A 57,671-nucleotide genomic window follows, 5' to 3' on the forward strand; every position below is an offset into this window, starting at 1 on the left:
CAAATTTTGTTTGAGTGTGTTAAGAAATCTTGATGTTGGTAAAGATATGAGTATGAGACGAAAGAAGTTCCATTTGAGTATGGTATTCGATAAATTTTTAAGAGTACTAATTTAAAAAAGATTCTAGCAGGGAATAAATCTACTAGAATCTTTCGTGCGTTTGTCGTGGCTTTTCCTCTTTTTAGTCGCGGGAAGTTGGGAAACATGGTATAATGTAGCAATGTAAACTAGGGGAAGGAGTGTCTGTATGCAGGATGTCTATATTATTGGCAGTCGTGGATTGCCGGCCAAATATGGTGGATTTGAGACCTTTGTGCAAGAATTGGTTACACGCAAGCAAGATTCTCGTATGGCTTATCATGTTGCTTGTTTGTCGGATGAAGAGTCTTACCAGCATTTTGATTTTCAAGGGACTGACTGTTTTACCATTTGTTCTCCTCAGTTAGGGCCTGCTCGGGTGATTGTTTATGATACCATGGCCTTGAACTATGCCCTGAAGTTGGCAGAAAAGAGTGGGAGTGAGAAGCCAGTCTTCTACATTTTAGGGAACACCATGGGGCCTTTGGTTCGGTTCTTTACAAACCGTATCCATCGTCTGGGTGGACGTTTGTTGATCAACCCTGATGGTTTGGAGTGGCGGCGCACCAAGTGGCCGAAGCCAGTTCGAGCTTACCTGAAGTTGGCAGAGCGGTCCATGACCAGAAATGCCGATTTGGTAGTGGCGGACAATCCCGGAATTGCTTCCTATTTGGAAGAAGCTTATGGTCAGCTTCCAGTAACCACCATTGCCTATGGTACGGATTTGGAACCCTCCCATTTAGCGACAGAGTCACCTGAGTTTCAGAGTTTTCTCCAAGACTGGAATCTTCTGGCGGGGGACTATTATTTGATTGTAGGTCGCTTCGTTGCGGAAAACAATTACGAGACCATGATTCGCGAATTTATGCAGAGCAAGACCCAGCGTCCGCTCGTTTTGGTCTGCAATTACCAAGGTTCCGCCTACTTTGAGACCTTGCGACAAAAGACCGGTTTTGACCAGGATTCCCGGATTCGTTTTGTGGGGACTGTCTATGACAGCGAACTCTTGAAAAAAATTCGCCAAGAAGCCTATGCCTATATCCATGGGCACGAAGTTGGTGGAACCAATCCGGGCCTCTTAGAAGCCCTGGCTCACAGTGATGTCAACCTTGTTTTGGGCGTTGATTTTAACCAAGTCGTGGCAGAGGAGACAGCTCTTTACTGGTCTAAGGAGTCGGGTGACTTATCTTCTCTTCTTGAAAAAATTGAAAAGAACCGTCCGAGTCAACTTGGTGAGGGTGCAAAAAAAAGAATGCGTGAGTTCTACTCATGGGAGAAGATTGTGGGCGACTATGAGGAGGTGTTCCGCTCATGACAGTCGCAATCTTACTTTCTACCTACAATGGAGAGCGTTATCTTGCTGAAATGCTGGATTCGATTTTAGCGCAAACCGTGCAAGATTGGCAACTCTTGATTCGAGATGATGGGTCTAGTGATGGCACCCATGAGATTATCCGTCGCTATCAGGCGCGTGATGAACGGATTCGCTGGATTAACCCAGATGTGCAAGAAAATTTAGGTGTGATTAGGAGTTTTTGGACACTTTTACAGGCAGAAAAAGCAGAGTACTATGCCTTCTCTGACCAAGACGATGTCTGGCTTCCTCAGAAACTTCAAATTCAGTTGGACGCCATGGGAGCCTTGGATCCCAGTCGAGGAGCCTTGGTCTACACAGACTTAAGTGTGGTGGATCATGAACTCCAGGTGATTGCACCTAGCATGATCAAATCCCAGTCTGATCACGCCAACACAACACTCTTAGCTGAATTGACGGAAAATACTGTTACGGGCGGAGTCACGTTGATCAATCAAACCCTTGCCCAAATGTGGACGGGCAGGGAAGAGCATGAACTGCTCATGCACGACTGGTATCTGGGACTCTTAGCTGCCAGCCAAGGCCAGTTGGCTTACGTGGACCTGGTCACCCAACTCTATCGCCAACACGACCAAAACGTTTTAGGTGCTCGAACCCTTCGAAAACGAATGACCAACTGGATTCGACCACAACTCCTCTTCCAAAAATACTGGAAGTTAATCCAAGACAGCCAAGAACAGGCTCGCAACCTACTCGTATTGCCGCTCGAGCCTCAAGACAGAGAACTGGTCGAGGATTTTGTTACGATTCTAGATCAAGGATTGATCGAACGAATTCGACGGATTTTTGGAAGAGGTCTCCGAAAAAACCGTTGGTTCCATACCCTCGTTTTTCGGACACTCATTATTACGAAATTATTTTACAAAAGGAGCAATCCATGAATCTGTTTCAGCAGAAAAACTGGATCTTGATGAAAGAACTCATCAAGACGGACTTTAAATTACGGTATCAGGGTAGTGTGATTGGATACTTGTGGTCCATTTTGAAACCTTTTTTGATGTTTACGATCATGTATGTTGTTTTCATTCGTTTCCTCCGTTTGGGAGGAGATGTCCCTCATTTTGCGGTGGCTCTTCTGTTAGCGAATGTTATTTGGTCATTTTTTGCAGAAGCAACCTCAATGGGAATGGTGTCCATTGTTTCCCGTGGAGATTTGATTCGTAAATTAAATTTCTCAAAAGAAATTATTGTTTTATCTGCAGTTGCAGGAGCAGGAATTAATTTCCTGATTAATTTAGCGGTTGTTTTTGTCTTTGCCTTGATTAACGGAGTTGGAATTTCTTGGAAAATTATCTTGGTTTTACCGATCTTTCTTGAATTAGGGCTGTTCGCGTCTGGTTTGGCCTTCCTTTTGTCAACAATTTTTGTGCGTTTTCGAGACTCTCTTCAAATTTGGGAGGTTGTTCTACAAGCTGGACTCTATGCAACACCGATTATTTATCCGATTAGTTTTGTGGCCAACCAAAATGAATTAGCTGCTAAAATTATGATGATGAACCCTATGGCGCAGATGATTCAAGATGCACGCTATCTTTTGATTGATACGGCTAACACGACCGTGTGGCAACTGGTCACAAATCCATTTTTAATTCTTATTCCATATTGCTTGCCTATTCTGATTTTTATTTTCGGCTATGGAATTTTTAAGAAAAATGCTAAGAAGTTTGCGGAGATTTTATAGTGAAAGAGAACAAAATTGCTGTTTCTGTTCAACATGTCAGTAAATATTTCCAACTACCAACAGAAGCAACCAACAGCTTAAGAATGAGTTTGATTAATCGTTTACGTGGAATCAAAGGCTACACAGAGCAACATGTCCTCAAAGATATCAATTTCGAAGTTGAGAAAGGCGATTTCTTTGGAATTCTAGGTCGAAATGGATCTGGTAAATCGACACTGTTAAAAATCATTTCTGAAATCTATCAGCCCGAGCAAGGTCAGGTTATCATCGATGGAAAACTGGTTTCCTTCATTGAATTAGGAGTAGGTTTTAATCCGGAATTAACTGGTCGTGAAAATGTCTACTTAAACGGTGCACTTCTCGGTTTTACTCAAAATCAAATTGACGATATGTATGATGAGATTGTTGATTTTGCGGAGCTCCGGGATTTCATGAATCAGAAACTCAAAAACTATTCGAGTGGAATGCAAGTACGCTTAGCCTTTTCGGTTGCCATCAAAGCGGATAGTGATATCCTCATCCTTGATGAGGTTTTGGCAGTCGGAGATGAGGCCTTTCAACGTAAATGTAATGACTATTTCATGGAACGTAAGCAGTCTGGAAAAACAACCATCCTAGTCACCCACGATATGGGAGCAGTTAAAAAATTCTGTAACAAAGCTGTCCTTATAGAAGATGGTCTTGTGAAAGCTTATGGGAATCCAGAGAATGTTGCAAATCAGTATAGTTATGATAATACTGCACCCTTACATCAAGAGAATGTTGAAAAACAAGTTCATGAAGAGGAACTAGTAGTTGAAAATTTTCAGCTTGATTTGCTTAGTCCAACTCAGATAAGTCCATCGGATGAAATTCATTTCCGGATTCAATACGATATCAAGCAAGAAATGGAGACCTACTTGGCTCTTTCTTTGACAGATATAGACAGAAATATTTGGATTTATAATGATAATTCCATGGATCTAAAAAAAGTTTCATCAGGGCATCAAGAAATTCATTATCGCTGTTCGTTACCATCTGTTAATAATTTGAAGTTGAAGTTAGAAGTCACGGTTAGAGATGCAGATGGTAAAATGCTTGCGTTTTCTGATGCTACTCAGACGCCGATTATCATGGTCCAGCGTACAGATATTGCAGCGGATGATTTTTCTGCCCTAGATTCGGCTAGTGGCTTAATTCAACGAAATGGTACCTGGACCTTCCATTAATGGAGTTAGCTATGACACAGCCAGTTGTTTCAATTATATGTACAGTTTATAACAAGGCCCCTTGGATTGAAAAAACATTAACAAGTTTTTTGGAGCAAAAAACAAGTTTTACTTTTGAAGTCTTAGTAATAGATGATGCTTCCACAGATTCTTCATGGGAATTGATTCAAAAATTTCAATTCCAGAATAAAAAAAATATTCGCATTTTTTCTAACTCCGTAAATCAAGGGATTGCCAGAACCTGGGTTGAAATTTGTTCTAAAGCAAATGGTAAATACATTGCACGGTGTGATGGTGATGATTTTTGGTTGGATCCCTATAAGTTACAGAAGCAAGTGGATTTATTAGAAAGTAATCCAGATTCGTCTTGGTCAAATTCTGATTTTGATATCTATGATGATAAAGGAGAATTTGTGAGTTCTGCAGGATTTGAATCGGGAGCTATTCCATTTGCGGATACTTATGAAAAAATGCTGGCTACTAAAGGTTTTACAATGGCTTCAACCTGGTTGGTGGAACGGGATTTACTATTGGAAATAAATGAAGGTTTAGATTTAGCCACTGCGGATGATACCTTTAATCTACAACTGGAATTATTCCAACGGACTAAACTTAGTTATTTGCCTGAAGCAACTGTAGCTTATGTTATCAATACTGGATCAGATTCTAGACCAATCTCGTTTGAACATCAAAGAGCAAGATTTGAGAAGTTACTTCAAACGCAAAAAGAGTTTGTGAGAAGATACCCTGAAAATATCACTGAAAATTTTGTGGATATTCTTTTGGAAAGAAATAATGAGTTTGAGTTGGCTTTAAGTTGTGCTTCCGCTGGACTTGAAGGAATTGGCTTTGAATCTGTAAAGGTATATTTTTCAGACGATATTTCTGGATTCTCGGAAGAGAATAGTAAATCTTTTGCGTTGAAAGAAGAGGCTGCTTTAGAAATTGATTTACCAGTAGGTTGTCGAAGGATACGGATTGATCTTTCAGAACGACCTAGTTTTTATGATAAGGTATCTGTAGAATTGTCCGATGGGCTAGTAATAGAGCCAAGTTGGACTAATGGAATTTCCTATGAAGATGGCTTCTTTTTTATAAATTCAGATCCACAACTGATTTACGACCTTCCAAGTAAGGAAGACTCTCAAGTATTCAAGCTTTATTACAAAGGTAGTCAGATTAATAGAGTGAGCTCACCAGATTATTTAGTGAAAAGATTACTAGAAAATTTAATGGAAAGTCAGAGAGAGTTGAGGCTTGTAGAAGAGAATTTCAACAAACTTGAGACAGAGATTGCAATAATAAAAAATTCAAGGCGATGGAAAATTCCGACTGCCGTGATAAATTTTTTCAGGAGAAAGAAATGAATCGACTCTTACTTTATGTCCATTTTAATAAATTTGGATATATTAGTCCCCATGTCTTATTTCAATTAGACCAGATGCGTCCATTGTACTCTAAGGTTTTATTTATTTCTAATAGTGCTTTACCCGATAATTATCATGAGCAGTTAGAAGTGTCGGGACTAGTGGATGAGGTTGTCAGTCGTGAGAATAGTGGCTTTGATTTTGCGGCTTGGCGCGATGGGATGAAAGAAATCGGTTGGTCCGAAGTGACAAAGTTTGATTCTGTCACTTTAATGAATGATACATGTTTTGGTCCAATTTGGGATTTTCAACAATCATTTTTGAAGATGGAGGCAGATAACCAAGTTGATTTTTGGGGCTTGACCAATTTTAGAGCAACCAAGGAATTTCCTGAACATCTACAAAGTTATTTTCTTACCTTTAAGAAGACAGTTTTATATGATAATAGTTTTGTAGATTTTTGGAAAAATATTCAAGATTATCAAAACGTTCAAGATGTGATTGATAACTACGAATCACGTGTTACAACTTTTTTTCTTGAAAATGGGTTTCAATATAAAGCCTTGTTTGATACAACCCTGGAATCTACTGAGGGGATGTTACACCCTGATTTTACCTATTATAACCCACGTCGTATTCTAGAGGTTAAGTTACCTTTTTTAAAGGTTAAAACCTTGGATGCCAATCAGTCGATTGCACCATATCTTTTAGATACAATTAAAACCTACAGTAACTATCCGATTGAGCTGATGGTTTACCATATGTCTATGGTTAATCAGCCCGATAGTCCTTATCTACTTGGGCAAAAATATCTTTCAAATGAAAAGACAGAATTTAAATCACTTCAAGGAAAAGTAGCAATCCATCTCCATGTATTTTATACAGATTTGTTACAAGAATTTCTAGATGTATTTGAAAACTTTACTTTTGACTTTGACCTTTATATAACAACGGATACCGTTGAGAAAAAAGAAGAGATTTTGACTATTTCTGGACATAGAAGTGACTTGGAAGTGTATATAACGGGCAATAGAGGACGCGATCTCTTACCAATGCTACTATTAAAGGACCAATTGGCTAAATACGATTATGTTGGCCACTTCCATACAAAAAAATCCAAAGAAGCGGATTTTTGGGCGGGTGAATCTTGGCGTCGTGAACTGATTCAAATGTTAGTAGAGCCATCGGCGTCTATTTTGACTCAGTTTGAAAATAATCCATTTTTAGGTTTAGTAATTGCGGATATTCCAAGTTTTTTCCGATATAACCGAATCGTAACAGCTTGGAATGAACACCAGATGGCTGATGCAATGAATACATTATGGATGGAAATGGGTTTGTCCAAGTCGATTGATTTTGCCAAAATGGACACCTTTGTTATGAGTTATGGAAGCTTTGTTTGGTTCCGCTATGATGCACTTAACCCCCTGTTTGATCTAGAACTCTCCTCCGAGGAAGTACCCGAAGAACCACTACCTCAAAACTCAATTCTGCATGCAATGGAACGTCTATTGGTTTATGTTGCATGGAACCAGGGCTATGATTTCCGAATAGCACCTAGCCCTCGTTTGATAACGCCTTTTGTAGACAATAAACAATTAAATTTAAATGGTGACCTACATCCACCTACTTTTGTTGATTTTAACTATATGGGTGGCATTCGGGGAGCCTTGAAGTATATTGTGATTGGTCCTGGAAGGGCAATCAAATACATCTTTAAACGATTGGTGGCCAAACATTCATGAATGAAATCCTAGAATCTTTATCCCAACGCTTGCTTGAATATAAAAAGCTGTGCATTGCGAAATATAGAATATTAAAAGAAGATTTAGTAGAATTAACGACTGAAGCACCAGATAGGTTATTGCACAAGACCAAGAATTCAATCACAGAAGAAGTGGAGAGAGTTAGTTTTCGTTTTCGAGAATTTGATTGGGCTCGATATAGTTTTGAAGCAATCTATGTTCTTTTGATGTTGGGACTGTCTATAGTTCTTCTTACGAACTATTTTCTTGGACAAATTCCTAACTTTCTAGGAATGACTACGGAATTGGTCATGTGGTTTTATCTCTTTATAGTTCTGTTTGCAGGACTTTTAACACTTCCTTTTGCGAGGTTTAGAACATTTTTTCCGATTGCAATAGGTTATGTTATCTATTTCCCGCTATTATTTCTCTTAGAATGGTCACGACAATTGAATAATCCTGATTTTCAAGTAGATCAATTGTTTAAAATTCATCCCTTGATTCAAGTTCATTTCTACAGTTTGTTAATAATTTTGAGCATTTCTTTTGCTTTACGCTTGGTTCAAAGCGAATTCTATGTTTTTAAGAGATTTGAAGACACTGGATTATACCGAGCAAGACGATCTATTTGGACTATGGCCTCAATGGCGCCATTGATGGTGACAAATCCCTTATTTATTGAGTTTGTGTCGGGAAGGGTAGCTGAATTTGCTGATAAAAATCAATTTGATCTATATCTTGAATATATAACAGGTCAAAGTCTACTTTGGTTTTCAATAGGTTTTATTCTCTTTGCAAGTTTTTACAATAGTCTAAGGGAAATTGGTTTGCACCATTTTGGAAGAGCAAATGCAATTTTTTCTAGTTTTGTTTTTGCTGTCATTTTTAATTTGCTATTTCAGGCAGGTGTGATACAAGAAGGAGATGTCGTTGGGAAATTTATTTTACCAATGGCAACCCTCTTTCAAATTATTGCTATCTTTTCAGTTTGTTTATTGGTTTATGTGATCTTAAATCGATATCTATATGCAAGTCTACTTATTTTTATTACAGGAATGGGATTTGCAATTGTTAACAGTATTAAGAATCAATATAGACAAGAACCGTTGATTCCGACAGATTTTATTTGGATTAAGGAACCCCAGCTTTTTGTGTCATTTGTTGATCTTGCATTGTTTCTAACTATCTTAATCATCGTGACTGTCCTTTTTTATGTGGCTTGGAATATTCAGATTATCATGCCTAGTAAACGCATATTTGCTAAGTGGGATATTCGCCTCGTTCTTTTACTAGCATTTTTGGGATTAATACAGATCACGAATCAAACTTTTCAAAATGAAGAAAAAGGGAAGGTACCAAATAATGTTCCAGTGCTAAGTGTACTTCATAACTGGGTCGATGTGACTTGGAAGGGACTTTCAATTAATGCAAGCTATAAATCTTTAGCTTATGTTTGGAGTCGACAATTAACTCAAGTAGTTATGGAAATGCCAGAAAATTATAATCAGGAACAGATTGAAACTATACTCTCTAAGTATCGTGCGAAAGCTGATGATATTAATAAAAATAGGGAAAACTCGATAAGGAATCAAACCGTAATCTATATTTTGAGTGAAAGTTTCTCTGATCCAAGAAGAATTTCAAGTAATCAGATTTCTCAGAACCCAATTCCAGAGATTGAAAGGATAAAAACTGAGACAACTAGTGGATTAATGCGAAGTGATGGTTATGGTGGTGGAACTGCGAATATGGAATTCCAATCACTAACAGGTTTACCTTTCTATAATTATTCTGGTTCAACATCGAATCTCTACGTAGAGGTTGTTCCAAATATGCAGTATTTGCCATCTATTTCACGATCGTTTGATGGTAAAGATAGTTATGTAATTCATCCCTCAGGTGCAAATAACTACAATCGTATCAATATATACAAAGATTTAGGATTTGAAAACCTTTATTTCTCTAGCGAGAGTCCACAGAAAATAACGGATATGAGCTTAGAAGGTGTCAATATTAGTGATCGTTCAGTTTATAATGAAGTTCTTTCAAAAATTAAACCAGAGAGAAATCAATTTTTCTCAGTTATCACGATGCAAAACCATGTTCCATGGTCTTCAGGTCAACCGGTTGAATTAGTTGGAACTAATACTCTATTGAATGAACAACAAAACGCTGATTTAACAAGTTATTCACGACTTTTATATCACACTGATACTGCTACTAAAGAATTTTTGGAGAAGTTAAAGATGATTGATAAAGAAATTACGGTTGTTTTCTATGGTGATCATCTTCCAGGTTTTTATCCCTTATCTGTCTTTAAAGACCAGCAAAATTTACAATTTGAAACGGATTATTTTATTTGGTCCAACAAAAATGAATCTAAAGCAGAGCATTCTTTGATTAATTCGAGTGATTTTGGAGCGGCTTTGTTGGAAAAAACTAACTCAAGAGTTTCACCATACTATGCCTTGTTAGATGAGGTTTTAAAGGGACGTCAATTATCTGCTGAGGGTCAATTTAATAGAGACAGTGAAGCAGAGAGAGATTTAGCAATGATACAGTATGATATTACTTCAGGAAAAGGTTTTAGCAAACAAACTCCGATTTTCTTTGAAGTTCCATAGATTTTACCACCATTTGTGAGTGATGAAGATAAGATAGGAGTGAAGAATGACAGAAAAAGTTGCAGTTTTATTACCAGCCTATAATGAAGAGATGACTATTGTAAAGGTAATTGAAGATTTTAGAAAATCTTTACCTCATGCTGATATATACGTTTATGACAATAACTCTAGTGACCAAACCAACGAGTTGGCTAAAAATGCAGGAGCAATCGTGAGATTTGAACCAAGACAGGGAAAAGGAAATGTAGTTCGGTCTATGTTTAGAGAAATTGAGGCTGACTACTACATCATGGCAGATGCAGATGATACCTATCCAGCTGTCGAAGTAGAAAAATTGTTAGAACCTTTAAGAACTGGTATGGCTGATATGACAATTGGTGATCGGCTGTCTAATGGAACCTACGAGAAGGAAAATAAGCGTGGTTTTCATGGCTTTGGGAATAATCTTGTAAAATGGCTGATTAATCGATTGTATAAAGGAAGTTACAATGATATCATGACTGGATATAGGGGATTTAACAAATTATTTGTGAAAACTTTTCCAGTATTGTCACCAGGTTTTGAAATTGAAACGGAATTATCTATCCATTCTTTAGATAAGAGATTTAAACTCGTTGAAGTACCAATCACATATAAAGATAGGCCTGAAGGAAGTGAATCTAAATTGAGTACATTTTCTGACGGATTTAAGGTTTTAAAAATGATTTTTAATCTCTTTAAAGATTACAAGCCTCTGATATTCTTCAGTATTTTGACGGTACTGTTCTTTGTGCTAGGTCTATTTGTCGGGTTGCCAGTCATTACTGAATTCGCAAATACAGGTTTTATTGATAAACTTCCTTCAGCTGTCTTAGCAACAGGCTTGATGATACTCGCTGCATTGTCATTTGTAGCCGGTTTCATTTTAGATACGGTTGTTAGACAAAATCGTATGCAATATGAATTGAAAGTTTATGAGTATTATGCAAGAAACAAAAAGTAATCGAAAATCTGGATGTTTAGACTATCTGAGACTGCTTGGAGATATGATCTTAAAATACCGTTATCTCATCGCGTCGTTATTGTTTGTATTAGGAGTTTCTTTGAATCTTCATGGTAGTTCTATAAGCAATTGGAATAATTATGGAATTAGTGAGACAAGAAATCATACTAAAGGTGAAACAGTAAATGATCTGGATGGAAATGCTGAAGAAGTTGATGTTCAAAACAATTTGACGAATTGGATTTCATTTCCTCCGCGTTCAGACGGAACCATAGCAGGTGTTCCGAGAATGATTCGTTCTGATGAATGGTTAGTCCAGACCCCGTTTTATTTAGCCCAAGCTAATAGTGGTAATAAATTAGTTAATCCAAATTATGCCATTTCTGGACAAAATATGATTGTTGCGTATAACTCACCAGTTTGGCATATCTCTGTTCTTGGTAAGCCTTTTAACTGGGGATTTCTGTTTTTTGGTGCGTCAACGGGTTTGTCATGGTATTGGTGCTTTAAAATACTTGCTATGTTACTGTTGGCGTATGAATTTTCCATGATTTTGACTCGAAAAAACAAGTTCCTTTCTAGCGTAGGTGCTTTTTGGATTACCTATACACCAGCCATTCAATGGTGGTTTATGCAGCATCTAGGAGATGTTGTCTTTTATTCACTACTGATGATGGTAAGTTTTTATCATTATTTTCATCAGGATAAAAAGTGGATGAAAATATTAATGGCTATTTTTTTAGCTAGCGCCATGATTGGATTTGTTTTAGTGATTTATCCCGCTTTTCAAATTCCATTTGCTTATTTGGTTGGTATTTTCTTTTTGATTGAATTCATAGGAGCGATTAAAGCAAAAAAAATACACATTTTTGATTCGGTCTTGATGAGTATCACTTTAATTGCGTCAGTTTCAGTAATTGGATACAGTCTATGGGTAAGTAGAGAGGCTTTAGCTCTGACATTAAATACAGTCTACCCTGGTAGTCGCTTAAGTGTAGGAGGAGATGGAGCAGTAGCACAATTAATTGGATTTCTTCAGAATGTTCTCCTGCCTTTTAGAATTCCGAATTATGAGAATCAAGTTGAACTGTCTACTAGTTTTCAATTTGTACCATTTTTCATTTTGACGATGCCATTTGTGTTGAAAAAAGGTAAGTTACTTGAAAATAGTTTTGGTATTGGACTTGTTATTCTCGCTACGCTATTAGCGATGTATTCATTTGTAGAAATCCCGACAATTATTTCAAAGCTAACATTATTTAGTTTTGTCACATCAAGTCGTGCTTGGCAAGCTGCGGCTGTTATCGGAGTATTTGCTAGTCTTTGGTTTATTGGATTTTTATGGAGAGAAAAAAATAGTAAGGTTTCTTATTTGTTTTTTGGAATGTTGCCAGCATTGTCCCTATTCTCCTTTTTAATTATTAATGGATACTTAGATATTCATTACATTAGCAGAACAACACAATTGGGTATCCTAGCCGCGTTTAGCCTCGCCTATATTTTGTTTATTTTAAGAAAAAAGATTGCAGTATTACCTTTGTTTGGACTTATTTTACTGTCGGGAATGACAGTAAATCCTGTTGTTAAAGGATTGGATGTCATTGAGAATAAAGCAATCTCATTGGAGATTAGTAAAATCAAAAGTGTTGATAATGATGCTACTTGGATGACAGAGAATGGTTATTATTATCAATTGCCTCAAATGCTTGGAGTAAAATCGATAGATGGTGTTCGTTTTTATCCAGATGTAAAATTGATGAAAATCCTTGATCCAGAGTCAAAAATGGAGAAGCAATGGAATAGATATTCACATATGCGTTATCTACTAACCGATAGTGAGACTACAATGGAGAATACTTCACCTGACGTTTTAAATATTAGTTTGTCAGTTAATGATTTAAAAAAATTAAAAGTCAGATACATCGTAAGTAATCGAGATCTATCCGAATTGTTTGGAGATAACAGATTTAAACAATTATATGGTCCAGATTTAGATGGTAATAGGATTTATGAAGTTTTAAATTCACAAACAGAATAGTAGAATCGAAAAAACTCTAACTCTTTGTGTGTTTTAATAGCACCTTCAAAGTTGGAGTTTTTATCGTCTTGTATGATATAGAGAATAAATATTTTTAAGGACAAAATCTATGCACCCATCTCCCTCTTTAACAATCGGCAGTCCTCATTTCCATGCTGAATGGACTCAAAAACGACAACTCCTGACTCCTCAGGAGCTGCTAACTTGGATTATGTCTCTTCTTCAAATGCCTGAGGACCTTACGGAAGATCCGCAAGAATTGCAGCGCTTACTGGCTTGTTTTGACCCAGATCTAGCACCACATGATCGATTTTGGAAGGACCTAGTCAAGCTGGTGCAGCAAGCATTTCCTAAAAATACTTTGGATCAACCGGGGCTTCTCAATCGGCAGGTTCACCAGCTCCGCTATCTGATTTCGATTCAGCAAGCGCAGTATGTTCGGAATCATTTTCGTGAGTCGGGGATGACGGACCGGGAGGCTTTGGCGCGTTATCTAAAAGGGCGGTGCTACACCTTATGGGACAGTGGTCGTTTGCATCAGAAGCTTTCTTTGGTTGAAGGTAGAAGGGTTTATCCTGACAATCAGGCAAGTGTGAATCTAAAGGTTCTCTACCATCAACGGGTTGAGCTTATATTAGACAGCCAAGGACGGTTCCTGAATATCCTGGATCCAGAAGGAATGTCGGAGGCTGGGACTATCAATGGAGCTAGTTTTAATTACGGTGGTTTCTGTCGTCATAGGGATTTGGATATTGCCCCTATAGGTCGGCATGATCCTCGCTTTCGACGAAAAAAACTAAGAGGCTTCCGCTCGCCTACGAAGGAGAGATGGGGTACGGATAGCAATTCATTTTGGTCTGCCCATGGACCATATTCCCAATCTGGTCAATCTTTGGCAAGTTTGGTTAAGAGAAGTGCTCGTGATTTTCGTCGTTTGGTGCGGAAGAGTTAGGTATGAATAGATTATAAGACGGGTTGTGTACTGTGATTAACTGTTGACAAATAGAGAGTTAAAAAGTACAGTAATTTTAAAGAATAAATAAAAAAATATTTGTGGACTAGTGGATATGGTCTGCACCCGCCTGTGGGCTCTGTACACAGTACGAACTGTTTGTTGAGAAAAAGAATAGCAGGACTGCCGATCCTTGAGGAATAGATAGGGCATATCTAGCGTGAGGTGAAACTCAATATGTGTAAGAGAAGTAAGCTCCTGCTTCCTTTTCTTTTTTAGGAGAGGAATTGCATGACATATCCACAAGAGAAAGCAGTTTCTCAACGAAATTGCTTTAGATATCTGTAGTCGAAATTTGAAATTTCAAGTTGTACACTGTTTTAGATACATACACCCTTTTTAATGTTTTTATGGTATATTAGAGTAGTAGGGGGTGGAGCATATGACTTTAGATGTTAACCAAGAAAATATGACGATTATGGGAGTAGTTTTTGAAAATCGATTGATTTTTAAGAGTGTTTGGTACGCTCTAAGTACAAATATGATTGAAGGCTGGCAGCCAACTGTTGAGGATGTTGAACTTTTAAGAGATGAAGCGATAGCATTGGGAGTGGCTTGATGGCTCGGAAAATTTATGAAGAGTATAGCTATATTGATTTGGATAACTACTATGTTTATCCAAACTCATCGGTTCTTCGTAATAAGTTTCATGAACAAGATAAAGCAAAAGCCCAGGAACTTGAATTTCGTTTGGTCGCAAGTAAAACTATAAAATTATTTGGAAACCCTATAGAAGTGCATAGTGTATCAGATATTTTGGCGATTCATCAATTTCTTTTCGGTGAAATGTATGAGTGGGCTGGTCAATACCGTTGCGTTAATATTTCAAAGAGTGGTAAAGCTTTCCTACCTATTCAATCGTTCGATATGGCAGAAAAGTTTTTAAATCGTCTAATTACGAATTATTTGAATAATTCAGGTAGCAGAGAAGTTATTTGTAGAGATCTTGTGGAAATATTAGATAATCTTAATTATTTCCACCCTTTTCGTGAAGGAAATGGTCGAACGCAACGTGAAGTGATTCGTTCATTGGCTTGAATGAAGGGATACGAATGCGAAATTTCAATTGGTGTGGATGATGACGTTTATAACTTGTACATGGATGGTACAGTATACAGTGATAAGAAAAAACTAGAGAAATTATTTGATAAAATATTACTCAAGTTATGAGAGCAAGTTTTCTAATTCTTTCCTAAGAAAAGAAAGGCCAGGTAGGGAAGAAAAATGAAATTTTTCTTAACATGAGAGTAATTAGGTCTCAATTTCTTTTTCTTAGGTGATATCTTAGTGGCTTGTCAACGTTTGGTAGTTTTACACAATGCCATTTCAACTAGATTTTGTTTTTTTTCAAATCTCTAGTACAATAATAGTTATAGAACCGCCCACAACTCTTTGAAGTACAGGGCGGACATTTTTTACCGAAGTAACAATAACATTCGAAAGGTGCTCGTATGCTCTCATATCCCCATAACCGCATTGTCAAGGCAGGGCGGTATTTGAATTTTCTCAAGAATGATCCTCTGAATCAGATGCCGATTTTGCGCTATGACAAGAAGCGCAAGGGGCTGACGTTTGTGATTGTGTTTCAACTGGCAGACTCAGTTCAGATTCTGAATCGATCCGAGAATGGCTATTCCTCTCGTTTGGAGAGGATTCGTTTTTTTGATGAAAAATCCATACAGGCGGGGCTGAATTTAGTACCAACGGTGGCGCGTGAATCTGCTCAAGTTTTACAGGTTCCTGGGAAGGAAAAAGGCTATCGTGATTGGATTCGCTACTACCAGCCTCAAGAGCTAGTAGTTTTAGTAGGGGGCCAGGAAATTCCTGTAAATAGTTACAATCCCTTCCGTGATGCCCGAACTTGGGATGGAGGAGATGTTAGCCAAGCTGATTTTGAATACCAAGATTATGAAGGAATTCAAGACTTTCGCCCTTTTTGGCCGCAAAGGGAGTCTGAGCCCTTGGTTTGTCGATTGACAGATGCCGGTGCAGACTTGTTGCTAATGGGTTGGTATTATCATGGACCGCAACTAAAGATCTCTTGGCGACCAGACAGGACTGGTGCTCGTTGGCGGTCATCATTGGTTGCCGTGGATCGGAAAACAGGACGAACCTTTTTTCAAGGCAATCTGCTCCAGGTTGAAAGGGCATCAGTTCCTATCTTTTTCGACAAATTGGAAATAAAGAATCATAGAGGATCGGAACTGTCAGCCTTGTATCAGGAAATTGAGCAGCAAGTACGCGCAGCAACTTTAAAGGAGAGGGGATGAAGCTCCAAATCTGTTTGAATAAAAGAAAAAGCAGTCTCTTAACGAAACCGCTTTAGATATCTGTTGCCAAAATTTGAAAGTTGAAGTAAATTCATAGTATCGCACGACAAACGCATGAGAGATTTTTAGCGAGAAAATAGAGTTTTCTGTATTTCAATGTTCAGGATTTTCACAATAAAAAATAATCCTTTTTGGAATCTTCTATAGGAGAATCGCTAAAGTTACTAAATTTAAACTGTGTTATAATTCGGAAATTACTGTTTCATGCGTTTGTCGTGATAGTATCGACAAATTTTTGCTTTTCACAAGACTATCTGCTATACTTGTTATGAAAGAGGTTGAGCTGGAACTCAACCTCAAGTAGACCGTTTTAAAGACGGTACGAATGAATGTCGACAGTTAGCCGCTAATCACTCGGTCAAGTTTCTAGCGGTTGGCTGTCATTTTTTATTTTTGTCGTTAATGAACATCAAAATAATTGACAAGAGTTCGAGAATTAACATCCCGAAAAGAAGCATAAGCTCTAAAGCTGCTTCCACTGCCATGACGGTGGTCCTTTCTAGGTGGTTGTGCATAGGCAATACCTCCAAAATCAGATTTCCGTCCCGCTTTGTAACTTTCTACTTTCTCAGTATACTACTTTTTATTCTTAAAATGTTATACAATTATTCAAATAATGTCCCCTACAGGAATCGAACCTGTAATGACTCCTTAGGAGGGAGTTGTTATATCCATTTAACTAAGGGAACAACATAAAAGGAGCCGAGGCTCCTTTTTCAATCCTCTTAACGACGGATTTCTTTGATACGTGCAGCTTTTCCTTGTAGAGCACGTAGGTAGTACAATTTCGCACGACGTACTTTACCGTAGCGTACAACTTCGATTTTTTCAACACGTGGAGTGTGAAGTGGGAAGATACGCTCAACACCGACACCGTTAGAGATTTTACGAACAGTGTAGTTTTCAGAGATTCCTTGACCTTTACGAGCGATAACAACTCCTTCGAAGAGCTGAACACGTTCGCGGTTTCCTTCGACAACTTTCGCGTGAACGCGGACAGTGTCACCAGGGCGGAACTCAGGGATATCAGTACGTAGTTGACCTTCAGTCAAGCTTTGAATTAATGGATTCATTTTTTCTCCTATCTTGCTAATCATGTACGCCAAGGTGCAGCGGATTAGCCGTTTATTTTTGCGTGTCCATCACACACAGGTATATCTTATCAGTTTTTTTAAAAAAAGTAAAGGAAAATACGGCTAACTTGAAGATTTTTTTATCTTTGGTATACTATTACTAATTATTTATAAAAAGGAGAAGAGACGATGGGTCTTTTAGTAGATGGAAAATGGGTGGACCAATGGTATGATACCAAATCCACAGGTGGTAAATTTGTGCGCACCGTGACTCAGTTTCGGAACTGGATCACACCTGACGGTGAACCCGGGCCGACTGGTGAAGGGGGCTTTAAAGCAGAGTCAGGGCGCTATCATCTTTATATATCTCTAGCCTGTCCTTGGGCAAGTCGAACTTTGATTATGCGAAAGCTGAAAGGCTTGGAAGAGCACATCTCGCTGTCTATTGTGAATCCGTATATGTTAGAAAATGGCTGGACTTTTGCGGAAGGTCCAGGTGTGATTGCGGATAGTATCTTTAACAGCGATTATCTTTACCAAGTTTACCTAAAAGCTGATCCTCAGTACACCGGTCGTGTTACCGTTCCAGTTTTGTGGGATAAGAAAACCAACACCATCGTCAGCAATGAATCAGCTGAGATTATGCGGATGTTTAATTCGGCCTTTAATGATTTGACTGGAAATCAGGAGGATTATTACCCGCAAGAATTACAGGAAGCCATTGATGAAATGAATGACTTTGTTTATCCAAACATTAATAACGGAGTTTATAAAGCCGGGTTCTCAACCAGTCAAAAGGTTTACGAGGAAGAAGTAGCCAATGTTTTTGCGGCCTTGGATAAACTAGAAGCTCACTTGGACACTCAGGATTATCTGGTTGGCAATCGTCTAACAGAAGCAGATATTCGATTGTTTACAACCTTAGTGCGTTTTGATCCTGTTTACTTTGGCCATTTTAAATGCAATATCAAAGCCTTAGTGGATTACCCAAATCTCTGGGATTACACCAAACGGCTTTTTAACCATCAGGGAATTTCAGAAACTGTTGACTTTGACCATATCAAAGAACATTATTATGGCAGCCATAAAACAATTAACCCAACAGGTATTGTTCCAGTCGGACCTAACTTGGATTGGAGTTTATAAATTCTAAAAACCTTGGAATTCGCTGATTCCAAGGTTTTTAAAATGGTTGCAGGGGTTGGGACTATTTTTGGTATAATGAAGAAAATGAAAGTTGGAGAACTTGGTTACCCAGTTCGGATTTTTAAAGGAGAGATGGATGATTAAATTATTAGCGATTGATATGGATGGAACCCTATTAGATGAAGACAAAACATTGCGTCCGGAGACCATCGCAGACTTAGACAAGGCACGTGAAGCAGGAGTTCTGCCAGTTATTTGTACAGGACGTCCCTTATCCGGTGTTCTTCCTTATCTAAAGGAACTTGGATGGGAAGGTAAAGATGGCTACATGATTATTAATAATGGTGCAACTATTCACAGTACCAAAGACCTATCGATTCATTCCTGGTCTGGCTTATCCGAAGAGGAACTAATCTTGCTAGATAAGATTTCACAAGAATCAACAGCACAACTGACGGTTTTTGATGAGCGAGACTATTTGGTGGTCGGTGAAGATGCTGGTCATTTGGTCACGATGGATGCAGGTTTGGTCTTCTCTAAACCCAAACGGGTAGAGTTGGATCAATTGCTGGTTAATCAAGACAAGATTTTCCAAGCCATGTATTTGGATGAGAAAGACGCCTTGGATCGATTCGAAGAAAAGTACGGTGTGGAATTAGCACAGCACTTTGAAGTCGTTCGTTCTCAAGAGTATATCTATGAATGCCTACCGAAAGGAATCAATAAAGCGACGGGTCTTTCATACCTAGCTCAGGATTTAGGCTTTAGCAATGATCAGGTCATGGCCATTGGTGATGCTAATAATGATTTGGAAATGTTGGCCTATGCAGGCTGGTCCGTGGCTATGGGAAATGCCAATGAAGCTGTCAAAAAGGTTGCCAAATTCCAAACTGGATCTCACACTGAAAACGGTGTTGGACAAGCGATTCGAGAGATTCTTTTGCCTGCTATTCAGAATTAAGCACAAGTTTAACAAATAAAAACTGAACAGTTTTTTGACGGGGCAACGTTGCGACGGGGCCCTATTTTTTTGACATTTAATCGAAAAATATCTCTTGCCTTCCTGAACAGATTTTGGTATACTTATTGAGTTGCCACCCTTAGTGTAATGGATATCACGTAAGATTCCGGTTCTTGAGATGGGAGTTCGATTCTCTCAGGGTGGATGAAATAACGTTTAAAAAGCCTGTCGTTACAGGCTTTTTAATTTTCTCGCCCCAAATTCGCCCCAAGGTCCTTCCATTTCATTTTCATTTTTTGTGAAAATGAGGGACTTTTCCCCTATTCCCTCTGGCATTGTGGTATACTAGGTAAGTTGCAATGAAGTTGGTGGGATGGGAGCGTGTGCTCAAAAGGATGGCATCTCATCGCCCGTTCCTGGGGACAGGGGCCGTTATTGTAAGAGTATCCATCCCAATCGATTTATAGAAAGAAGATACCATTGAAATTTATAGAATTAGGTTTATCAGAAGAATTATTGACAGAAATTGAAAAAGCTGGTTTTGAAGAAGCCAGTCCCATTCAGGAGCAGACGATTCCCTTGGCCTTGACTGGCAAAGACGTTATCGGTCAGGCACAGACTGGTACAGGGAAAACGGCTGCTTTTGGTTTGCCAACCTTAGAAAAAATTAGACCGCAAGAGGCGACCATTCAGGCTTTGGTGATTGCGCCTACGCGTGAATTGGCGGTTCAGAGTCAGGAAGAGCTGTTCCGCTTTGGACGTTCTAAAGGGGTGCGCGTGCGTTCTGTATATGGAGGATCCAGCATTGAGAAGCAAATCAAGGCTTTGAAGGCGGGAGCGCATATTGTTGTAGGTACGCCAGGTCGTCTGTTGGACTTGATTAAGCGCAAGGCTTTGAAACTGGATAAGATTGAGACTTTGATCTTGGATGAGGCGGATGAGATGCTGAATATGGGCTTCTTGGATGATATTGAAGCGATTATTGAGCGTGTTCCAGCTGAGCGTCAAACACTTCTTTTCTCTGCTACAATGCCAGAAGCGATCAAGCGAATTGGGGTGCAGTTTATGAAAGAGCCTGAGCATGTCAAAATTGCGGCTAAGGAATTGACAACTGAGTTGGTTGATCAATACTATATCCGTATCAAGGAGCAGGAGAAATTTGACACGATGACTCGTTTGATGGATGTCGAACAACCTGAATTGGCAATCGTCTTTGGACGGACGAAACGTCGTGTCGATGAGTTGATACGTGGCTTGAAGATTCGTGGTTACCGAGCAGAAGGGATCCATGGAGATTTAGATCAAGGCAAACGTCTTCGAGTTCTTCGTGACTTTAAGAATGGGAACTTGGATGTCTTGGTAGCGACAGATGTTGCGGCTCGTGGTTTGGACATTTCTGGAGTAACCCACGTTTACAACTACGATATTCCACAAGATCCAGAAAGCTATGTTCACCGGATTGGACGGACGGGTCGTGCTGGTAAGTCAGGTCAATCTGTAACCTTTGTTTCTCCAAATGAAATGGGTTACCTTCAAATTATTGAAAACTTGACCAAAAAACGGATGAAAGGCCTCAAACCACCTACAGCTGAAGAAGCTTACCAAGCCAAAAAGCGTGTTGCCCTTAAGAAAATTGAACGGGATTTTGCGGAAGAAGATTTCGCGGCTAAAGCTGCTAAAGTTAGCAAGGATGCGATCCAGTTGGCAAGTGAATTTTCACCAGAAGAGTTGGCAGCTTATATCTTGACCTTGGTTGTACAAGATCCAGATAGCCTACCAGAAGTAGAAATTGCACGGGAAAAACCACTACCATTTAAACCATCTGGAAATGGCCAAGGTGGACGTGGCCGCGGCGGACGCCGCGACGGTGGTTACCGTTCAGGAAATCGTGACCGTGACCGCAGAGATCGCAACCGTCGTGACAACTACAGAGGCAACCGCCGCAACGACCGCTTCGAAAAAGAAAGCCGTTACCGCAAAAACAACAACCAAAAACCAAAAAACACCTCCAGCGAAAAGAAAACCGGCTTCGTAATCCGAAACAAAGGAGATAAGTAAAACTCTCCGGTGGAGAGTTTTACCCCGAGCCTAAAGACAGGAGAGTGAGGCAAGTCCATTGGAGTAATGAAGAACGTTTTACGTTCTTTCATAAAAAACTCAAAGAGTCAATTCCTGACTCTTTGACTATCCCGAGCCTAAAAATAGAAAAGCGAGGCAGATCTAGTTGGCCTCGCCTAGTCTCCGTTAACCGATTTGACTCTGGATTTTTCAATTGTATAGTGTAAAACCCTGAGCGGCTTTTTCAGCCAGCTCAGGGTTTTGAGGTTAATGGGGGAATAAGACAGCGCCTGCTGCACCGGTAACTGCACAGGCTGCGTAGAGTTGTGGTGTCATGAGTGGAATGGCTTGGGAGCAGAAGGCGATGCCTTTGAAAGCTCCGTAAAATCCGCTAAGGAACAGGTTAGCTTCCGTTTCCCCGCTTCCTTGAATGGAAATAAGCTCAGTTGTGGTGAGTTGGTTCATAATATTTCCTCCTTCTTACTAAATAGCACGTGCAAAACCCCAGCCGGTCATGCAGAGATGGGTACCAATAATGCCTCCGATCAGAGTTCCGACACCGGGAATGAAGCTACCGGCCATAGCACTGGTTCCTGCACAAATAGCAATTGCACGACTGGCTTCCAAACCAGATGGGCGACTGCCTCCATATAAGTTGGCAAGTGCTGTCGTGGAAAGAATTTGGTTTCCTGTTTCAGACATACAAGACCTCCTCGTATAAGTTAGACTAGGAATATCTGTCCCTGTCACTTATCTATTCGAAAAAGGAAATGTTTTTTACATTTTAATGGGAGCATCACTAACAGCATAGAGATAGAGAATTGCGACTGCAAGTACTAGTAGTCCCAGACTGTCATAGAGGTTGCCAAGGAAATCACTTTGGGAATTGATGATAAAATTGAATGGAATAAGTAGTACGCAGAGAAATTTTGTATTGTTCAACAGTTGGGTGAATCGCCAAACAATCAGATCATGACTCGTTTTTTGCTGCAAACCTTTGTTTGCAATAAGAAAAACAGCTGAAAGAATTAGAGTAGTGAAGGTGATGGGAATCCATGTGTTTCCATTTAGATAGCCGAAAAATAAGCGTAATACGATTTGTAATAGGGAATTAACGATTACGGTGATGTAAAAACGAATGTTCATTGAAACCTCCTTGTATGAATTATAATTTCTCTTCTATCTTAATTCTAAAGTCGCGGGATTTAACCCAAATGTTCTGAAATGTCTTCAAAACGTCCTGAACGGAAAAATTGGGGAGATTTAGGACAGTTTAATAGCTAATTTTTAGACAGAAGAACTGGAGATGTCCTTAATGGAAATAATAGATTATGAGTGAGATTTTCGATAGATATTAAAATGCAGAACGTCTGTCCAAGGAAAGAATGGATGATGTTGAAAAATCGATTTAATAGAAATTGAAGAACATGGCCATTAAATGAACAAAAGAAGTTTGTAGTTCTGTTCCTTAAAAATAAAAGCAAGAACCGCATCTGATATCAGAGGCGGCTCTTTTGCATGAGTTTAGAAACTGAACTTGTTTAGGGGAGATTGAGCGTTAGAATTTAGTTATCCAAACATACATTTAGAATATGCCACTTGAGCGAAATGAAATGAGACGGCAGTTGCTGCTATTTTAACCATTTGACACTGACTGTGTTTATCGCCACCGTAAATCGTGGATAATGTCTCTTTTGAAATTGCTTGAGTTTGTTTCATCTTTTCTACCTCCGAATAGATTTTTGATAGTAGCAGGGTCCAAAACTTCTATCACTTATTTATTCGATTTCTGTTTCCCCTTTTAAGCGACATTGGCTGATAATAAAGAGGTATATTGTGGAATGCCGGATGATGATAACGGTTGCTTGACCAAATATCCCCCTAGCTGTCGGCATTGGCAACAGTAACAATAGATTCAGGGCTAGCAACAGCATATATGTTATTCGATAGCTTTTAACCACCAATTTCCATCTTCGTTTGATTTCTTCCCTTGTTCTTTTTTGTTTAAAACCTTTATTGGCAATACCGAAGATGATGGTTAGTACCAGAGTCCAAAAAGCGAGATGAATCCAAATCAGGGGCGAGTGAATTTTTAGATAAGCAGCTAGAGTCAGTTCAAGCATGCTTGAGAGAAGGAGTGTCATGATAAAACGAATGTTCATCGGATCCTCCTCGTACGAATTGTAAATTTTCTTCTATTTTACTTCCAAAATCTTAAAATCTAACCCAGATGTTCTGAAATGTCTTCAAAACGTCCTGAACGGTAAAATTGGATCGATTTAGGGTAGGTCAATAGGTGATTTTCAGACAGACGGACTGGGGATGTGCTATAATGGAAATAATAGATATGAATGAGGATTTTCCATGTATATTGAAATGCAAGACGAGACTGGGCGCGTGTCCAGGGATATGATGGTTGATATTGAAAAGCTGGTGCAATCGGCAGCCAAGCGAATTGGAAAAGAAGACAAGGAAATGGCCATCACTTTTGTAGATAACGAGCGCATCCATCAAGTAAATCTGGAATATCGTGGAATGGACCGTCCGACTGATGTTGTCAGTTTGGAGTATAAGCCAGAAGAGTCGATCTTTTTTGAAGATATGGACATGGACGAGGCAGGCTTAGCGGAACTCATGGGTGAGTTCGATGCCTACATTGGAGAACTGTACATTTCAGTAGACCGGGCTTTAGAGCAGGCTGAGGATTATGGTCATTCTTTTGAACGGGAAATGGGCTTTTTGGCTGTTCATGGTTTTTTACATATCAATGGTTATGACCATTACACCCCAGAAGAAGAAGCAGAGATGTTTGGATTACAGGAAGAGATATTGACAGCTTATGGACTCACAAGGGAATAAACGCAAGTGGAAAAATCGAGATCTCATCTCTAGTTTAGAGTTTGCCCTAACCGGAATTGTCACGGCCTTTAAAGAAGAGGCTAATATGCGCAAGCATTTGGTTTCGGGAATTCTCGTTGTTGTGGCAGGCTTGATTTTTCAAGTTTCGGCGATTGAGTGGCTCTTTTTGTTGCTGAGTGTCTTTATGGTGATTACTCTAGAAATTGTCAACTCAGCGATTGAGAATGTCGTGGATTTGGCTTCTAATTATCATTTTTCGATGCTGGCTAAACATGCGAAGGACATGGCTGCAGGAGCGGTTTTGTTCTTTTCTGGCTATGCTGTGATTACGGGACTGATTATTTTTGTCCCCAAAATTTGGAATCTATTTTTTTAAGAATGAAGGAGAATGAATGTCTTTTAAATCAGGTTTTGTAGCGATTCTAGGTCGTCCGAATGTTGGAAAATCGACCTTTTTAAATCATGTTATGGGGCAAAAAATTGCCATCATGAGTGATAAAGCGCAAACGACACGAAATAAAATTATGGGGATTTATACGACCCCAGAGGAACAAATCGTCTTTATTGATACCCCTGGTATTCACAAGCCTAAAACGGCTTTGGGGGATTTCATGGTCGATGCAGCTTACTCAACCCTTCGTGAGGTGGATACCGTCCTCTTTATGGTGCCAGCTGATGAGCCTCGCGGTAAGGGGGATGATATGATTATGGAACGCCTAAAACAGGCTAAGGTTCCTGTGATTCTAGTTGTGAATAAATTGGATAAAGTGAATCCTGAACAACTGTTGGATCAAATCCAGGACTTCAAGGATCAGATGGACTTCAAGGAAATTATTCCGATTTCGGCCCTTCAAGGGAACAATGTGTCCCACTTGATTGATGTCCTGTCCGAAAACCTTGAAGAGGGAGTGCAATACTTTCCAGAGGACATGATTACAGACCACCCAGAGCGTTTCCTTGTATCTGAGATGATTCGTGAAAAAGTGCTTCATTTGACACGAGAGGAAGTTCCTCATTCGATTGCGGTGGTGGTTGACAGCATGAAGCGCGATGAGGAGACAGATAAAATTCACATCCAGGCTACCATTATGGTAGAACGCTCCAGTCAGAAGGGGATCGTGATTGGTAAGGGCGGAGCTATGCTCAAGAAAATTGGAACCCTAGCCCGGAAGGATATCGAAACCATGTTAGGTGATAAGGTCTTCTTAGAAACCTGGGTTAAAGTGAAGAAAAATTGGCGAGATAAGAAATTGGATTTGGCCGATTTTGGTTATAACGAAAAGGAATACTAATGCCAGAATTACCTGAAGTAGAGACCGTTCGCCGCGGTCTTTCTCCATTGTTACGAGGGAAAGTCATTTCCCAAGTGATCATCCTTTATCCACCTATGGTACGGACTGGAGCTGATGCTTTAGCACATGACTTGCTAGGACAGGAAATTCAAGATGTCCAGAGACGGGGCAAGTACCTCATTTTTGATTTGGGGCAACATGTTCTTTTGTCTCATCTGCGGATGGAAGGGAAGTTTTTCTTTCAAGAAGTAGCTCAAGAACCCTTGAAACACCAGCATGTTCTGATTGATTTTGAAGATGGTTCTCGTTTGGTTTATCAGGACGTTCGGAAGTTTGGAACCTTGGACTATTTACCCAAGGCAGATTTAGCAGCCTATTTTCAGTCCAAGAAACTAGGTCCAGAACCAGTTGAAGAAACCTTTCTTCTTAAGGAATTTCGAGAGGGATTAGGGAAGTCGCGAAAACCTGTGAAGCCTCTCCTTTTAGAGCAGCGGCTGGTAGCTGGTTTAGGGAATATCTATGTGGATGAGGTTTTATGGAAGGCTAGGATTCATCCCACGCGCCCGGCTTCGAGCTTATCAGCTCAAAAAGCTGGCCAACTTCGCCAGGCTATTATTGAAACCTTGGCTGAGGGAGTGGCTCGCGGTGGTTCGACGATCCGTACTTATAAAAATGCTTTTGGGCAGGCAGGGACCATGCAGGAAACCCTGAAAGTCTATGGTCAGGAAGGTCAGCCCTGTGCTCGTTGTGGACATTCAATTGAAAAAATCAAAGTTGGAGGAAGGGGGACACATGTTTGTCCCCGGTGTCAAAAATGATGAAATCCAAGATCATAGGTTTAACGGGCGGTATTGCTTCTGGCAAAAGCCAAGTCACCTACTATTTACGGAAACTGGGATACAAGGTAGTGGATGCTGATCAAGTGGTTCATGAATTACAGGCTCCCGGTGGTGCTCTTTATCAGCTTCTAGTGGATTACTTAGGCGATGGGGTTTTAGAAGAGTCAGGAGAGTTGAATCGCTCCCTACTAGCTCAACGTTTTTTCTCGGATGCGGATTTGCGTGCTTGGTCTAAGCGGGAGCAAGGGCGCGTGATTCGAGAGGCTTTGGCAGCTGAATGGGAGCAGGCTCAGAAGTCTGGGCAGGTGGTCTTTTTTGACATTCCGCTTTTGTTCGAGGAGGATTACGTGGACTGGTTCGATGCGATTTGGCTGGTCGATGTGGATGAGGCTACCCAGCTAGAGCGCCTGATGCGGCGGAATAATTTGTCTGAGCGTGAAGCCCATAAGCGTTTGGCTAGTCAGTGGTCTTTGGAACAGAAAAGGCCTTTAGCCAGTCTTATCCTAGACAATCGTGGCAGTCTTGGACAACTTCACCAGCAAATTGATCAGGCCTTGTCTGATTTGAGGGAAGGTTTTTAACCGATAAATGAGAGAATATGAGAATTAAAATTCAATTACGCTGTCAATCTTGTGGTAGTCAAAATTATATCAGTAGTAAGAATCCTCAATCGCATCCAGATCGGATTGAGGTGCTCAAGTATTGTCCAAAGGAGCGTAAGGTAACCACTCATCAGGAAATGAAGTGAGGTCTTTGGTTTACAAGTTGAGGAAACTATGCTAATATAGAAGGGATTTGAAGGAGTTTGGCAATGTTTCAATTATTATTAACTGTATTTTTAGTCCTATCTGTTATTTTGGTCATGGTCATCTTTATGCAACCAACCAAGAATCAATCTTCAAACGTTTTTGATTCGAGTGCAGGTGACCTGTTTGAACGCACAAAAGCTCGGGGATTCGAGGCAGTTATGCAGCGGACAACTGCTGTGCTAGTCTTTTTCTGGCTAGCGATTGCTTTGGTTTTAGCCGTGTTATCAAGTATTTAGTACGTAACAAATTTCAAAATCGGAAGACTCGAAAAATTTCAAAAAAATGGCTAGGAAAGCCGACGATGATTGAACTAAAGTTCATCAAGGAGGCTTGACAAAGTTAGGTTTTGAAATTTAAAGAGTATTAGCATTTAGGGCGAGTTGGAGCAAGATCACACAGGTCTTGCGAGCAACCGCCCTTTTTTGAGAGGTATAAATGAGAGAAGAAATCCTGGCCCTATTGAAAGAGTCTGGGCCAATGTCAGTGGATCAGTTAGGAGATTCCTTGGGAATGAAAAGCGCCAAGGGTTTTACGAATCTGGTCAAAGAAATATCCCGTTTAGAAGGACAGGGGAAATTGTCCTTCACGGATGAGGGAACAGTGGCTTTGAGAGAAGTGAAGAAAAAGCCGGAGGTTCCTAAACTCGAAGGAGTTTTCCATGCCCATAAAACAGGCTTTGGTTTTGTGACGGTTGATGAGGCCGAGCCAGATGTTTTTATCGGTCGTGATTTTGTCAATCAGGCGATTGATGGAGATCGGGTTCAGGTGGAAATCCTCAAAGTTGCGGATCGTATGAAAGGGTCTTCTGCGGAAGGGAAAATTGTCGATGTTCTGGAACGTTCGATAACCCGAGTCGTTGGGAAGGTTGTTTTGGAAGAAGGCAAGTCTAAGTATCCGGCCTATGTTCGTTCCCGTAATCAAAAAATTCAACAGCCGATTTATATTCAAAAAGGCGATTTCCAGTTAGAAGGTACAGAAGTGGTAAAGCTGGAAATCCAGCAGTACCCAAGTAAAAAGCAGAATTATTTTCTTGCAGAATTAGTGGAAATCGTTGGTCATGTAGATGACACAGGAATCGATGTGTTAGAGGTTTTGGAATCTTTGGATATTGTCTCTGCTTTCCCTGAGGCTGTGTTAGCAGAAGCGGAGGCGATTCCTGATGCTCCGAGTGCCAAAGATATGGAAGGGCGACTAGATCTTCGTTCAGAATTGACCTTTACCATTGATGGTGCAGATGCTAAAGATTTAGATGATGCCGTTCACATCAAACGTCTGGAAGGCGGCAATTTTGAATTGGGAGTTCATATTGCGGATGTTTCTTACTATGTGAAGGAAGGGTCTGCTTTGGACAAGGAAGCTCTGGAGCGTGGAACTTCCGTCTATGTGACGGACCGTGTTGTTCCCATGCTACCGGAACGTCTGTCCAATGGAATTTGTTCCCTAAATCCGCAAGTGGATCGGCTGACCCAATCGGCTATTATGGAGATTGACCGTCGAGGCAAAGTCGTGCGGTATCAGATGGCTGAAACAGTTATTAAAACGACCCAACGGATGACCTACTCAGATGTTAACGCCATCATTGCTGGGCAAGAAGAGGTGATTCAAGCTTATCCAGAATTACTAGAATCTGTGGAGGCTATGGTTGACCTGCACAGGATCTTGGAGCAGATGCGGATTGATCGTGGAGCACTTAACTTTGATACCAACGAGGCAAAAATCTTAGTCAATGCTAAAGGGAAGCCGTTAGATATTGTTTTGCGTCAACGAGGCTTGGCAGAGCGAATGATTGAGTCCTTTATGTTGGTCGCCAATGAGACCGTTGCGGAGCATTTCTACCGCAAGGATTTGCCTTTTATCTATCGGATTCACGAAGATCCAAAAGCAGAGAAACTACAGAAATTTATCGATTTCACATCCAGTTTTGGCTTACGAGTTTATGGAACGGCTTCCAAGATGACTCAGGCATCGCTTCAGGATATCATGGCTGCTGCTAAGGGAGAGGTCTACGAAGAAGTTTTATCTATGATGCTCTTGCGGAGCATGCAGCAGGCCCGTTATTCGGAGCATAATCATGATGGGCACTACGGCTTGGCTGCTCCTTTCTATACCCACTTTACCAGTCCGATTCGGCGCTATCCAGATTTGATGGTCCACCGGATGATGCGGGACTATCGGAAGAGTGCTGAGAAAGCAGGGCATTTCCAAGAAATATTGCCGGCCATTGCCAGTCAGTCTTCTAATCGCGAACGCCGCGCCATTGACGCGGAACGTTTTGTGGAATCTATGAAGAAGGCAGAATTTATGTCGGACTTTGTGGGACAAGAATTTGATGGGGTGATTGCCTCGGTCGTAAAATTCGGACTCTTTGTCGAGCTCCCGAATACGGTAGAAGGTCTCATTCACGTGACCAACCTACCTGAGTTTTACCATTTCGATGAACGGACACTATCCCTGCGTGGTGAACGCACCGGGACAACCTTTAGAGTGGGGCAACTTATTCGCATTCGCGTTGAACGGGCCGATAAGGAAACTGGAGAAATCGATTTTGCCTACCTAGCTGGCGGTGAGGTGGAGAAGAAGTCCTCCCGTTCTAAACGCTCGCGAGGCGAGCGCAAGAAAAAGCGGGAACAGTCCCAACCATTTTACAAAAAACAAGTCAAAAAAGGAGGTCGTCATGGCCAAAGGAGAGGGAAAGGTCGTCGCTCAAAATAAGAAAGCACGCCACGACTATACCATCGTTGATACCATCGAAGCGGGTATGGTTTTGACTGGAACGGAAATCAAAAGCGTTCGGGCGGCCCGGATTACGCTGAAAGATGGTTTTGCGCAAATTAAAAATGGCGAGGTTTGGTTAAGCAATGTTCATATTGCCCCTTACGAGGAAGGCAATATCTGGAACCAAGATCCAGAACGCCGTCGTAAGCTTCTACTCCATAAGAAGCAGATTCGGAAGTTGGAACAGGATACCAAGGGGACTGGCATGACACTAGTCCCTCTGAAGGTTTATTTGAAGGACGGCTACGCCAAATTATTGCTGGGTCTGGCTAAAGGGAAAAAAGATTATGACAAGCGGGAATCCATTAAACGCCGTGAGCAAAATCGTGATATTGATCGGCAGATGAAGAGCTTTAACCACCGATAGGAGGTAAATATGCAAATTTCTAATCGTTTCAGCATCGGTGTCCATATCTTGGTTCTGGTAGCACGCCAAAATGAAGAAGACATTCTGACAAGTGAAACCTTGGCTGGAAGTGTCGCTGTGAATCCTGTCATTGTTCGTAAGGTCATGTCCCAACTTCGTCAAGCTGATTTGATTCAAACCAAGCAAGGCATGGCGGGTATGGAGCTCGGACGCCAACCTGAAGAAATCACCTTATTTGATATTTACCAAGCAACAGGGGGAATTGGAGCGGACAAGCTATTTCGCTATCATGATATGCCCAATCCCCAATGTGAGGTTGGCCGGACCATTCATGGCGTCCTGGATTATCACCTCGATGAAGTGAAGACTGCTATGGAAGCGCCCTTGAAGCAGCAAACCTTAGCTGATATCCTTGAAACGAGCCAAGGAAAAATAGATAGCCGTGAAAACCAATCCTGAGGGGTTGGTTTTTTGTATTAGAGAGAACAGTATGTATAAATTTTGGGTTTAGGAGCTTGTTATTTTGTTCCTTGATTTAAAGTCATAAAAAGAGTAGAAGGCTGATAAAGCGGTTTCAATTATCAGATGAATTCTAACTGTTTTTTCCATTATTCAACTTTTTTTCTTAAATTACGTATAAATCGTTGACAAATCATCTGATGAATATTAGGATAATAGTAAAGAAAGCGTTTTCGAATATTCCAAATTGTCTTAGGAGGTTTATGACTATGGAAAAAAGAGTCGATAAGCGGATTGAGGATGTGACCTACAATAGAGCTAAGTTCTGGCAAATTCTATTGTTTTCATTGAATAACGCCTCTACCAATATTTATTTGATGGCTTTTACTTTTGTCACCTATTTGTCAACGGGCGTATTAGGGCTAACAGCTCTTTTTGTCAGTCAATTAATGGGTTATGTACGGATTTTCGATGGTTTTATTGATCCGACTATTGGAGTTTTAATTGATAAAACAGATACCAAGTTTGGGAAATATCGTCCAATTCTAGTTTTAGGAAATGTAATTACAGCAATTTACTTGGTTTTGATGTTGGGTTTACAGAACTTAGATGAAGGAATTAGAATGCCTTTATTTTTAGTGATTCTGATTATTCATAAGATTGGTTATTCACTGCAACAAACCATTACAAAAGCTGGACAAGTCGCATTGACCAATGATCCTAAGCAGCGTCCTATCTTTAATATGATTGATGGAATTGCAACAACACTGCTTTTCACAGGAAGTCAAATTTTTATTTCTGGAAGTATGGTTCCAAGACACGGTGGTTTTACGGCTAGCTTCTTTACAGAACTTTTTCTTGGGGTCATTATTATTTCTGCAATCTTGGCAATCTTAGCTATTGTTGGTATTTGGGAAAAAGATAACAAGAAATACTTTGGATTGGGTGATAAGACCCAAGAAACTAGTCTTAAAGATTACTGGAAAGTTATCAAGGGAAACCAGCCTCTTAAAGTTTTGTCCATTTCCGCAGCATTTGTTAAATTTGTGAGTCAATTGTTTGGAGATTCAGTATTAGTGGTGATGCTTTATGGTATTCTTTTTGGTGATTATGCCTTATCTGGTCAGATGTCACTATTATTGATTCTCCCTGGTATTTTGGTGAACTTGGGTGCTGCACAAATTGCGCGGCGAAAAGGGCTACGATTTGCTTATGTAACCGCTCTTCAGGTAGGAATACTTGGTCTTGTAGGCTTAGCCTATTTCCTCTTTAGAGCTGAACCTGGAGTGTTGAGTTTGACATCGTTGAACTTGTTTACAATAGGAATTTTTATAACCTATACTCTTGGTCGTTATGCTTTTAGTGCTCCATCTGGCTTGGTACTTACAATGGGAGCTGACATTACTGACTATGAGACATCTGTCTCTGGTCGTTATTTGTCAGGGATGATTGGAACCATTTTCTCACTAACAGATTCAATCGCATCTTCTTTTGCGCCGATGGTGATTGGATTTGTATTAGCTGGTATCGGATTTGGAAAAGAATATCCAACTGTGGAAACAGCTTATTCTACAGACTTGAAAATGGCAACAATTATTTTAATGATTGTCATTCCTGTGGTAACACTTAGCTTCTCACTTTTCCTCATGAAATTTTATAACCTTGATCAAGAAGAAATGGCTCGAATTCAAGAGAAAATTCATGTGATGAAAGCTGCAAAGGATGAAGAACGAGTTATGGCGATTGCCAAAAATGTACCACTAACAGATATGGACTATGTGGATGTCAAGCAATATAAAGTCGATCAATACGATGAAAAGTAATGACTTTTTGGATTCGGAAAAGCTTAGCAATGCTGAGCTTTTCTACTAGAAAGGGGGATCTATGAAGAAAGTCTTATCGATAGGGGAGGTACTGATGCGCCTTTCACCGCCTCATTATCAAACTCTACAACAGACTGGGATGTTCGATATTCAGTTTGGCGGTTCGGAATTAAACGTACTTACGGTGTTGCGTCAATTAGGCCATGAAGTGGAGTTACTGACAGGCTTACCAGAAAATGAATTAGGCCATATGGCAGAACAGTCATTACTCTCACAACGGATTGGTCAGAATTATCTAGTACGAAAGCCTGGCCGTATGGGACTCTACTATTATCAAAAAGGATATTCTATACGCCCCAGTCGAATCATTTATGATCGAGAAACTAGTGTTTTTAGTCAGTTGAATAAGCTTGACTTTAACTTAGATACCGTTTTTGATCAAGTAGATTGGTTTCATGTTAGTGGAATTACGATTGCTCTCAGTTCTCAGGTTGCTGAATTAACCCTACACTTGATGAGGCAAGCTAAGGCCCTCCATATTCCTATATCGCTTGATCTGAATTATCGGGAGCATTTGTGGAATTCTTTTCAGGAAGCACGGGACTTGTTAGCGGATTTTGTAGAATTAGCAGATGTTTGTTTTGGCTTGGAGCCTATTCATTTAGGAAGTGACAGTGGGGAAGACTTGAAAGATCTTTTGGGATTTAAACGGCCTTACAAAGATAAAAAACTATTACTCCAAGTTCTGAATGAAATTTCCCAAGTCTATGATCTTAGAAGTATTGCTTTTACTGAGCGAGAACAAACCTATAACAATGCTTATTGCCTTAGAGGATATCTTTATGAAGAAGGACAGATCTATGAGAGTCCTAAAAAACAAATTCAAGTTTTAGATCGTGTAGGTAGTGGGGATGCTTTCACTGCGGGTATTTTACACGGATATCTTGAAAATAGAATTCCAACAGAGATATTAGAAATCGGAATGGCTAGTTTTGTTTGGAAACATACTATTGAGGGCGATTTATCCCAATTTAGTTCGCAAGAGCTTCAAGCAATGCTTAGAGAAGATTCGTTTGAAATAAAACGATAGTGAGGAGAGTAATATGTTGTATCCAATTGGAAATAAATATCGTGGACTGACCAGTTTAAACGGTATATGGAAATTTAAACAAGGTGAGAATAACGTGAGTTTGCCGATGGAGTCTGATGAGGTTATGGCAGTCCCATCTTCCTTTAATGACATTGTTGTGAATCAGAAGCAACGTGATTTTATTGGTGATAATTGGTATGAGTGTCAGATCTATTTGCCACAAGTAGCAGAATACGAAGAACTTTTGATTCGATTTGGATCGGTAACCCATACAGCCAAAGTGTACATTGAAGGAGAGTTGGTTGGAGAACACAAAGGTGGTTTTACTCCATTTGAAGTAGTAATACCAGAACAATACTATCATCAAGAAACAGCACGTTTAACAGTGGTTGCTAATAATGTGTTGGACTACACAACCCTGCCTGTAGGAAATTATTTTGAGGAAACTGATGAAAACGGAGAGGTGCATAAAAAGGTTAAGGAAAATTTTGATTTTTTCAATTATGCAGGTATTCATCGGTCTGTCTATTTATACAAGGTTCCTAAAAATAGAATTAGGGATATTACAGTTGTTACAGACTTGTCGGAAGATTTAAATCAAGCGGAAATTCGGGTAGAAGTTCAGGTGAAAGGAACTGCAAAACAACTGAACATTATTCTTTTAGACCAAGAAGGGCAAGTGATCGGTGTTTTCAATGAAGATAAGATTGTGGTTGAAAATCCACGTTTGTGGGAGGTTTTGGATGCTTACCTCTATGCTGTTAAGGTGGAATTAATTGAAAATGGTCAGGTAATTGATACTTATACAGAGTCCTTCGGGGTCCGTAAGATTGATATTTCCAATGGACAATTTTTGATTAACAACAAACCATTCTATTTTAAAGGATTTGGTAAACATGAAGATACTTTCATAAACGGTCGAGGTTTAAATGAAGCCGCTAATTTGATGGATTTAAATTTACTAAAAGTCCTTGGTGCTAATTCTTTTCGTACTTCTCACTATCCTTATTCAGAAGAAATGATGCGATTGGCAGATCGAATGGGTGTTGTTGTGATTGATGAAGTTCCAGCTGTTGGACTTTTTCAATCGTTTAGTGCAGCCCTTGATTTAATGGCTGAAAAAGAAGAGCCGCAAAATACTTGGGAAGTCATGCAAACAAAAGATGCCCATGAGCAAGTGATTGATGAATTGATTGCACGGGATAAAAATCATCCGTCGGTTGTTATGTGGGTTGTTGCCAATGAGCCAGCCTCACATGATTTAGGAGCACGTGATTATTTTGCTCCTTTAATTAAAAGAATGAAAGAGGCAGATCCTGCACATCGGCCAGTGACTTTGGTCAATATTATGACAGCCACGCCGGATAAAGACGAAGTCATGGATCTAGTGGATGTTGTCTCTCTTAATCGTTATTATGGTTGGTATGTTGCGCATGGTGATTTAAGCAATGGAGAAAAAGGACTTCGTAGAGAGTTGGAGCAATGGCAAAACCTCTATCCTAAAAAGCCAATTTTAATCACAGAGTATGGTGCAGATACTTTACCAGGACTACATTCCATGTGGGATATTCCTTATACTGAGGAGTTTCAGGCTGCTTATTATGAAATGAATCATCGGGTTTTTGATGCTATTCCAAATGTGGTAGGAGAACAAGTTTGGAATTTTGCTGATTTTGAAACGAATGTTGCTTTATTCCGTATTCAAGGAAATCATAAAGGATTGTTCTCTAGAAATCGTCAACCAAAGCAAATTGTAAAAGAGGTACAAAGACGTTGGTCAAGTATTCCCCACTACAACTATAAGAAAAAATAGTCTATAATCAATCTGTAGGATAAAATATAGCAGGAGGGATCTATGGCCAAGCCATTAGTAGAACAAACTACAGATAAATTATTAGAGTTGATTCGTGCGAGAGATTATCAGGTGGGGGATAGGCTACCAAATGAGTATGAACTTGCTAAAGATTTAGAAGTTGGACGTTCCACCGTTAGAGAAGCGGTGAGAAGTCTAGCTGGTCGAAATATATTAGAAGTAAGACAAGGATCGGGAACTTATATAAGTTCTAAAAAAGGAGTGGTAGAAGATCCTTTGGGATTTTCACTTGTTCGTGACCGTATGAAGCTGACAACAGATCTTTTTGAGCTTCGTTATTTATTGGAGCCTAGGATTGCTGAGAGAGTTGCGCAATTCGCCACCGATGAGGATATTAAACGATTAGAGAACATCGTTATTGAAATTGAAGAGGCAATTGAGGCTGATGATAACCGACATTTGGAGCTAGATGTAGAATTTCACTGTATGTTAGCCGAGATGTGTGGAAACATTGCTATGACAACTTTGATGCCAGTAATCAATCAATCCATTCATTTGATTAATGAGAATTACACAAGTCGTCAGATGAAAGAGGGTAGTATTTTGGCTCACCGTTCTATTCTCAGGTCCATCCAAAATAGGCATCCAATTGGAGCTTACGATAGTATGATGGCTCATATAGTATCAGTACGTCAGACTGTTTTTAGTGATTGGAATGAGAAAAATGAAGCAATTCAAGGAATTGAAAAATAATTATGTGATTCTGATTTGATACAAATACACCTAGTGTTTATTTTACTGGGTGTATTTTTTTTGCACTAAAAAGCATTAAACCCCTTGACAATTCATCTGATGATTTATATACTAATGGTAGATGAATGCGTTACCAATTAGGAGGAGCTCATGATTGAATTGATAAAACAAAATTATTATTTTGCAGTTATACGCGGAAAAGATGAGGATGAAGCCAAGGAAATTGCGAGGCAATCGATTTTAGGAGGTATTCGTAATATAGAGATTACTTATTCAACGCCAAATGCAAATCAAGTAATTGCTGATTTAGTTCAGGAGTTCTCAGATGATTTACAAGTTGTTGTTGGAGCTGGTACTGTAATGAGTACAGATTTGGCTTATCAAGCTATTGAAGCGGGAGCGGCATTTCTTGTGAGTCCGCATTTCGATCCAGATATTCAAGTTATAGCACAAGAAAAAGGAATCTATTATTTCCCGGGTTGTGGAACAGTTACAGAGGTTGTTCGAGCAGATCGAGCAGGATGCCCAATTATCAAACTTTTCCCAGGAGGTGTCTTAGGTTCAGGGTTTATTAAAGATATTCATGGACCAATTCCTGATGTAAATATCATGCCCTCTGGTGGGGTTTCTATAGATAATGTAGCTCAATGGCGACAAGCGGGAGCCTGTGCTATCGGAATTGGTTCAGCTCTAGTAAAACGACTAGACCAGGATGGTTTTGATAGTATACGAGAAATCGCAGCAGATTTTGTAGCGGCAGGAGGTATTTAAAATGTCTTTCTTTGATGAAAACTTCATGTTAAAAAATAGTTCCGCTATTCAACTTTATCAATCTATTAAGAAATTACCAATATATGATTTTCATTGTCATTTGGATCCTCGAGAAATTTTTGAAGATAAGGTGTATGACGATATTGTAGATTTATGGTTGGGAGGAGACCATTACAAATGGCGTCTAATGCGTGCTAACGGCATTTCAGAATATTATATTACTGGTGAGGCATCAAATCTTGACAAATTTATAGCCTGGGCCAGTACTTTAGAGGTAGCCTATGGAAATCCTCTTTACCATTGGAGTCATTTGGAATTGCGAAATGTCTTTGGGATTAATGAGCTTCTAACTAAAGATAATGCGGAAGAGATGTATGATCGATTAAATTCATTTATCCAAGAGAAGTCTATTAGCCCTCGTAAGCTCATCGCAGAATCAAATGTTGAATTTATTGGGACTACAGATGGTCCTCTAGACTCACTGGAATGGCATCAAAAGCTTTCTGAAGATGCAAGTTTCGATACTATTGTTGCACCTACGTTTCGTCCAGATCAAGCATTTGTGGAGCATCAGGAATTTGCGAAGTTTACAGCTCGGTTAGAGGAAATGTCTGGAAAAATGATCCATTCCTATACGGATTTCATTAGTGCGATGGGAGAACGTATCGCTTTCTTTGCCAAACAAGGATGTCGAGCTAGTGATATTAGTTTTTTAAAGATTGTTTACCGACCTGTGGATACGGCTGATTTGAATCAGATTTTAGCTGCTGCCCGTGAAGGGAATGAGCTGAGCCAGGAGGCAATCGAAGCTTGGCAAACAGCATTGTTTAGGGATTTGTGTCGTTTTTATAAACAATATGATTTTGTTACGCAGGTACATTTTGGAGCCTTACGTAATAATCATTCTTACTTAGCGCAAAAACTTGGGGCAGACGTAGGAGTCGATTCTATGGGAGATCAAATAAATTTAGCTTTTCAACTAAATCGTATTTTGGATGACCTAGTACAAGAAGAGGCTTTACCTAAGATGATTTGGTACAATTTGAATCCGAATTATAATCACGTGTTGGCGAACACATTGGCGAATTTCCAAGCAAATGAAAAGGGGCAGGCTGCACAATTACAGCTTGGAGCTGGTTGGTGGTTTAATGATACACGCCAAGGGATGATTCAACAGATGGATGCCTATGCTGAACAGGGGATTCTAGCTCACTTTGTAGGAATGTTGACAGATTCACGTAGTTTCTTATCCTATCAGCGCCACGACTATTTCAGAAGGATTCTTGCTTCCTATATAGGGCATTGGGTTGAAGAAGGCGAGGTACCAGAAGATTATCCACGTTTAGAACAGCTAGTTAAAGCGATTGCCTTTAATAATGCTCAGGCGTTTTTTAGAAAATAAGGAGTGACACTATGAAAATGTCTTTTCGTTGGTATGGAGAAAAGGATCCAGTATCGTTAGAAGAAATTAAAGCAATTCCTGGTATGCAAGGGATTGTCACAGCTGTATATGATGTACCTGTAGGACAGGCTTGGCCACTGGAAAAAATTCTAAAATTAAAGGAAAAAGTCGAAGCAGCTGGTCTTGAAATTACCGTTATTGAATCTATTCCTGTTCATGAAGATATTAAGCAGGGAAAAAGCAATCGTGATGAATTAATAGAGAACTACAAAACTTCTATTCGAAATGTAGGACAGGCTGGTATCCCTGTTGTCTGTTATAATTTCATGCCTGTCTTTGATTGGACGCGCTCAGATTTGTATCATCCCCTACCTGATGGAACGACTTCTTTAGCATTTTTAAAATCAGATTTAGAGGGAGTTGATCCAGTTGCAGATGATTTAAATTTACCAGGCTGGGATTCCTCTTATTCTAAGGATGAGATGAAGGCCATCATTGAGAATTACAGACAAAATATTTCAGAAGAAGATTTATGGGCTAATTTAGACTATTTTATTAAGGCTATCTTGCCGACAGCTGAAAAGGCAGGTGTGAAAATGGCTATTCATCCAGATGACCCACCGTATGGAATCTTCGGATTACCAAGAATTATCACAGGACAAAAAGCAGTGGAACGTTTCCTAGGTCTATATGATTCCGAATACAATGGAATGACTATGTGCGTAGGTTCTTATGCTTCTGATCCATCTAATGATGTACTTGCGATGATGGAGTATGCCCTTCAACGGAATCGTATTAATTTTATGCACACGAGAAATGTCACAGCTGGTAATTGGGGATTCCAAGAGACTGCACATTTATCACAAGCTGGGGATATCGATATGAATGCAGTGATTAAATTACTAGTAGACCATGACTGGCAGGGAGCGCTTCGACCAGATCATGGTCGTCGAATCTGGGGTGACCAGACTAAGACACCAGGCTATGGTCTATACGATCGAGCTCTCGGTGCCACCTATTTTAATGGTCTTTATGAAGCGAATATGAGGGCGGCTGGTAAAATACCTGATTTTGGAATTGTAGTAAAAACTGTTGGGAATAAGGAGGAGTAGCTTATGGTAAAAGTAATTGATTTCAAAGATAAAGTAGTCGTGGTTACGGGAGCAGGAGGAGTTCTTTGTGGGTACTTGGCTACTGAATTTGCTAAAGCAGGAGCCAAGGTTGCTCTATTAGACTTGAATCAACAAGCTGCTCAAACTTATGTAGATCAAATTTTGGAAGCGGGTGGTCATGCCAAGGCTTATGAATCAAATGTTTTAGATAAGGCAAATTTAGAACAAGTACGTAAAGCTATTCTGGCTGATTTTGGTGCAGTAGATATTTTAGTGAATGGAGCCGGAGGCAATAATCCAAAAGCGACTACCGATAATGAATTTCATGAAGTAGGTTTACCTGAGGATACTAAAAGTTTCTTTGACTTAGACGAAGCTGGAATTAGTTTTGTCTTCAATCTTAATTATTTGGGAACACTTTTACCAACACAAGTTTTTGCCAAGGATATGATAGGCCGACCTGGAGCTAATATTATCAATATTTCCAGTATGAATGCTTTCACCCCTTTAACGAAGATTCCGGCTTATTCTGGCGCTAAGGCTGCTATCAGTAATTTTACGCAATGGCTTGCAGTTCATTTTTCAAAAGTGGGGATTCGTTGCAATGCCATTGCACCAGGATTCTTGGTAACAAATCAAAATCGTACTTTGTTGTTCGATAACGAAGGTCAGCCAACAGCTCGTGCTCATAAAATTTTGAATAATACGCCAATGGGACGTTTTGGTGAGGCGGAAGAACTAGTTGGCGGAGTATTTTTCTTAGCTGATGAAAATTTGTCTAGTTTTGTTAATGGTGTTGTACTGCCAATTGATGGTGGATTTTCAGCCTATTCTGGAGTCTAGTATGGAAAAGAATGTTATTTATTGTGTTGATTCTGATGGCTGTGCCATGGATACAATGACTTACAAACATCAATTATTTTTTGGTCCATTAGCTGCAGAAGTATTTGAAGTAGATAATCGTGAAGACTTTCTGAGAGAATGGAATCGTGTGAATCTTTTCTCGATTAGTAGAGGGATTAATCGTTTTGTTGGATTAGTCCGAGGATTGGAATATGCCGGTATTTCTAATATTTCAGCATTAAAAAAGTGGGTGGAAGAGACAGATTCACTTTCCAATGCTTCGTTAGAAAAAACATTGCAAAACCATCTAGCGGAAGATCTAAACAAAGCATTGGATTGGTCACTACGGGTGAATCAGGCGATTAAAGCCTATGAAGGCCCTATTCTAGCTTTTCCAGGAGTGAGGGAATGCTTCGAACAGATGAGACAATTTGGTGAAATCGTCGTTGTTTCCTCGGCTAATAAAGAAGCTGTAATGGAGGAATGGGAAGCACAGGGGTTACTGCAGTATGTATCAGAAGTTTTTTGCCAGGATCGTGGATTGAAATCGGATATTATTGCATCTTTGATGGGTGAAGGAGCAATAAATAATCGAATTCTAATGATTGGTGACTCAGTAGGTGATCTAGAGGCTGCCAAAAATAACGAAGTAGCTTTTTATCCTATTATGGTGGGAAAAGAAGAGGAATCATGGGAGCAACTGAGGGAACAGGTGGCATCTGCTTTTGCAAGAGGGGACTACTCTGCAGAAATGGAACAAGAACAAATCCAAAGATTCTGGAAAAACCTTGATTCCTAGAAAGGAAAATGAGATGGTACATAAAGTTGATTTACGAAAAAAACCTTATAACTTGGATGATGACGCTATCGCTTGGGTTGAGAATACCATCCAATCCATGACTTTGGATGAAAAAATCGGGCAACTCTTTGTGAATATGGGAAGTGAGAGAACTGAAGAGTATTTAACTAGTGTTCTGAATGACTATAAAATTGCTGCAGTTCGCTACAACAAAGGGACTGCGAGCGAGGTTTGGGAACAGAATTATATTCTTCAGACTAAATCTAAGATTCCTCTTTTGATAGCAGCAAATACAGAAGCAGGAGGCGATGGTGCTGTAACAGATGGAACCAAAATTGGAGATGAGGTTAAAATTGCTGCGGCTAATAATCCCCAATATGCTTATCAAATGGGAAAAGTTGCGGGCATTGAAGCAGGAGCAGTTGGTTGTAATGTTTCTTTTGCACCAATCATGGATCTCAGTCGCAATTGGAGGAATCCAATTATTGCAAATCGAACTTGGGGAGCGAATGTTGAACAAGTCATAGAACTTTCAAAAGAGTATATGAAAGGGATTATGGAAGAGGGGATTTTACCCTTTGCGAAACATTTCCCTGGAGATGGAATTGATGAGCGAGACCATCATCTTTCCTTTGCATCTAATCCAATGTCAAAAGCTGAGTGGATGGATAGTTTTGGTCGAATCTATCGTGAGATGGCGGAATCGGGCCTTCCTGGAATTATGGCTGGGCATATTCATTTACCACGTGTAGAACTAGAGATGCATCCAGACCGTTCTGTGGATGAGTTGCTTCCAGCTTCACTAAATAAGACATTACTTGATGAATTACTCCGAGGTGAGCTGGGGTATAATGGGGCTATTGTAACCGATGCTAGTCACATGGTAGCCATGACTTCTTCTATGTCACGACGTGAACTACTTCCGACAGCTATTGAAGCTGGATGTGACCTTTTCTTATTTTTCAATGATCCAGATGAAGATTTGACATGGATGAAGCAAGGTTATGAGGAGGGGCTTTTATCAGAAGAACGTCTTCTCGATGCTCTTCGTCGGACTTTAGGATTAAAAGCTAAACTGGGACTCCATCTCTATGAAGGTCGTCGCCAGGAAATTCTCCCTTCAAAAGAGGAAGCCATGAAACGTATCGGTCTACCTGAAGCACACGAATTAGCTAAAGAAGTTGCGGACAATTCAATCACCCTTGTTAAAGCAAAAGAAGACGGGATTTTTCCTGTAAAGCCAAATCACTATAAGCGAATTTTACTGGTAGATGTCGAAGGCTATAAAGGTGGGTTTGGTGCTATGATTAATGCTGGAAAAAAACGTGCATCTGACTACTTAAAAGAATTACTGGAAATGCGTGGTCATGAGGTAAGCATTTGGGAAAACACGGAAGAACGTATCAATAAATTACCTGTTGAACAAAGACCCGCTGCGATGGCTAATGTCTATGCTTCCAAACGTAAAATTGCAGATATCACAAATCATTATGATTTAATTATTAATTTAGTTGATGTTAATTCGGGAGGGACGACACAACGGATTATTTGGCCTGCGGCTAAAGGAACTCCAGATCAACCCTTCTATGTTCACGAAATTCCTACAATTCTGGTTTCGCTTCAACATCCATTTGCATTGGCAGATATGCCTCAAGTAGGAACGTATATCAATGCATATGATAGTCTTCCTGTTACACTAGAAGCACTAGTTGAAAAGTTAGCTGGTGAATCAGAGTTTACAGGTGTATCTCCAGTAGATGCTTATTGTGGTTTTTTGGATACCCAAATCTGGAGAAAGCCATAAGAATTCATTGAGTCACTTTAATTTTTTTCGTAAGAGTCTCGCTTGATTTCGAGACTCTTTTCTATTCCAGAATATCTGAAGCATCAAATTTTTTATACTTATTGCATTTTAAAATCTGTCTTTGTCAAGCCTCGTTGATGAACTTATTGATTGCGTGTTTTCATGCCTTATCCTTAATATTCAAAGTGAATTCACTAACTAAAATAGGAAGGTTGGGACAAAAGTCTCAACCTCGAACGATTATCATCGGCTTTCCTCGTCATTTTTTTGAAATTCCGCAAGTATTCTGATGTTGAAATTAGTTAAGTATAAGCAAAAAAACCGCTTGATTCTAAGGATTCAAGCGGTTTTGGTATTCTTCAATAATGGCTTCTTTTTTAGCTTTGCTGAGTTTTTTGAATTGGGCTTCGGCTTTGAGGGCCTGACTTTTGTCAGGGTAGGTTTGGGTATAGACCAGGGTTACCGGGCCTTTGGCACGTGTGTACTTTGCACCCTTGCCGTCGTTATGTTGTTTGATTCGCCGTTCCAGATTATTGGTGTAACCAGTATAGAGGCTGTTGTCCCGGCAACGTACGACATAGATGCAGTCTTTATTGGCGTCCATAAATCTCTTGAATCTCCAGACGATAGGATCCGTCATCCTCATGAATATAGAGAGGAGGGAAGATTTTTAGCCCATCCGTTGAGCCATCTTTAATCGCCTCAATTAAGATCATATTGGCCTCGCGGTTTTCTTTAGGGTAAATAAATTGAAGGCGCTTGGGTGCTAATTTAAAAGCCTGCAGTGTATTTAAAATGTCTAGTAAGCGATCGGGGCGATGGACCATAGCCAGTCTACCATTGGATTTGAGAATCTTTTGGGCGACTGCACAAATCTCCTCCAGGTTGGTTGTAATTTCATGACGGGCTAAGAGGTAGTGGGGGCTAAGGTTCTTGTTAGAGGTTTCACTAGCTTTGAAATAAGGTGGGTTACAAAGGATTAAATCTACCTGACTAGGGGGTAACTGTTGAGGGAGCTCCTTTAAATCCATATTCCAAACCTGAACCTGCTGGTCTAAGTTATTGAGGGTCACAGAACGTTGGGCCATATCTGCTAGGCGCTCCTGGATTTCCACTAAAAGAATATCCGCCTTGGTATGCTGACTAGCAAAGAGTCCCACAGCTCCGTTTCCAGCACAGAGGTCCACAATTTTGCCCTTTTTAGGGAGTTTTGGGAAACGAGACAGAAGGACACTGTCGATCGAATAAGAAAAAACTTCTCGATTTTGGATAATTTTTACCGGGCTCGTGAACAACTGATCTAGCCGTTCCCCCGGACGTAATTCAATTTCACTCATAGAACCATTATAGCATTTTGCTCAAAAATAAGGACAGCTCTGAGAAATGCTGTCCTATCTTAAATGATAAAAGGAAGGACTAGTTTTGTCACAGATAAGGTTTTTCTTTATTGACTGGACTTTTTAATTCTATTTTTCTTTGAAAATTTCTGACAATAGGTGTAGAATAATCTTGGAAGTAAAGTAGAGGTCTTATTCATCCTTATCGGCAATGATTTCTTGAACTATCCGACTTTTTATAGCGTTTATGAACGCTCTCTGGTCTACCTGGAGTCTGGAGATCGAAAAAAGGAGGTCAAGATGACAAATGCTGAAAAAATACCTGACGTCAATACAGATAATTTCAAGAAATTGAAAACGACGTTCATCCAAACAAGAAAAGGAGATTGTGGAGTATGACCCTACAAGATGGCTATTCAAAATCTGAAGTCGATTTAAAACTGGATAAAATCGAATCGGATATGCACCATGGATTTGAAAATGTGAAATTACGCTTCCAACATTTGGAGGAAGAAATAGATAGGCGCTTTGAACAAGTGGATAAGCGTTTTGAACAAGTGGATAAGCGTTTTGAACAAGTGGATAAACGCTTTGAACAAATAGACAGGCGCTTTGAACAAATTGAAGATCATTTGATAAAAATTGACAATCGTTTTATACAAATTGATGGCCGCTTCAATCATTTGGAAAAGCGCTTTGACCAATTCCAAGAACAAACACTCACTGTGATTGGGCAATTGGATCAGAGTTGGGATTTGAAGTTAGAAAACTATTTTTACAAGTATGATGAGAAAAGAAGAAAGGATCAGAAAGTCTTCATTCGTTGGTTGATTGGATTTGGATTCATGTTCCTGATTTCAGTTCTCTCTAACATCATCTCTACACATTTTTAATGTAGCTAAAACTAGTTTATACTCAATGAAAATCAAAAATTAAACTAGGAAGTGAGCCGCAGACAGTACTAGGGTACGGCAAGGCGAAACTGACAATGGTTAAATTTGTTTTTCAAAGAGTATTAATGAAAAAGTGAACCCTAGTTTGTCTCTCCTAGTTAGGAGTCTCGGGTTCACTTTTTTTATAGTTCAGTCAGTCTAAATTTCCTGATACTCAACTTCCAATGCTCGTTGAACGGCTGGACGCTGGGCGATTTTGTCAGTCCAAGCTTGGAGATTCTTGTACTCTTGGACATTAAGGAAGATGCCGGCTTTATCCCAAATCTTGTCTTGGGCGAGACGACCGTACCAGGACCAGATGGCCATATCCGCAATGGTGTAAGTATCGCCGGCAATATAGGGTTTCGTTGCGAGCTCCTTGTCTAGAAGGTCTAGCTGGCGTTTCGCTTCCATGGCAAAACGATTAATGGCGTATTCAATCTTTTCAGGAGCGTAGTGGAAGAAATGACCAAATCCTCCTCCCAGGAAGGGAGCAGCCCCTGTTTGCCAGAAGAGCCAGTTGAGAACTTCATTGCGTTCTGCAGGGTCACTTGGGAGGAAGTGATTGAATTTTTCAGCTAGGTAAAGGAGGATATTTGCGGACTCGAAAATCCGAACTGGCTTGTCACCAGAGAGATCTAGAAGCGCTGGAATTTTAGAGTTGGGGTTGATGGCTACAAAGTCGGAACCGAATTGATCCCCGTCTCCAATTTTAATACGAAAAGCATCATAATCTGCTGCAGTGACTCCAAGTTCTCGTAACTCTTCAAACATAATCAGTGGTTTGATTCCATTTGGAGTTGAAAGGGAGTAGAGTTGGAAAGGTTTGTCACCTCGTGGCAATGTTTGTTCAAAACGACTTCCAGCTGTTGGCTGATTAAGGCCGCCCCAGGCTCCACCCATTGCGGCAGGGTTTTCCCAGATTTCTGGTAGTTTGTATTTTGACATAATGGACTCCTTGTTTCATTTGCTACCGTTATCCTAGCAAATTCAACCAAGCTTTTCAAGTTTTTGCTACAGTTAAAAAAGCTGAGACAAAGGTCTCAGCTTGAAGTTTAGGCTCTTCATCTAGGCTGTTGCCATCATCTCTTTGGGATAATAGCGCTTGGAGAAGAGAATGAAGATTAGGGTAAAGATTGCTGCAAGCACTAGGTAGACTGGCCAAGTATTGGCTGTGAGAGTGCCGATATGCAAGAGTCCTTTGAGGAAGTAGGCGGAGAGGAAGAATCCTCCTACTGACCAGAGTATCAAGCCCACGCGCCATAGGTTGAGTGGGAGGCAGGCCCGGATAACGGCTAGGAATGAAATGGTTCCGAGTAAGTAGTAGGAGAGAGTGCCGATTTCCATACTTGACCAACCGGCAATACTTCCATAAATTTGACTAAAGAGCACTGATACAATAATCATCAAGGCGTTTGGAAGAGCTAGGAACATGGACTTCTTGAGGAAGTGAGGCTCTACTGGTTTGATGTTGCGTTCGAAAGTCAAAACAAATGGTGGGAATCCTTCGACGAATTGATCGACCAAGGTAATTTGGATTGGGATAAATGGGAAAATCATGATCCAATCTGCCCGGAAGAAGAGGACAGTGGCCATACAGATGATACTTAAGATGAAGGAGTAGATTGTTTTAATAAAGAAGATTGGTGCAATCTTACCGATATTATTCACAACCCGGCGACCTTCAAAGAGGATCTCAGGTACATCGTTAAAGTCAGAGTTCAAAAGTACTAAATTGGCAATTTGTCGAGTTGCCGGATCCCCTTCAGCCATCACAATGGACACGTCAGCTTCGCGAAGGGCAAGAATATCATTTACGCCATCTCCAGTCATGGCAGTGGTGTGTCCTGCTGTCTTAAGGGTTTGGATAATCAAGCGTTTTTGGTGAGGGGAAACTCGTCCAAAGATTGCTGTAGTAGGAACTGCCGCTTCTAATTCTTCATCTGTGACTTTAGAGCAGTCTAAGTATTGATCGTAGTTGTGGAAACCAGCCTTAGCAGCAACATTCGAAACAGTGACAGGGTTGTCCCCAGAAATGATTTTGAGGTCAACGTTTTGAGAACGAAGGTATTCCAGCGTTTCTGCAGCACCTTCACGAACCGGATCGGAGATTTCTAAAATCGTCAAAGTCTCGAGGTTATCTGGCAGAGAAGGGTGTTCCAAGTTGATAGGGTCTGGGCTCCATGCGAAGGCTAGGACACGAGAACCACGTTTTTGAGCAGCTTGAATAAAGTCAGTTGTTCCATTTACTAAGAAGTCTGTTGCTCCGAGGTAGAAACTGCCTTTCTGTTCAAATTGGATGGCTCCCCATTTTCGATCACTGGAGAAAGGGATAACAGCTGCCAAGACTGCTTCCGTCTCTGGTTGTGAAACAAAGTTGCGGATGGCACGCGCTGTTGGATTTTTATCCTCGGAATGGCTCATGTAGTGCGCCAAGTTTTCCAAGATGGCTTCCTTGGATAAATCTGTGGAAAGGACTTCTAAATCTTCAACGGTCATTTTCCCTTCCGTAATGGTTCCTGTTTTGTCTAAACACAGGGTGTCCACTCGGGCTAGCGTTTCCACAGAGTACATTTCCTGAACCAAAACCTTACGCATTCCTAGCTTGATAACAGCTGTTAGCAGGGAGGTGATGGTCAAGAGGGCAATCCCTTTTGGCAGCATACCCAAGAGAGCTGTGGAGGTATTAACCACTGAATCTTTTAACGGAAGCATTTTCATGACAAAGGCTTCAAAGAAGAGAATCAAACCGAAGGGGATAATGATTTTTCCGGTAAAATTGGCGATTTTGTTCAATTCGGAGAGTATCTTAGAGTTGATGGGTTTAACTACTTTGGCTTCGGTCATCAACTTGGCAGCATAGTTGTCGGCACCGACCCGAACAATCTGTGCTTGAACCTGACCGGATGCAAGGAAGGACCCGGAAAGCAACTCGTCATCGATATTCTTAGGAACAAGATCGCTTTCACCCGTCAGCATGGCTTCATTGGCTTCAGCCATTCCCGAGATCACCTGAGCGTCACTAGGAACTTGCTCACCAGCGGCTAGTAGAATCACGTCGTCTAGCACGAGTTCTTCAGAATCTACTGCGATTAATTGGCCGTCACGGTAAACCTGCACCTGCTCTTTATTGAGCAGATTGAGTTTATCGATCATGTGCTTGGCCCGAAGTTCGGTCACAATTCCGGAAAAGGCGTTAAAGCAGATAACCGCGAAAAAGACTAGGTTGGTCCAGGCCTGAACCAACATCAGGGCGACCGCAATCGCAAAGTTGAGGGCATTAAACAGGGTGAAGACATTTCGCTTCACAATGTCCCAGGTGCTGGTCGAAGCATCGGCGTTAAATTGGTTGACCTCATTGCGTGCAAGGCGCTCGTCAACCTGGGCTTGTGTTAGCCCAATCAATTGTTCTTTCTTATCCATATCTCTTATCTTATCAGATTTGTTTTAAAAATACTATTTGCGTGCTGAAAAAGCTTGGGGTATAATGTCAAAAAAGGAGAGAATATGTTTTATACTTATCTGAGAAGTCTGGTCGCCCTTTTGTTATGGGCTGTAAATGGCCCCGCTCGTTATGAAAATCTTGATAAATTACCAGACCTTGAGACCAATTATGTGTTAGCAGCGCCCCATAAGACGCTCTGGGATCCTGTTTACCTAGCTTTTGCGGCTCGGCCTAAGCGATTTATTATTATGGCCAAGCAAGAACTCTTTAAAAACCGTATTCTTGGTTGGTGGATTCGGATGTGTGGGGCCTTTCCGGTGGATCGGGAAAATCCAGGTCAAGAAGTTTTGAAGTACCCTGTGCGGATGTTACGAAAAAGTGATTTTTCGCTGATGCTTTTCCCATCTGGAACCCGTCACTCTTCTGAACTCAAGGGAGGAGTAGCTGTTATTGCTAAGACTGCTAAAGTCCCCATTGTACCAGCCTTTTATCAAGGCCCAACAACCATTGGCGGGCTTTTGAAGGGCCAACCGGTTACCATTCGAATTGGAGATAGTCTCGATATGAGCGACATCAAGCGCCTCAATAGTGAGGGACTAGCAGAAGTTTCCACGCGTCTCCAGGCTTCCTTCGATCAACTGGAAGCGGAAATCCAGCCGCAGGGGCGCGGCCTCTTGACTTGGTTGCTTTTGCCTATCCGTCTTGTGGTTTTACTCTTTGTGTTGGTCTTGATTCTTTTGACCGTCCTCTTTAGCTGGATTGCCTCTTTTGTCTATCAACCAACTATTGATGTGAAATAGTTTTTTCTTTTTTTCTCCGAATAAAAAAGTAGGAGGAACGCCTATGCACAATTGGAAAGAACTGATTCGCCAAAACGCTTTGCCACTGCTCCTGGTCCTTGGAGTAGTGGTTTTTTTCATCTATAAACAAGTGATATCTCAACCTCAGGCGCAAGCACCTGTCGTGGCTGTGTCCAAAACAAGTCAGACACTTCAAAGGAAGGAGGGGCAGCCAGTAAAATCTGAAACTGGTAAAATCACGGTGGATGTTAAGGGGGCGGTACGCAATCCAGGTGTCTATGAACTGTCCAGCCCGGCCAGAGCCCAAACAGCTATTCAAAAAGCAGGCGGCCTAACTTCAGAGGCCGATCCGAATGGACTCAACCTGGCTCAATTACTCAAGGATGAAGCGGTCGTCTATGTCCCTCGAGAAGGTGAGGTTCCTACCATCGCGTCGGCAGCACCGGTAGGGGGGAAAGCAGTTGGTTCGTCTGACTCTGGAAAAATAGCTCTCAATCAGGCTAGCGCAGAAGACCTGCAAAAAATCCCTGGAATTGGCAAGAAACGCGCAGAAGATATCTTAGCTTTTCGGGACCAAAACGGAGGTTTTCAATCCATTGACGACTTGAAAAAGGTATCAGGAATTGGGGAGAAGACCTTGGAAAAAATCAAGGATCATGTCCAAGTGGATTAGAGGAGAGGGACTGTGATGAAACAGTTTGTTCAGAGTGTAATCCAGAAACTGTCGCTTTCTCATGTCGCTTTTCTGACAGTTTTATCCTATTTTACTTGGGTCACTCTCCATCCTTTGCTGATTATTTTCTGGCTACTGTCAATGTGCTTCCTTTACTGGAATCAAGGGAGGGAGGTCTTTTTGATGCTAACTCTGATGTTACTGATCTTAGGCGTTACTTGGCAGTTGCGCCAGAAGCTCAGTCAGGACAAAGCGGCAATGGAGCTGGAGGCTCCTCGTCAGGTTTTTCTTAAACCAGATAGTTTGATTTACGAGGAGGAGAGTCTCAAGGGGGTCGCACAATGGGAGGGGCATTCTTATCGCTTTACCTACCGATTAAAGGAAGGAGAAGATCTTCGTTTTTTGCAAAAGGGCACTAGTTTGCCATCACTTGTGATTGAAGGAGAATTAGGAGAAGCGCGTGAGCAGGAGAATTTCGGAGGTTTTGATTATCGAGCTTATTTAGCAAACCAAGGGATTTACCACACCTTGAAGATTACCAAAATCGAACAAGTGACCTGGCAGGAGACATGGAATCCTATCGACAAGCTATCCATTTGGAGGGCCGCTTGTATCGGCTGGATTCAATCCACCTATCCAGAAGAATTGGCCTCTTACATGACGGGTTTATTACTGGGCTATCTGCCAGCGAGTTTTGAAGACCGTGGACAAGTTTATCGCCAGTTGGGAATTTTTCACCTTTTTGCCCTTTCAGGCATGCAGGTTGCTTTCTTCACCAAACTTTATCGACGAGTGTTTGCTCGCTTGGGGCTGACCAAGGAAAGTCTTAATGGGCTCCAATGGGTCTTTTCCTTCATGTATGCTGGCCTGACAGGTTGGAGTCCATCCGTTTTGCGAGCCTTGGTTCATCAGCAATTAGCTCTAGTAGGTTTGCGAGGGATGCAACAATTCTGGGTACTGATCTTACTGCTGGCCGGACTAGCCCCGCACTATTTTCGAGATATGGGAGCCATCTTGTCCTTGAGCTTTGCCCTTGTTTTGCAAGTTCTGGCTCAAGATAGATGCCTAGCGACTGGTCGGAAGCAGGCTCCCATTCTCGCCCTTGCAAGTTTGCCCGTTCTTTGTCTCTTTTTTAGTGAATACCAGCCCGTTGGGATTCTTTTGACCTTTTTATTGTCTCTTCTTTTTGACTGTATTCTTCTCCCCCTTTTCTTGACTTTACTCTTCTTAGTTCCTTTGACAAAAGGGGAAGAGGTCAACAGTCTTTTACAAGGTTTGGACTGGTGCTTGCAAATGGCCCAATCCTATTTACCTGGCCCCATCATATTTGGTCAACCGTCATTGCCAGTCTTTCTTGGCTTATGTCTCTGTCTGGCCTTTATGTGGGATTTTCGTTCCCATAAAAGACGAGTTCGTTTTTGCTTTTCCCTCTTTTTAACAGGGTTACTCCTGACCAAATTTCCCTTGGTTAACGAAATAACTCTGGTCAATATTGGTCAAGGGGACAGTATTTTTCTTAGAGATTGGCAAGGACGACATGCCCTTATTGATATTGGAGGCAAGGTCAGTTTTGGACCTAAGCCCAAACAGGATACCAAAGCCAATGCCGAGTATAGCTTGATTCCGTATCTCAAATCCAGAGGAATCAACCATTTAGAACAGGTTTTCCTCACCCATCCGGACGCCGACCATGTCGGTGACCTTTTGGCCGTGGACAAAGCTATCCCTATTTCTCATATCTATGTTAGTCCTGGAAGTCTTCACAAGGCAGGTTTTTTAGACACGTTAGAGGCCACCCAAGCTCAGATCCATCTAGTTGAACTCGGTCAGACTTGGCCTATTTTTGATAGTCAGCTTCAAGCCCTCTATCCTTTGGAGGAAGGGCAAGGGGATAACAACGATTCCCTTGTTCTATATGGTCAGTTTTACCAAACTCGTTTCCTTTTTACCGGAGATTTGGAAAAAGAAGGAGAGGACGTTCTCATGAACCACTATCCAGACTTAACGATAGACGTTCTGAAACTGGGCCATCACGGTAGTAAAGGCTCCTCAACACCCGATTTCTTGGATTACCTCCATCCCAGCCTAGCCCTGATTTCAGCCGGTAAAGACAATCGCTACCACCACCCTCATGAAGAAACCCTGGAGCGACTAAGAGAACGGGACATCCCTTGGCATCGAACCGACCAAGAAGGCGCCATCCGACTTTATGGCTGGTGGAATTGGAAAGTAGAAACCGTCCGCAAACTAGAGGTAGAGTGATACTCTTTTAATTTCAAAATCTAACATTGTCAAGGCTCATCGGTGAACCTATTGATTGCGTGCCTTGCACGCCTTATCGCAAATATTCAACAGGTCTCCCAGACCTGTTGAACTACCATCGTGGCCTTTCCTCGTCATTTTTTCAAAGTTATTCGAGTATTCTGATTTTGAAGTTAAGTCGGTATGAATACTCGTGGAGGTAGGTGGCCTTTAATTACTGGAGTAAATCTAGTGGTCATTCTAAAATCTTTGAAATGAGAAATGATTGATAAAGCGGGAACATTTTGTTAGTATGTATTTACAAATTGTATTTATAACATGGAGGAAAATATGGCAAACACTCAACCCGTTAATTTTAGAGCTGATACAGCTTATTACCAACAAACAAAAGATACCTTAAAGAAGGAAGGACTTACAGTATCAGATATCCTAAACGCAACACTAAGGAAAGTTGCTACTGGAGCCGTAGATCCCAAAGTGTTTGTAACTAGTGATCTCGAAGATTCATCCTATGATGTTGCTTTTCAAGACTTAAAAAGAGAAGTCTTACGTGGTCACCGGGAAATCATGGACGGTAAGGTGACTCCTTTAACGGAAGTGAGAAAGGAATTTGGACTTGAGTAACCAAAATGTCTATGATGTTTTTCTTTCAGATCAGGCTAAGTCTGATCTGCGTGAAATACGAGACTACATCCTTAATAACTTTTATAGTCAACAAGCAGCAGATAGTAAGACTGCTTTGATTTTGAGAGCACTGGAAACACTAGAAACCTTTCCTGAGGTCTGTCCTCTTGTCTCTAGTCGAGGTTATGGGGAATTGACGGACGACGGCAAACGCTATCGATATATGCCTATCGAAAATTACTTAGTCTTTTATTATATTGAAGGATACAGAGTCTGTGTGGCTCGAATTCTAAGCTCAAGGCAGAATTGGGCAGCCCTATTTTTGAAATAAATCAAATGACATCTCTTATATAGAGGTGTTTTTTTTAGTTTGGTGTTTTATACTCTTTTAGTTTATCTTTTATTACTGTGTTAGCTCGTCTTGCCGTACTTCAGTACTGTCTACGACTCGCTGCCTTGTACTAAAAGTAAACTAAAAGACTATATCTGTGGAGATACTATTTACCTGACAAATGTCATAAAAAGTCATGACATTCAGTGCTAGTTCTGATAATCAGTAAGGAGTAGACTAGAGCTAGATTAGGAGGAAATGATATGATTCATGTTGAAAAGTTAGTCAAGGAAATAAAGGGGAAGCGAATAGTCGACACCATATCTTTTGATATTGCTGCTGGAGAGAGTGTAGCCGTCATCGGTCCTAATGGTGCTGGTAAAACAAGTTTGATGAATTGTTTGACTGGAAAGTGGAAGGCAAGTACCGGGTTAGTGAGGGTCAATGAAAAAGCTCCTTGGGCTAAAGAGAATAAGGGGAACTTGGCTGTTTTAGGGCAAGAGAATGTGATTCCTGTAGATTTGAAGGTTAAAGAGTTATTGGCTTTCTTTCAAGATATTTTTCCAGATTCTCTCAATGATGAGGAGCTGGATAGACTTTTACAGTTTTCCCAAGAGCAAAAAAATTTATTAACTCAAAAATTATCGGGTGGACAACGACGACTTCTGGCTTTTGTGCTTTGTTTGGTTGGAAAACCCAAGGTCTTGTTCTTGGATGAGCCGACTGCGGGTATGGATACCAGTACTCGGAAGCGTTTCTGGGAAATTGTGGAGGAGTTAAAGGCTCAGGGGCTGACCATTTTTTATTCGAGTCATTATATTGAAGAGGTGGAGCATACTGCGGATCGGATTCTTTTGATTCATCAGGGAAAACTGTTGCGGGACACAAAACCAGAATTGATGAGAAGTGAAGAGCAGGTCAAGGTTGTAACCTTAGCAAGAAATTGGATGAGTACTCTATCTCCTCATCTCTACTATGAAGTAGAGGATAAGGGAGAGAATGTGAACTTTAAGACTCAAAATATTGAGGAAGTCTGGGAGGAGCTATCAGCCCAAGGTTGTAGCATTACAGATGTTCAAATTCAGAATAAGAGTTTGTTAGATATTTTATTTGAGCAAACCAAGGAGGAGAAGCGATGAAAGCCTTATTAAAAATTGAAAGCTTGAAACAGGTGCGTAGTATGTGGATTTTTGCACTAGGTGTTGGTATGCCACTCATTTTCTTTCTAATTTTCTCCTCAACTATTGATTTCGGAGATCCCAAGGTTCAAGCAGTTTTCGTTCGAAACTACATGTTGACAATGACCTCGTTTTCCATGTCTAGTTTTGCCTTGTTTACTTTTCCTTTGATGCTACATGAGGATCGAAAAAATCACTGGACAGATTTTCTTCGCTATTCACCGATTTCAAGCTCTCGTTATTACCTGTCTAAAATCTATCGGGTTTTTCTAACCTACTTGGTGTCCATTCTATTAGTGTTCTCAGTGGGAGCTTTGGTACGGGGTGTTTCGATGTCTCCTTGGGAATGGGGAGGTGCGGCTTTCTTGCTAATACTAACGTCAATTGTTTATTTAGCAATTGGACTTTTAATAGGTTTCTTACCATCAGAACAATCCATGTCCGTGGTGGCCAATATATGCTTTTTCATCCTAGCTATTTTGGGAGGATCTTGGATGCCAATTTCGGTGTTTCCAGAATGGGTTCAGAGAATTTGCAAATATACCCCAGGCTATCATGTCAATCAAGCTGTTCTTAGTTTCGTAGAAAATTCCCGTTTGAACTGGAAATCTTTAGCATTTGTTGCGATCTATACCTTTATCTTCCTAGCTATAGTACAATATAGTAAACAGAAGAAAGAGGGGAATTAGGATGTTTGAAAAGCGAAAAGTCAATCCGATGTATTTTATTGGGCTTATTTTTCTCATTTTTCCCATTGCATATGCATGGGGCGATGTAGATTTTCCTGTTATAGTTGGATCGTCTCTTTTGTTTGGTGCCTTCTATATTTCCTTGCTTTATACTCGAAATCCCTTGTATGAAAAAGTCGCTTGGTTTTATATGCTGGTCTATATTCTGTATATGTCCTTAGAAAGAAACTTACAGTTTTCTTTGTTTCTCTTTAATCTCTCAAATTTATTATCCTGGCATTATACGGAAGATCGTTGGACTTTTCGAACTATTTCCTATATCTTGGCTCTAGCTATTTGTTTAGGGTGGGCTATTCTAGGGCCTTTTACTTGGGAGACTGTGGTCTTTATGTTTGTTCTTCATTCTTTTGCTTTGTTTATGTTTTATGGTGGTCGTCAGGAAATGGCAAAAGAAAAAATGGAAAAGCAGTTGCAGGAACAGAATGCCTCCATTAACCTTCTTATTGGGGAAAACGAACGAAATCGCATTGGGCAAGATCTTCATGATAGTTTGGGGCATGTTTTTGCGACTATGGCCATAAAAGCAGAGTTGGGGTTAAAGCAATTGGAAAAAGGGAATTTGTCGGCGGTCCAACAAGAATTAGAGGATTTGCAGGCTACGAGTCGAAAGAGTATGATGGATGTCAGGAACATTGTCAATCAATTGAAGTATCGGAGTTTGGAAGAAGAACTACTGCAATTGCAAGAAGTGTTTGAAATGGCAGGGATCGATTTACAAGTCCAAAAAGAATTGGAGGTGTCGAATTTATCACCAGTTCTCCAATCCAATCTCACCATGATGGTAAGGGAGTTAGCCAATAATGTCATTAAACATGCGGAGGCTGACCATGCTTGTTTACGATTTAAAAACTTAGGAGATCAGATGTTAGTCGAAATGGAAGATGATGGCAAGGGCTTTTTGAATCAGACGACTACGGAACTTGTCTCTTTGCGCAATCGCTTGTCATTGATTCATGGCCAAGTGACCATCGAATCACCCAGTCGTCCAACCCTAGTCCGTCTGAGTCTACCTTTTAGAAAGGAGTAACCATGAAATTATTAGTAGCAGAAGACCAATCTATGTTGCGGGATGCCCTGTGTCAGTTATTGCTTTTAGAAGATGAAGTTGAACAGGTATATGCTGCCAAGGATGGTCGGGAAGCCATTGATTTACTCCAGCAAAAAGAAGTAGATGTTGCTATTTTAGATATTGAAATGCCTGATGTGACGGGATTGGAAGTTTTAGAATGGATTCGTGAACATCAAGAGGTGCGCGTGATTATTGTAACGACTTTTCGGCGAACAGGTTATTTCAAAAGGGCTTTGACAGCAGAGGTGGATGCCTATGTACTGAAAGAACGTTCGATTTCAGACTTAATGGCGACAATTCGTAAGGTTTTACAAGGACATAAGGAGTATTCACCGGAGTTGATGGAAGAAATGACGCATTCGACTAATCCTCTCAGTCCTCGTGAAGTTCAAGTTTTAAAAGGGATAGCTCGTGGTTTGTCCAATCAAGAGATAGCTCAGGAACTCTATCTCTCTAATGGTACCGTTCGAAACTATGTGACGAGTTTGATGACAAAACTTGGAGCTAACAACCGAACGGATGCTCTGATCATTGCTCAGAAAGAGAATTGGATTTAGTGATACATTTAAAATCTAATCATGTCAGGGCTTTCTGATGAATGGCATTAACAATCTAGACTAAATATGGATAATCCTCCAAATTAAAGGTTTTGGAGGATATTTTTGTATATATAAGAAGATGAAAACAGACCGGCTGATGCCGGTCTGTTTATCAGTTTTATATTAGACTATTATACGAAATCAGTACACTCGAGAAATTTCAAAGAGATGACTAGGAAAGCCGATGAAGGTTGTTCAACAGGTCTGGGAGACCTGTTGAATATTATCGATAAGGCGTGCAAAGCACGCAATCAATAAGTTCACCGAAGAGGCTTGACAACGTCAGAATTTGAAATTTAATGAGTATTATTTGATGCGTCCTGGGCGTTCTTTATAGCCGTAGTAAGCGTCTTCGATAATTTCTTGCATATGCTCTACAAGAGC

At 40.5% G+C, this 57,671-nt stretch carries 56 protein-coding genes, 2 tRNA genes and 1 pseudogene (1 of these 59 running past the window's edge); 47 read left to right on the top strand and 12 right to left on the bottom strand.

Annotation, left to right across the window (positions count from 1 at the left end):
* The first annotated feature begins 247 nt into the window (after nt 1-247).
* The 13 genes and pseudogenes from I1A59_RS00505 to I1A59_RS00565 all read left to right on the top strand — a co-directional run bounded on the left by I1A59_RS00505 (nt 248) and on the right by I1A59_RS00565 (nt 16,380).
* Nucleotides 248-1,393, top strand: a complete 1,146-nt coding sequence (locus tag I1A59_RS00505; RefSeq protein WP_196090874.1) for a DUF1972 domain-containing protein — start codon at nt 248-250, stop codon at nt 1,391-1,393.
* Nucleotides 1,390-2,334, top strand: a complete 945-nt coding sequence (locus I1A59_RS00510) for a glycosyltransferase family 2 protein (RefSeq protein ID WP_196090875.1) — start codon at nt 1,390-1,392, stop codon at nt 2,332-2,334. The genes I1A59_RS00505 and I1A59_RS00510 overlap by 4 nt, the downstream gene beginning before the upstream one ends.
* Nucleotides 2,331-3,134 carry an ABC transporter permease gene (locus tag I1A59_RS00515; RefSeq protein WP_196090876.1) on the top strand — a complete coding sequence of 268 codons (804 nt, stop codon included), beginning with the start codon at nt 2,331-2,333 and terminating at the stop codon, nt 3,132-3,134. The genes I1A59_RS00510 and I1A59_RS00515 overlap by 4 nt, the downstream gene beginning before the upstream one ends.
* The gene (locus I1A59_RS00520) at nt 3,134-4,342 is read left to right on the top strand and encodes an ABC transporter ATP-binding protein (protein ID WP_196090877.1); all 1,209 of its coding nucleotides are present in this window, start codon (nt 3,134-3,136) and stop codon (nt 4,340-4,342) included. The genes I1A59_RS00515 and I1A59_RS00520 overlap by 1 nt, the downstream gene beginning before the upstream one ends.
* Nucleotides 4,343-4,353: 11 nt before the next feature.
* Entirely contained in the window at nt 4,354-5,709 is a 1,356-nt protein-coding gene (locus I1A59_RS00525) for a glycosyltransferase family 2 protein (protein WP_196090878.1), read from the top strand.
* A complete protein-coding gene (locus I1A59_RS00530) occupies nt 5,706-7,454 on the top strand; it encodes a rhamnan synthesis F family protein (RefSeq protein ID WP_196090879.1) in 1,749 nt (582 codons plus the stop codon). The genes I1A59_RS00525 and I1A59_RS00530 overlap by 4 nt, the downstream gene beginning before the upstream one ends.
* A complete protein-coding gene (locus I1A59_RS00535) occupies nt 7,451-10,078 on the top strand; it encodes an LTA synthase family protein (protein ID WP_196090880.1) in 2,628 nt (875 codons plus the stop codon). The genes I1A59_RS00530 and I1A59_RS00535 overlap by 4 nt, the downstream gene beginning before the upstream one ends.
* Nucleotides 10,079-10,124: 46 nt before the next feature.
* Nucleotides 10,125-11,060, top strand: coding sequence for a glycosyltransferase (locus tag I1A59_RS00540; protein ID WP_196090881.1), 936 nt, complete (start codon nt 10,125-10,127; stop codon nt 11,058-11,060).
* Nucleotides 11,041-13,098, top strand: coding sequence for a hypothetical protein (locus tag I1A59_RS00545; protein ID WP_247644744.1), 2,058 nt, complete (start codon nt 11,041-11,043; stop codon nt 13,096-13,098). Before I1A59_RS00540 ends, I1A59_RS00545 begins: the two co-directional genes overlap by 20 nt.
* 109 nt (nt 13,099-13,207) lie before the next feature.
* The gene (locus tag I1A59_RS00550) at nt 13,208-14,050 is read left to right on the top strand and encodes a DUF3114 domain-containing protein (protein WP_196090882.1); all 843 of its coding nucleotides are present in this window, start codon (nt 13,208-13,210) and stop codon (nt 14,048-14,050) included.
* A 442-nt stretch (nt 14,051-14,492) separates the two neighbouring features.
* Nucleotides 14,493-14,669: a hypothetical protein gene (locus I1A59_RS00555; RefSeq protein ID WP_196090883.1), complete on the top strand. Its 177-nt coding sequence runs from the start codon at nt 14,493-14,495 to the stop codon at nt 14,667-14,669.
* Nucleotides 14,669-15,280 (top strand): annotated as a pseudogene (locus I1A59_RS00560) (Fic family protein). The gene I1A59_RS00555 and the pseudogene I1A59_RS00560 overlap by 1 nt, the downstream one beginning before the upstream one ends.
* Nucleotides 15,281-15,561: 281 nt before the next feature.
* Nucleotides 15,562-16,380 (top strand): hypothetical protein, encoded by an 819-nt coding sequence (locus I1A59_RS00565; protein WP_196090884.1) that lies wholly within the window; start codon nt 15,562-15,564, stop codon nt 16,378-16,380.
* A gap of 677 nt (nt 16,381-17,057) precedes the next feature.
* Here I1A59_RS00565 and I1A59_RS00570 read toward each other — a convergent pair.
* Together I1A59_RS00570 and rplS are read right to left on the bottom strand one after the other, a co-directional pair.
* Nucleotides 17,058-17,129, bottom strand: a tRNA-Arg gene (locus I1A59_RS00570).
* A gap of 36 nt (nt 17,130-17,165) precedes the next feature.
* Nucleotides 17,166-17,513, bottom strand: coding sequence for a 50S ribosomal protein L19 (rplS, locus tag I1A59_RS00575; RefSeq protein ID WP_160332582.1), 348 nt, complete (start codon nt 17,511-17,513; stop codon nt 17,166-17,168).
* A gap of 189 nt (nt 17,514-17,702) precedes the next feature.
* Here rplS and I1A59_RS00580 point away from each other — a divergent pair, with 189 nt between their 5' ends.
* The 4 genes from I1A59_RS00580 to I1A59_RS00595 all read left to right on the top strand — a co-directional run bounded on the left by I1A59_RS00580 (nt 17,703) and on the right by I1A59_RS00595 (nt 21,678).
* A complete protein-coding gene (locus tag I1A59_RS00580) occupies nt 17,703-18,659 on the top strand; it encodes a glutathione S-transferase family protein (RefSeq protein ID WP_196090885.1) in 957 nt (318 codons plus the stop codon).
* 136 nt (nt 18,660-18,795) lie between these two features.
* Nucleotides 18,796-19,620 (top strand): Cof-type HAD-IIB family hydrolase, encoded by an 825-nt coding sequence (locus I1A59_RS00585; protein ID WP_196090886.1) that lies wholly within the window; start codon nt 18,796-18,798, stop codon nt 19,618-19,620.
* Between the two features lie 133 nt (nt 19,621-19,753).
* Nucleotides 19,754-19,825, top strand: a tRNA-Arg gene (locus I1A59_RS00590).
* Nucleotides 19,826-20,100: 275 nt separating this feature from the next.
* Nucleotides 20,101-21,678 (top strand): DEAD/DEAH box helicase, encoded by a 1,578-nt coding sequence (locus I1A59_RS00595; RefSeq protein WP_196090887.1) that lies wholly within the window; start codon nt 20,101-20,103, stop codon nt 21,676-21,678.
* A gap of 267 nt (nt 21,679-21,945) precedes the next feature.
* Here the strand turns inward: I1A59_RS00595 and I1A59_RS00600 are convergent, their stop codons facing one another.
* The 5 genes from I1A59_RS00600 to I1A59_RS00620 form a co-directional block, all read right to left on the bottom strand.
* The gene (locus tag I1A59_RS00600; RefSeq protein ID WP_196090888.1) at nt 21,946-22,143 is read right to left on the bottom strand and encodes a bacteriocin; all 198 of its coding nucleotides are present in this window, start codon (nt 22,141-22,143) and stop codon (nt 21,946-21,948) included.
* A gap of 18 nt (nt 22,144-22,161) precedes the next feature.
* Nucleotides 22,162-22,380 (bottom strand): ComC/BlpC family peptide pheromone/bacteriocin, encoded by a 219-nt coding sequence (locus tag I1A59_RS00605; RefSeq protein ID WP_196090889.1) that lies wholly within the window; start codon nt 22,378-22,380, stop codon nt 22,162-22,164.
* 75 nt (nt 22,381-22,455) lie between these two features.
* On the bottom strand, nt 22,456-22,824 hold the full coding sequence (locus I1A59_RS00610; protein WP_196090890.1) for a hypothetical protein: 369 nt from the start codon (nt 22,822-22,824) through the stop codon (nt 22,456-22,458).
* Nucleotides 22,825-23,247: 423 nt separating this feature from the next.
* On the bottom strand, nt 23,248-23,397 hold the full coding sequence (locus I1A59_RS00615; protein ID WP_196090891.1) for a hypothetical protein: 150 nt from the start codon (nt 23,395-23,397) through the stop codon (nt 23,248-23,250).
* Between the two features lie 59 nt (nt 23,398-23,456).
* Nucleotides 23,457-23,840 carry a hypothetical protein gene (locus tag I1A59_RS00620; RefSeq protein ID WP_196090892.1) on the bottom strand — a complete coding sequence of 128 codons (384 nt, stop codon included), beginning with the start codon at nt 23,838-23,840 and terminating at the stop codon, nt 23,457-23,459.
* 202 nt (nt 23,841-24,042) lie between these two features.
* Between I1A59_RS00620 and ybeY the strand changes: the two genes are divergently transcribed.
* From ybeY to I1A59_RS00720, 20 genes are all read left to right on the top strand, one after another.
* Nucleotides 24,043-24,537, top strand: coding sequence for an rRNA maturation RNase YbeY (ybeY, locus tag I1A59_RS00625; protein ID WP_196090893.1), 495 nt, complete (start codon nt 24,043-24,045; stop codon nt 24,535-24,537).
* Nucleotides 24,518-24,913: a diacylglycerol kinase gene (locus tag I1A59_RS00630; RefSeq protein ID WP_196090894.1), complete on the top strand. Its 396-nt coding sequence runs from the start codon at nt 24,518-24,520 to the stop codon at nt 24,911-24,913. The genes ybeY and I1A59_RS00630 overlap by 20 nt, the downstream gene beginning before the upstream one ends.
* Nucleotides 24,914-24,929: 16 nt before the next feature.
* Complete coding sequence (gene era, locus I1A59_RS00635) at nt 24,930-25,829, top strand: GTPase Era (RefSeq protein WP_196090895.1); 900 nt, start codon at nt 24,930-24,932, stop codon at nt 25,827-25,829.
* Nucleotides 25,829-26,647 carry a DNA-formamidopyrimidine glycosylase gene (mutM, locus tag I1A59_RS00640; protein ID WP_196090896.1) on the top strand — a complete coding sequence of 273 codons (819 nt, stop codon included), beginning with the start codon at nt 25,829-25,831 and terminating at the stop codon, nt 26,645-26,647. Before era ends, mutM begins: the two co-directional genes overlap by 1 nt.
* Nucleotides 26,644-27,249: a dephospho-CoA kinase gene (gene coaE, locus I1A59_RS00645; RefSeq protein ID WP_247644745.1), complete on the top strand. Its 606-nt coding sequence runs from the start codon at nt 26,644-26,646 to the stop codon at nt 27,247-27,249. The genes mutM and coaE overlap by 4 nt, the downstream gene beginning before the upstream one ends.
* Nucleotides 27,250-27,266: 17 nt before the next feature.
* Nucleotides 27,267-27,416 (top strand): 50S ribosomal protein L33, encoded by a 150-nt coding sequence (gene rpmG, locus I1A59_RS00650; protein WP_196090897.1) that lies wholly within the window; start codon nt 27,267-27,269, stop codon nt 27,414-27,416.
* Nucleotides 27,417-27,479: 63 nt separating this feature from the next.
* Nucleotides 27,480-27,713: a preprotein translocase subunit SecG gene (secG, locus tag I1A59_RS00655; RefSeq protein WP_196090898.1), complete on the top strand. Its 234-nt coding sequence runs from the start codon at nt 27,480-27,482 to the stop codon at nt 27,711-27,713.
* Nucleotides 27,714-27,912: 199 nt separating this feature from the next.
* Nucleotides 27,913-30,189: a ribonuclease R gene (gene rnr, locus I1A59_RS00660; protein WP_196090899.1), complete on the top strand. Its 2,277-nt coding sequence runs from the start codon at nt 27,913-27,915 to the stop codon at nt 30,187-30,189.
* A complete protein-coding gene (gene smpB, locus I1A59_RS00665) occupies nt 30,152-30,619 on the top strand; it encodes an SsrA-binding protein SmpB (protein ID WP_196090900.1) in 468 nt (155 codons plus the stop codon). The genes rnr and smpB overlap by 38 nt, the downstream gene beginning before the upstream one ends.
* A gap of 9 nt (nt 30,620-30,628) precedes the next feature.
* Nucleotides 30,629-31,078, top strand: coding sequence for an Rrf2 family transcriptional regulator (locus tag I1A59_RS00670; protein ID WP_196090901.1), 450 nt, complete (start codon nt 30,629-30,631; stop codon nt 31,076-31,078).
* Between the two features lie 269 nt (nt 31,079-31,347).
* The gene (locus tag I1A59_RS00675) at nt 31,348-32,901 is read left to right on the top strand and encodes an MFS transporter (RefSeq protein WP_196090902.1); all 1,554 of its coding nucleotides are present in this window, start codon (nt 31,348-31,350) and stop codon (nt 32,899-32,901) included.
* 61 nt (nt 32,902-32,962) lie between these two features.
* On the top strand, nt 32,963-33,991 hold the full coding sequence (locus I1A59_RS00680; protein WP_196090903.1) for a sugar kinase: 1,029 nt from the start codon (nt 32,963-32,965) through the stop codon (nt 33,989-33,991).
* Nucleotides 33,992-34,004: 13 nt separating this feature from the next.
* Nucleotides 34,005-35,804: a beta-glucuronidase gene (gene uidA / locus I1A59_RS00685; protein ID WP_196090904.1), complete on the top strand. Its 1,800-nt coding sequence runs from the start codon at nt 34,005-34,007 to the stop codon at nt 35,802-35,804.
* 42 nt (nt 35,805-35,846) lie between these two features.
* Nucleotides 35,847-36,557 (top strand): FCD domain-containing protein, encoded by a 711-nt coding sequence (locus I1A59_RS00690; RefSeq protein ID WP_196090905.1) that lies wholly within the window; start codon nt 35,847-35,849, stop codon nt 36,555-36,557.
* Nucleotides 36,558-36,707: 150 nt separating this feature from the next.
* Nucleotides 36,708-37,328, top strand: a complete 621-nt coding sequence (eda, locus tag I1A59_RS00695; RefSeq protein ID WP_196090906.1) for a bifunctional 4-hydroxy-2-oxoglutarate aldolase/2-dehydro-3-deoxy-phosphogluconate aldolase — start codon at nt 36,708-36,710, stop codon at nt 37,326-37,328.
* A 1-nt stretch (nt 37,329) separates the two neighbouring features.
* Nucleotides 37,330-38,730 carry a glucuronate isomerase gene (gene uxaC / locus I1A59_RS00700; RefSeq protein ID WP_196090907.1) on the top strand — a complete coding sequence of 467 codons (1,401 nt, stop codon included), beginning with the start codon at nt 37,330-37,332 and terminating at the stop codon, nt 38,728-38,730.
* An 11-nt stretch (nt 38,731-38,741) separates the two neighbouring features.
* Nucleotides 38,742-39,842 carry a mannonate dehydratase gene (locus I1A59_RS00705; RefSeq protein ID WP_196090908.1) on the top strand — a complete coding sequence of 367 codons (1,101 nt, stop codon included), beginning with the start codon at nt 38,742-38,744 and terminating at the stop codon, nt 39,840-39,842.
* Between the two features lie 3 nt (nt 39,843-39,845).
* Nucleotides 39,846-40,685, top strand: coding sequence for an SDR family oxidoreductase (locus tag I1A59_RS00710; RefSeq protein ID WP_196090909.1), 840 nt, complete (start codon nt 39,846-39,848; stop codon nt 40,683-40,685).
* A gap of 1 nt (nt 40,686) precedes the next feature.
* Nucleotides 40,687-41,484 (top strand): HAD hydrolase-like protein, encoded by a 798-nt coding sequence (locus I1A59_RS00715; protein ID WP_196090910.1) that lies wholly within the window; start codon nt 40,687-40,689, stop codon nt 41,482-41,484.
* 13 nt (nt 41,485-41,497) lie between these two features.
* Nucleotides 41,498-43,288 (top strand): glycoside hydrolase family 3 N-terminal domain-containing protein, encoded by a 1,791-nt coding sequence (locus I1A59_RS00720; protein ID WP_196090911.1) that lies wholly within the window; start codon nt 41,498-41,500, stop codon nt 43,286-43,288.
* Nucleotides 43,289-43,619: 331 nt separating this feature from the next.
* Here the strand turns inward: I1A59_RS00720 and I1A59_RS00725 are convergent, their stop codons facing one another.
* Both I1A59_RS00725 and I1A59_RS00730 read right to left on the bottom strand, forming a co-directional pair.
* A complete protein-coding gene (locus I1A59_RS00725; protein ID WP_196090912.1) occupies nt 43,620-43,892 on the bottom strand; it encodes a GIY-YIG nuclease family protein in 273 nt (90 codons plus the stop codon).
* Nucleotides 43,879-44,625 (bottom strand): tRNA1(Val) (adenine(37)-N6)-methyltransferase, encoded by a 747-nt coding sequence (locus I1A59_RS00730; protein WP_196090913.1) that lies wholly within the window; start codon nt 44,623-44,625, stop codon nt 43,879-43,881. Before I1A59_RS00730 ends, I1A59_RS00725 begins: the two co-directional genes overlap by 14 nt.
* A gap of 395 nt (nt 44,626-45,020) precedes the next feature.
* Between I1A59_RS00730 and I1A59_RS00735 the strand changes: the two genes are divergently transcribed.
* The gene (locus tag I1A59_RS00735) at nt 45,021-45,518 is read left to right on the top strand and encodes a hypothetical protein (protein WP_196090914.1); all 498 of its coding nucleotides are present in this window, start codon (nt 45,021-45,023) and stop codon (nt 45,516-45,518) included.
* Between the two features lie 198 nt (nt 45,519-45,716).
* Here the strand turns inward: I1A59_RS00735 and yghU are convergent, their stop codons facing one another.
* Nucleotides 45,717-46,505, bottom strand: a complete 789-nt coding sequence (yghU, locus tag I1A59_RS00740; protein ID WP_196090915.1) for a glutathione-dependent disulfide-bond oxidoreductase — start codon at nt 46,503-46,505, stop codon at nt 45,717-45,719.
* Nucleotides 46,506-46,625: 120 nt separating this feature from the next.
* Nucleotides 46,626-48,980, bottom strand: a complete 2,355-nt coding sequence (locus I1A59_RS00745) for an HAD-IC family P-type ATPase (RefSeq protein WP_196090916.1) — start codon at nt 48,978-48,980, stop codon at nt 46,626-46,628.
* Nucleotides 48,981-49,064: 84 nt separating this feature from the next.
* On the opposite strand from I1A59_RS00745, the gene I1A59_RS00750 reads away from it, so the two are divergent.
* From I1A59_RS00750 to I1A59_RS00790, 9 genes are all read left to right on the top strand, one after another.
* Nucleotides 49,065-49,802 carry a 1-acyl-sn-glycerol-3-phosphate acyltransferase gene (locus I1A59_RS00750; RefSeq protein ID WP_196090917.1) on the top strand — a complete coding sequence of 246 codons (738 nt, stop codon included), beginning with the start codon at nt 49,065-49,067 and terminating at the stop codon, nt 49,800-49,802.
* 43 nt (nt 49,803-49,845) lie between these two features.
* Nucleotides 49,846-50,475 (top strand): helix-hairpin-helix domain-containing protein, encoded by a 630-nt coding sequence (locus I1A59_RS00755; RefSeq protein ID WP_196090918.1) that lies wholly within the window; start codon nt 49,846-49,848, stop codon nt 50,473-50,475.
* Nucleotides 50,476-50,490: 15 nt separating this feature from the next.
* Nucleotides 50,491-52,737 (top strand): DNA internalization-related competence protein ComEC/Rec2, encoded by a 2,247-nt coding sequence (locus I1A59_RS00760; RefSeq protein WP_348769632.1) that lies wholly within the window; start codon nt 50,491-50,493, stop codon nt 52,735-52,737.
* 330 nt (nt 52,738-53,067) lie between these two features.
* Nucleotides 53,068-53,361, top strand: coding sequence for an antitoxin (locus I1A59_RS00765; RefSeq protein WP_196090920.1), 294 nt, complete (start codon nt 53,068-53,070; stop codon nt 53,359-53,361).
* A complete protein-coding gene (locus I1A59_RS00770) occupies nt 53,354-53,692 on the top strand; it encodes a type II toxin-antitoxin system RelE/ParE family toxin (RefSeq protein WP_196090921.1) in 339 nt (112 codons plus the stop codon). Before I1A59_RS00765 ends, I1A59_RS00770 begins: the two co-directional genes overlap by 8 nt.
* A gap of 263 nt (nt 53,693-53,955) precedes the next feature.
* Nucleotides 53,956-54,831, top strand: a complete 876-nt coding sequence (locus I1A59_RS00775) for an ABC transporter ATP-binding protein (RefSeq protein ID WP_196090922.1) — start codon at nt 53,956-53,958, stop codon at nt 54,829-54,831.
* Complete coding sequence (locus tag I1A59_RS00780; protein ID WP_196090923.1) at nt 54,828-55,559, top strand: ABC transporter permease; 732 nt, start codon at nt 54,828-54,830, stop codon at nt 55,557-55,559. The genes I1A59_RS00775 and I1A59_RS00780 overlap by 4 nt, the downstream gene beginning before the upstream one ends.
* 1 nt (nt 55,560) lies before the next feature.
* Nucleotides 55,561-56,646 (top strand): histidine kinase, encoded by a 1,086-nt coding sequence (locus tag I1A59_RS00785; protein WP_196090924.1) that lies wholly within the window; start codon nt 55,561-55,563, stop codon nt 56,644-56,646.
* A 2-nt stretch (nt 56,647-56,648) separates the two neighbouring features.
* The gene (locus I1A59_RS00790) at nt 56,649-57,245 is read left to right on the top strand and encodes a response regulator transcription factor (RefSeq protein WP_196090925.1); all 597 of its coding nucleotides are present in this window, start codon (nt 56,649-56,651) and stop codon (nt 57,243-57,245) included.
* Between the two features lie 348 nt (nt 57,246-57,593).
* On the opposite strand, the gene adhE is transcribed toward I1A59_RS00790, so the two are convergent.
* A protein-coding gene (adhE, locus tag I1A59_RS00795) for a bifunctional acetaldehyde-CoA/alcohol dehydrogenase (protein ID WP_196090926.1) crosses the window boundary here: on the bottom strand, nt 57,594-57,671 show its 3' end. The gene runs 2,571 nt beyond the window's last position; 78 of the gene's 2,649 nt are visible here — the last part of the coding sequence; its start codon lies beyond the right edge, outside the window — the gene reads right to left on this strand; it ends in the stop codon at nt 57,594-57,596.

The sequence above is a fragment of the Streptococcus sp. NLN76 genome (assembly GCF_015686645.1).
Classification (GTDB): domain Bacteria; phylum Bacillota; class Bacilli; order Lactobacillales; family Streptococcaceae; genus Streptococcus.

Excerpts from the sequence above, each read along its gene's own strand:
- I1A59_RS00505 (WP_196090874.1), top strand. The coding sequence starts at position 248 with ATGCAGGATGTCTATATTATTGGCAGTCGTGGATTGCCGGCCAAATAT.
- I1A59_RS00510 (WP_196090875.1), top strand. The coding sequence starts at position 1,390 with ATGACAGTCGCAATCTTACTTTCTACCTACAATGGAGAGCGTTATCTT.
- I1A59_RS00515 (WP_196090876.1), top strand. The coding sequence starts at position 2,331 with ATGAATCTGTTTCAGCAGAAAAACTGGATCTTGATGAAAGAACTCATC.
- I1A59_RS00525 (WP_196090878.1), top strand. The coding sequence starts at position 4,354 with ATGACACAGCCAGTTGTTTCAATTATATGTACAGTTTATAACAAGGCC.
- I1A59_RS00530 (WP_196090879.1), top strand. The coding sequence starts at position 5,706 with ATGAATCGACTCTTACTTTATGTCCATTTTAATAAATTTGGATATATT.
- I1A59_RS00535 (WP_196090880.1), top strand. The coding sequence starts at position 7,451 with ATGAATGAAATCCTAGAATCTTTATCCCAACGCTTGCTTGAATATAAA.
- I1A59_RS00540 (WP_196090881.1), top strand. The coding sequence starts at position 10,125 with ATGACAGAAAAAGTTGCAGTTTTATTACCAGCCTATAATGAAGAGATG.
- I1A59_RS00545 (WP_247644744.1), top strand. The coding sequence starts at position 11,041 with ATGCAAGAAACAAAAAGTAATCGAAAATCTGGATGTTTAGACTATCTG.
- I1A59_RS00550 (WP_196090882.1), top strand. The coding sequence starts at position 13,208 with ATGCACCCATCTCCCTCTTTAACAATCGGCAGTCCTCATTTCCATGCT.
- I1A59_RS00555 (WP_196090883.1), top strand. The coding sequence starts at position 14,493 with ATGACTTTAGATGTTAACCAAGAAAATATGACGATTATGGGAGTAGTT.
- I1A59_RS00565 (WP_196090884.1), top strand. The coding sequence starts at position 15,562 with ATGCTCTCATATCCCCATAACCGCATTGTCAAGGCAGGGCGGTATTTG.
- rplS (WP_160332582.1), bottom strand. The coding sequence starts at position 17,513 with ATGAATCCATTAATTCAAAGCTTGACTGAAGGTCAACTACGTACTGAT.
- I1A59_RS00580 (WP_196090885.1), top strand. The coding sequence starts at position 17,703 with ATGGGTCTTTTAGTAGATGGAAAATGGGTGGACCAATGGTATGATACC.
- I1A59_RS00585 (WP_196090886.1), top strand. The coding sequence starts at position 18,796 with ATGATTAAATTATTAGCGATTGATATGGATGGAACCCTATTAGATGAA.
- I1A59_RS00600 (WP_196090888.1), bottom strand. The coding sequence starts at position 22,143 with ATGAACCAACTCACCACAACTGAGCTTATTTCCATTCAAGGAAGCGGG.
- I1A59_RS00605 (WP_196090889.1), bottom strand. The coding sequence starts at position 22,380 with ATGTCTGAAACAGGAAACCAAATTCTTTCCACGACAGCACTTGCCAAC.
- I1A59_RS00610 (WP_196090890.1), bottom strand. The coding sequence starts at position 22,824 with ATGAACATTCGTTTTTACATCACCGTAATCGTTAATTCCCTATTACAA.
- I1A59_RS00615 (WP_196090891.1), bottom strand. The coding sequence starts at position 23,397 with ATGAAACAAACTCAAGCAATTTCAAAAGAGACATTATCCACGATTTAC.
- I1A59_RS00620 (WP_196090892.1), bottom strand. The coding sequence starts at position 23,840 with ATGAACATTCGTTTTATCATGACACTCCTTCTCTCAAGCATGCTTGAA.
- ybeY (WP_196090893.1), top strand. The coding sequence starts at position 24,043 with ATGTATATTGAAATGCAAGACGAGACTGGGCGCGTGTCCAGGGATATG.
- I1A59_RS00630 (WP_196090894.1), top strand. The coding sequence starts at position 24,518 with ATGGACTCACAAGGGAATAAACGCAAGTGGAAAAATCGAGATCTCATC.
- era (WP_196090895.1), top strand. The coding sequence starts at position 24,930 with ATGTCTTTTAAATCAGGTTTTGTAGCGATTCTAGGTCGTCCGAATGTT.
- mutM (WP_196090896.1), top strand. The coding sequence starts at position 25,829 with ATGCCAGAATTACCTGAAGTAGAGACCGTTCGCCGCGGTCTTTCTCCA.
- coaE (WP_247644745.1), top strand. The coding sequence starts at position 26,644 with ATGATGAAATCCAAGATCATAGGTTTAACGGGCGGTATTGCTTCTGGC.
- rpmG (WP_196090897.1), top strand. The coding sequence starts at position 27,267 with ATGAGAATTAAAATTCAATTACGCTGTCAATCTTGTGGTAGTCAAAAT.
- secG (WP_196090898.1), top strand. The coding sequence starts at position 27,480 with ATGTTTCAATTATTATTAACTGTATTTTTAGTCCTATCTGTTATTTTG.
- rnr (WP_196090899.1), top strand. The coding sequence starts at position 27,913 with ATGAGAGAAGAAATCCTGGCCCTATTGAAAGAGTCTGGGCCAATGTCA.
- smpB (WP_196090900.1), top strand. The coding sequence starts at position 30,152 with ATGGCCAAAGGAGAGGGAAAGGTCGTCGCTCAAAATAAGAAAGCACGC.
- I1A59_RS00670 (WP_196090901.1), top strand. The coding sequence starts at position 30,629 with ATGCAAATTTCTAATCGTTTCAGCATCGGTGTCCATATCTTGGTTCTG.
- I1A59_RS00675 (WP_196090902.1), top strand. The coding sequence starts at position 31,348 with ATGGAAAAAAGAGTCGATAAGCGGATTGAGGATGTGACCTACAATAGA.
- I1A59_RS00680 (WP_196090903.1), top strand. The coding sequence starts at position 32,963 with ATGAAGAAAGTCTTATCGATAGGGGAGGTACTGATGCGCCTTTCACCG.
- uidA (WP_196090904.1), top strand. The coding sequence starts at position 34,005 with ATGTTGTATCCAATTGGAAATAAATATCGTGGACTGACCAGTTTAAAC.
- I1A59_RS00690 (WP_196090905.1), top strand. The coding sequence starts at position 35,847 with ATGGCCAAGCCATTAGTAGAACAAACTACAGATAAATTATTAGAGTTG.
- eda (WP_196090906.1), top strand. The coding sequence starts at position 36,708 with ATGATTGAATTGATAAAACAAAATTATTATTTTGCAGTTATACGCGGA.
- uxaC (WP_196090907.1), top strand. The coding sequence starts at position 37,330 with ATGTCTTTCTTTGATGAAAACTTCATGTTAAAAAATAGTTCCGCTATT.
- I1A59_RS00705 (WP_196090908.1), top strand. The coding sequence starts at position 38,742 with ATGAAAATGTCTTTTCGTTGGTATGGAGAAAAGGATCCAGTATCGTTA.
- I1A59_RS00710 (WP_196090909.1), top strand. The coding sequence starts at position 39,846 with ATGGTAAAAGTAATTGATTTCAAAGATAAAGTAGTCGTGGTTACGGGA.
- I1A59_RS00715 (WP_196090910.1), top strand. The coding sequence starts at position 40,687 with ATGGAAAAGAATGTTATTTATTGTGTTGATTCTGATGGCTGTGCCATG.
- I1A59_RS00720 (WP_196090911.1), top strand. The coding sequence starts at position 41,498 with ATGGTACATAAAGTTGATTTACGAAAAAAACCTTATAACTTGGATGAT.
- I1A59_RS00725 (WP_196090912.1), bottom strand. The coding sequence starts at position 43,892 with ATGGACGCCAATAAAGACTGCATCTATGTCGTACGTTGCCGGGACAAC.
- I1A59_RS00730 (WP_196090913.1), bottom strand. The coding sequence starts at position 44,625 with ATGAGTGAAATTGAATTACGTCCGGGGGAACGGCTAGATCAGTTGTTC.
- I1A59_RS00735 (WP_196090914.1), top strand. The coding sequence starts at position 45,021 with ATGACCCTACAAGATGGCTATTCAAAATCTGAAGTCGATTTAAAACTG.
- yghU (WP_196090915.1), bottom strand. The coding sequence starts at position 46,505 with ATGTCAAAATACAAACTACCAGAAATCTGGGAAAACCCTGCCGCAATG.
- I1A59_RS00745 (WP_196090916.1), bottom strand. The coding sequence starts at position 48,980 with ATGGATAAGAAAGAACAATTGATTGGGCTAACACAAGCCCAGGTTGAC.
- I1A59_RS00750 (WP_196090917.1), top strand. The coding sequence starts at position 49,065 with ATGTTTTATACTTATCTGAGAAGTCTGGTCGCCCTTTTGTTATGGGCT.
- I1A59_RS00755 (WP_196090918.1), top strand. The coding sequence starts at position 49,846 with ATGCACAATTGGAAAGAACTGATTCGCCAAAACGCTTTGCCACTGCTC.
- I1A59_RS00760 (WP_348769632.1), top strand. The coding sequence starts at position 50,491 with ATGAAACAGTTTGTTCAGAGTGTAATCCAGAAACTGTCGCTTTCTCAT.
- I1A59_RS00765 (WP_196090920.1), top strand. The coding sequence starts at position 53,068 with ATGGCAAACACTCAACCCGTTAATTTTAGAGCTGATACAGCTTATTAC.
- I1A59_RS00775 (WP_196090922.1), top strand. The coding sequence starts at position 53,956 with ATGATTCATGTTGAAAAGTTAGTCAAGGAAATAAAGGGGAAGCGAATA.
- I1A59_RS00780 (WP_196090923.1), top strand. The coding sequence starts at position 54,828 with ATGAAAGCCTTATTAAAAATTGAAAGCTTGAAACAGGTGCGTAGTATG.
- I1A59_RS00785 (WP_196090924.1), top strand. The coding sequence starts at position 55,561 with ATGTTTGAAAAGCGAAAAGTCAATCCGATGTATTTTATTGGGCTTATT.
- I1A59_RS00790 (WP_196090925.1), top strand. The coding sequence starts at position 56,649 with ATGAAATTATTAGTAGCAGAAGACCAATCTATGTTGCGGGATGCCCTG.